Consider the following 54525-nt stretch of genomic DNA (forward strand, 5'->3'; position numbering starts at 1 on the left):
TCGGCCGGCGCGGTGACCCACCTCAACGACGATCATGCCGCCGCGCTCGCCCAGATGGCCCGCACGCTCGGCGGGTATCCCGACACCACCGCCGCAGTGTGCACCGGGCTGGACCGCTACGGACTGGATCTCCGGCTGACCACCGACCGCGGACTGGCCTACACCCGCATCGGATACGCCGAACCGATCGATTCCATTGACGAATTACGTGCGGCAACAGTTGAACTGACACGACGGGCACGCCAGGGCTGAGGGGCCCACCACCGTGCAATACGATCGCCGGTATGGCTGAACAGCAGCGCCCGGAGACCTGGCAGGCGGCATTCGACCTGATCCGCACCCGTGGCCACGAACGCCGCGACGAGCCGTTCCGGCTGGTCAGCGGCCAGCTCAGCCACGACTACATCGACGGCAAGTACGCCGTCGACACCGGTGAGCGGCTCACCATCGTGTCCAGGGCGGTCGCGGATCTGGCCGCGCTCAACGGTATCGAGTTCGACGCGGTCGGCGGTCTGACGATGGGCGCCGACCCGCTGGCTCACGGGGTCGCCATGGTGACCGGCAAGGCGTGGTTCTCGGTGCGCAAGGAACAGAAGAGCCGCGGACGTGAGCAGTGGATCGAGGGCACCCGGCTACAACCCGGCACCAGGGTGCTGCTTGTCGACGATGTCATCAGCACCGGCGGCTCCACCGAGATCGCGCTGGAGCGGGTGACGGCGCTGGGCGCGGTACCCACCGGGGTGATCCCGATGGTCGACCGGGGCGACGTCGCCGCCGGGCGCTTCGCTCGGCGCGGTGTGCCGTTCTTCGCGCTGGTCAGCTACCGCGACCTGGGGATCGAGCCCGTCGCCGACGTGTGAATTCACCGGGCGACCACCAGGACACCGCCCGGCTCGAGGCCGACGGTCACCGGCTCGCCCGCGGCGAACCTGCGCGCCGTGGGGCTGGCCATCTGGGCGTCGATCAGCGAACCGTCGGCCAGCAGCACGCTCACCCGGGAAATGGCGCCCAGGAAGGACACCGCACTGACCGTCGACGTGCCGGCACGATCGGCGGTGACGGTGACCGTCTCCGGGCGCACCATTGCCAGCCCGGCCCCAGAGGTGACCGAACCTGCCAGCGCGGGCACCGAGACGCCCAGCAGGTGCGCGCGACCGCCGGAAACCCGCGCCGGCACTTTGTTGTTCAGCCCCACGAAGTCCGCGACGAACGGTGTCGCGGGGTTGGCGTAAAGGTCGGCCGGTGGGGCGATCTGCTCGAGGCGGCCGTGGCGCATCACGCCGACCCGGTCGGCGACGGCCAGTGCCTCCTCCTGGTCGTGGGTGACGAACAGCGTTGTCGTGCCCACCTCGAGCTGGATCCGGCGGATCTCCTCGCGCAGCTGCGTCCGGACCTTGGCGTCCAAGGCCGACAGCGGCTCGTCGAGCAGCAGGACCCGCGGCTGGATCGCCAGCGCCCGGGCCAGCGCGACCCGCTGCTGCTGGCCGCCGGAGAGTTCGGCGGCGTACTTGCCGGCATGGGCGGTCAGGCCCACCAGATCCAGCATGTCGGAAGCCCGGGCGAGCCTGTCCCGCTTGGCTTTTCCGCGCATCTTCAGACCGAAGGCCACGTTGTCGAGCACAGTCAGGTGGGGGAACAGGCTGTAGGCCTGGAACACCATCCCCATGTCCCGCTTGTTGGCGGCCACCCTGCCCAGGTCGGTCCCGCCGACCGACACCGTGCCCGACGTCGCGTCGTCCAGGCCGGCGAGGATTCTCAGCGCGGTGGTCTTGCCGCAGCCCGAGGGCCCCAGCAGCACCACCAGTTCCCCTGGCTCGATGTGCAGCGTCAGGCCGTCGAGGGCTCTGGTGCTGCCGTACACCCGGGTGAGGTCGGTCAGCGCGACGGCCACCCCGCCACTGTGGCGGCTCATCCGGTTGCTCCCGGGATCGCCTCGCGGCGTCTGCGTCGGCCACGGGTGACCAGCGACAGGATGAGCAGCAGCACGAACCCGAACAGCAGGGTGGCCAGGGATGCCGCGACCGACGTCGGGCCGTCGCTCTTCCCGATCAGCACGATCTGGACCTGCAATGTCTCGTATCCGCTCAGCGACGCGATGGTGTACTCGCCGAGGACCACCGCGATGGAGATGAAGGCAGCGGACAGGATTCCCGGCCAGATGTTGGGTACCACCACCCGCAAGACTGTCGACATCCAGCTGGCGCCAAGGGATCTGGCGGCTTCGGCCAGAGTCTGCAGGTCGATCGCCGACAGTGCCGCGTCGAGGGCGCGATAGGCGAACGGCAGCACCACGATCACATAGACGAACGTCAACGTCAGCGCCGATTCGCCGAGGAGGTAGGTCACCCACAGGTAGACGTTGCGCAATCCGACGACGATCACCAGCGCCGGGATCGTCAGCGGCAGCAGGCAGCAGAACTCGAGCACTCCACTCATCCACCGGGCCCGCAACCGCACCCAGATCATCGTCGGCACCAACAACGCCAGCATCGCCGCCACGGTGAACACCGCGAGCAGCAACGACACCACGATGGCCTGGTACAGAGCATCGTCGGTGACCAGGTTCGCCCACGCCTGCCAGGTCCGCCCGTCCCCGAGAAGGTTGCGGGTGGAGAAGTCAGCCATCGCGTACAGCGGGAAACCGAAGAACAGTCCGAAGACCACCCACAGCCCGCCCCGCACCGCGGTCCTCATGACAGCCACCGCGCGCTGCGGCGGACCAGGAAGTTGTAGACGCCCATCACCAGCGCCACCACCACGATCATCTCCAGCGCCAGCGCGTACGCGAAGCCCTCCTGCCCCAGCACCACTTCGCTGACCAGCGAGGCGCGAATCAACAGCGGCACGATCGGGCTGCCCTGGCTCACCAGGGCGGCGGCGGTCGCGTAGGCGGCGAATGCGTTGGCGAACAACAACAACGCCGACCCGAGGAAGGCCGGCGTCAACAGCGGAATAGCCACCTCCCGCCAGTACGCCCACGACGAGGCTCCGAGGCTGACCGCGGCCTCGCGCCACTGGTCGCGCAGCCCTTCCAGCGCCGGGACGAACACGATGACCATCAGCGGGATCTGGAAGTACGTGTAGACCAGGATCAACCCGCCCAGGCCGTACAGCCAACCGGAGCCCGCCAGGTTCCACCCGAAGACCTGCTGCACCCACAGCGTCAGCACACCGTTGAGGCCCACCGTCGCCAGGAACGCGAAAGCCAGTGCCACACCGCCGAACTGGGCGAGCACGCTGCACAGCGAGAGCACCGCGCGGCGCACCATGGACGTGGCGGGGCTGTTGACGATCAGCCACGCCAGCACGGCCCCGAGCACCGCGCCCAGCAGGGCGGTCGCACCGGAGAGCAGCACGCTGTCGGCCAGCGCCGCCAACGCGGTACCACTGAACAGCGCCGCGATGCGCTCCAGCGAGAACACCCCGTCGTCGTACACCGAGCCCACGACGACGGTGACCGTCGGGATGACCAGGAAGAGGACGACGACGGTCAGGAACGGCAGCAGCGGCAGCAGCTCCCGGATCCGGCGTGCGACGCCTCGGCCGGTGGGCATCTCAGCCCACTGCAGCGGCCCAGTTGTCCGCCAGATACTTCGCGGCCGCCTCGGTCTGCGCGGGCGTCGGCACGGTCACCGGTCCGTCGACGACGGGCATCGAGGCTGCGAGCTTCTCGTCGAGGATGCCGTCGGCGATCATGTTGTCGGCCCGTACCGGCCGCACTCCGCCCTGGGCGAACAGGTTCTGGCCCTCGTCGCTGTAGAGGAATTCCTGCCACAGCCTGGCCGCGGCGGGATGCGGTGCGTCCTTGTTGATCGCCTGGTAGTAGTAGCCGGCGACCGGGTTGTCCGGAGGCACGATGATCTGCCAGGAGGGCAGGCTCTTGGTCTGGGCGGCATTGGTGTAGTTCCAGTCGATGACCACCGGGGTCTGCCCGGACTCGATGGTGGCCGGCGTCGGGTCGACCGGCAGGAAGTTGCCTGCCTGCTTCAGCTTGCGGAAGAACTCGACGCCGGGGGCGATGTCCTCGACGGAGCCGCCCTGCGACAGCGCGACCATCAGAACGCCGGAGAACGCGGCACCGGCCTGCGTCGGGTCGCCGTTGAGCGCCACCATGCCCCGGTACTCCGGCTCGAGTAGGTCGTCCACCCCGGTCACCGCAGGCACCTTGGCGGAGTCGAACCCGATCGAGATGTAGCCCCCGTAGTCGTTGACCCAGGCGCCCTCGGAATCCTTGAACGCGGCCGGGATGTCGTCGAATGTCGCGACCTTGTACGGCGCGAACATCGAGGTGTTCGCGAGCGCCACCGCCTGACCGAGATCGAACACGTCGGGGGCGGTGCTGCGGCCCTTCTGCTGGTTGGCGGCGTTGATCTCGTCCTGGCTGGACGCGTCCGGCTGCGCGGAATTGACCTTGATTCCGTACTTGTCCGAGAAAGCCGCGATGATCGCGCCGTAGTTGGCCCAGTCCGGGGGCAGTGCGATCACGTTGAGCTCGCCCTCGGCCTGCGCCGCTTCGACGAGGCCCTCCATGCCGCCGAAGTCCTGCGCGGAGGTGGCCTCGCCGGCCTTCACCCCGGACGCCGTCTCGGCGCCCGAGTTGTCGCTCTCGGGAGGTGCACAGCCGACCGCGCCGGAGACCAGCACCGCTGATGCCGCGACGGCGAGAGCTCTGGTGGTGACCCCGGACAGCAACTGTGCGGTGATCCGCGAGAAGTTCATTGCCGAACCTTCCGATGAGCAGGAGACTGCACAGTGGCTCGGTGGTTACCGCAGCGCGACTGCACAGTGAACGGATACACCGGGCCGTGGGAACCTTACCCTGGAGTGATGCCGGATTCTGATGCTGCCGCGGCATTCGCAGCCGCCCCCGTCGCCGTGCTGGGCACCACCGGCGCCGGTGCCGCGCCGCACCTGGTGCCGGTGGTCTTCGCGCTGCCCGAAGGTCGCCACGACCTGCTGTACACGGCCATCGACGCGAAACCCAAGACCACCCAGCGGCTGCGCCGCCTGGTCAACATCGAGGCCAACCCCACGGTGAGTCTGCTGGTCGATCACTATGACGACGACTGGTCCCGGCTGTGGTGGGTGCGCGCCGACGGCACCGCCACCATCCATCACCGCGGCGAACAGATGGCGACCGGCTACGCGTTGCTGCGGGCCAAGTACCACCAGTACCAGAGGATCGAGCTCGACGGCCCGGTCGTCGCCGTGCAGATCACCCGGTGGTCGTCCTGGCGGGCCTCGCCGGCCTCACCGTTGCCGGAGGTCTGAATCTCGGCGCCGCTCGGCGGGGACTCAGCGCCGCTCGGCGGGGACTCAGCGCCGCTCGGCGATCTCCGCCTCGAGTTGTTCCTCGTAGGCGCCCTCGTCCCTGCCCAGGGCGATGGTGCCGGCGGCCATCGCCACGGTGGCGATCGCGATCGCGACGGCGTCCCACCGTCCGACGTCGAGGTGTTCCCCGAGGACCACCGCGCCGAGGAGCACCGCGATCACGGGTTCGAGCACCAGCATCGTCGGCACCGAGGTCTGTAGCGACCCGGCGTGGAACGCCGACTGCTGCACCAGCACGCCCAGCACTCCCAGCAGCACCAGCAGGTAGGGGACCGGCGTCGTCAGCACCGCGGCCAGCCCTTGGTGGGTCAGCACGTGCATGACCAGCTTGGTGAGCACCGCCACGACCCCGAACAGCACGCCGACCGCGACCGCGAGCAGCACCGCCCGTCGCCAGCCGGCGGTTCGCACTGCCACGATCACGCACGCAGAAACCGCCGCGGTGCACACCACGGCGACCACCGCGGACGTGGTCAGCGAGGCTTCGTAGTCACCGGGGCGGGCTTTGGCCAGCACCACGAACACCGCGAGCGCGATCGTCAGCAGCGTCGCCCATCCCCACTCGGCGCGGGTGACCCGCCGGTGCGCCAGCCGGGCGCTGAGCGGCAGCGCGAACAACAACGCCGACGTGAGAATGGGCTGGACCAGCAGCAGCGACCCGTTGGCCAGCGCGAGCGCCTGGAACACGAACCCGGTGATCGCCGCCCCGGTACCCGCCCACCACAGCGGCCGGCGCAGCAGCGTCTGGAACATCACCGGGCTCACCCCGTGCTCGGCCGGCACATCCAGGGTGGCCCGCTGGCGCACCACGATGCCGATCGCCAGGAACACGGCGGCGAGCAGCGCGAGCAGCACGGTCAGACCATGGCCGATGACTGGGCCTCCCACGGGTGTCAGGCTCCCTTCAGCTCACGGTCCCTGGACAAGGACAGCACACTTCGGCGCGCGCCGCCCAGCCCGGCCGGGGCCGCGATTCGATCGATCTTGTTTCAGCGCCCGGGAACTGGGCATTACCCCGGGCATGAATTTGCGACGAGTGGTCATGATCGCCGGAGTGGCGTTGCTGTTGGTAGGCGTCATCGCGCTGTTGATGCCCGTCTCGGTCTCCGGGCCCGACGCCAGCATCGGCTGCGGCAACGGGATCGCGGCCGACATGTCGGAGGCCCGCGACGCTGACAGCGGCAATCTGGCCAACCTTCCTGTGCTCAATGAGATCGTGCCGCACACCGATTACGTCGCCGAGTGCGAGTCGGCGCTGTCCTCGCGTCGTTCCTGGGCGATCCCGGTCGCGGTCGTCGGCCTGGTGGTGCTGGCCGGATCCTTCTTCGTCGGTGGGCGAAGCGGTCGGGTCTCAACCTGAGGGTGTGAGCCTGAAGACCTAACTCGCCTCGTCGACAATCCGCAGGTGCGGGCGGGACGGGGATTCCGGCGGCCCGAGCTTGTCGTTGACGGTGGCCACCGCCGAGTCGACGCGGTCGACGGCGCGCTCGCACATCCCGCGCACCCGGTCCCCGGCGGCGTCGACGTCGTCGGCCGCGCTGCGCAGGTAGGCGCGCAGATTGATCCGGAGCCGCTCACCTGCGACGCGCAGCCTGCGCCGCACCCGGTCGTCGACCTCGACGGTGACGTAGGGCAACACTTGGACCTTCATCGGTGAGCTCCCCTGCCTTCCGTCGATCGTTCATCTGGAGCCCAGCCTAACGGTGTCCCCACCCCTGCTCCCACCTGCGTGAGCGGCCTGGCCGCCGACTCCCGCAGCGTCAGCACGGTCCCCAGCGACACGACCGCGGCGATGACCAGGTAGTAGGCGGGGGCGATGACGTTGCCGGTCGCCGCGGTGAGCCAGGTGACGATGTAGGGCGTGGTGCCGCCGAACACCGCCACGCAGACGTTGTAGCCGACCGAGAAGCCGCTGAACCGGACCCGGGTGGCGAACAACTCCACCCCGGCCGACACCGCGGCCGAGACGTAGACCGCCTCGATGGCGGCCAGCGCACAGTGGGCAGTGACCGCGGCGGTCAGTGAGCCCGAGTTCATCAGCAGGAACAGCGGGTACCCGAGCACGGCGAACGCCACGGCGCCGCCGATGAGCAGGGGTCGGCGCCCGATCCGGTCGGAGAGCATCGCCAGCGGCAGAATCAGGACCAGTGCCACCATGCTGGCAAGAGTGATCGAGAGGAACGCGTCGGTCTTGGAGAAGTTCAGCGTGCTGATGAAGTAGTTGGGCAGGAAAGTGAAGACCACGTAGTAGCCGATGTTGAACACGATCATCATGCCGATCACCTGCAGGATCTGCCGCCACCCGGTCGAGAGCGCCTCCCGCAGCGGGGAGTCGGCGGTCTGATCGGTGTTGCGCAGCTCGGCGAACTGCGGGGTGTCGGCAAGGCGTAGCCGGATGTAGAGGCCGACGAGGCCCAGGGGCCCGGCGATCAGGAACGGGATCCGCCAGCCGTAGCTCTCCATCGCCGCTGCGGGCAGCAGCGCCTGCAGCAGCGTCACCGTCACCGAACCCATCAGGAAGCCGAGCACTCCGGACCACACCATGAAGGTGACGGTCACCCCGCGGCGTGCATCGGTGGCGTACTCGGCCAGATAGACCGCGCCGCCGCCGTACTCTCCGCCGGCGGAGAAGCCCTGCAGGCAGCGCAGTACCAACAACAGCAATGGGGCGGCGACGCCGATGGCGTCGTAGGTCGGGAGCAGCCCGATGCACAGCGTGGCGCCCGACATCAGCAGGATCACCAGCGCCAGTACCCGCTGGCGGCCGATGCGGTCGCCGAGCGGCCCGAAGAACAACCCGCCGAGCGGACGCATGAAAAACGCGGCGGCGAAGATCGCGAACGTGTTCAGCAGTGCCGCGGTGTCGTTTCCGGCCGGGAAGAACCGGGCGGCGATGAAGGTCGCCAGGAAACCGTAGATCGCGAAGTCGAACCACTCGACCGCGTTTCCTATGGACGCTCCGGTGACCGCCCGGCGGATGTCGGACTGCATGTCGAATCTCCCGAAATTAAGCGGGGCGCTGAGTATTTCGCTTATCGCACGGTCGCGACGAGCTGCCCTGAGAAAGATAGCGCGGCGCCGGGAACGGGTGATGTCTAGTCGGGGATTTTCTTCAGCGTCAGCTTGGCCGCCTTCACCGCGGCGGCCGCGTCCCGGCCGGCCCGCTTGGCGGCCTCGTAGGCGTCCCGCGCGGCGGTCAGCGCCTGCTCGGCGTCGGCCAGTCTGCGCTGCGCATCCTGGTGACGCAGCCGCGCGGCAGCGAGGTCGGCCTGCAGCTCGGTGAGCGCTTCGTCGGCGTCCGCCTTCGCACGCTCGGCCGCGGCGAGCTCGGCGCGGGCCTGCTGCCTGCGCCGGTCACCGGCCGACGGCCGCTTCGCCGGTTCCGGTCGCGGCCGGGTGACCCGTTCGGTCGCCTTGCCCTTCGCGACCGTCGAAACAGCTGCGGTGGAGCCGAATTCACCGAAGCCGGACCATTGTTCGGCCTTGCTCAGACGGCCCAGCCGAGCGGCGACATCGGGGTCGGCGATGGCCGCCTGCAAGGTCGTGGTCACCGAATCACGCACGGCTGCAGCAGGGTTCGTCAGTCCCGCGGCGCGAAACCCGTCACGCGCCAGTTCGTCGACGAGTCTGCGCTGTTCGGCGGTCAGCGTCCGGATCGCGACGCCATCCATCGCCGCGTGCGCCTCACGCAGCCTGGTTCCCAGATCGGTCAACCTGGTCCGGGCCGTTCCCCTCAGCACCAGGACGTTGACGACCCACGCCGCGGTCGTGGGTTTGCGGCTGGCGGCGATCCGGCGAGCCGCGTCCGGGTCACCGTCGTCCTTGGCCCTGGCGGCCAGTTCGGCACGCAGCGCCGTGAATTCGTCGGGTCTCGCCGAGTAGAGCTGGTCCAGCGCATCCTCGACCATGGTTCACACCAGCGGGCGTGAGGGCACCGCGTGGCGGCGCATCGGTTCCCGACCGGGCGGCTGCTGCGGCGGCGCCAGCAGCGGCTCCACTGGTTGCAGCGCCACCGTCGTCGGGGACTCGGTGCGGATCTCCAGGGGCTTACCCGCATGGCGGATGGTCAAGGACCCGTGCGGACCGTCGCGCAGACTGTACGTGACCTCCGTGTGGTCGACCTCGACTGTCACCCGGAAGTCCCGCCACCGCAATCGGAATCGCAGCTTGTTGATGCCGGTGGGAAGGTGCGGGTCCAGGGCAAGCACGCCCTCGTCGTCACGCAGTCCACCGAATCCACCGACCAGCGCGGTCCAGCTCCCGGCCAGCGAAGCCAGGTGCAGGCCGTCGGCGGTGTTGCGGTGCAGGTCGCGCAGATCGATCAGCGCGGCCTCGTAGGTGTAGTCGTGGGCGAGCTCCAGATGACCGACCTCGGCGCACATGACGGCCTGTGTGCACGCCGACAGTGACGAATCGCGAGTCATCCGCCGTTCGTAGTAGTCGACGTTGCGGGCCTTCTGTTCCGGGCTGAACTCGTGGCTGCGCCACTGCATCGCCAACACCAGGTCGGCCTGCTTGATCACCTGTGCGGGGTACAGCCGCACGTAAGGTTCGTGCAGCAGCAGCGGGTACCGGGTGTTCTCGGTGAAGTCCCATTCGCGCAACGTGGTGAAGCCCTCGCACTGCGGATGCACGCCCAGTTCCTCGTCGAACGGGATGTGTACCGCGTCGGCGGCGTCCCGCCAGGCGGCGGTCTCCTCGGTGTCCACTCCCAACTCGGCGGCTGCGTCGGGGTTGCGGGTACACGCGTCGGCGGCGACCCGCAGGTTCGCCGCGGCCATCAGGTTGGTGAACACGTTGTCCCGCACCACCGCGGTGTACTCGTCGGGCCCTGTCACCCCGTCGATGCGCCAGACCCCGTGGCGGTCGTGGTGTCCGAGAGATCGCCACATCCTGGCGGTCTCGACGAGCACCGCCAGGCCGCATTCCTGTTCCAGCGAGTCGTCACCGGTCACCACCCGGTACCGCTCGAAGGCCATCGCGATGGCGGCGTTGACGTGGAAGGCGGCGGTGCCGGCGGGCCAGTACGCCGAGCACTCCTCGCCATGAATGGTGCGCCACGGGAAGCTGGCGCCCTTCAGATCCAGTTCGGCGGCGCGGTCGCGGGCCAGGTCCAGCGTCGACGCCCGCCACCGCAGCGCGTCGGCGGCCGCATGGGGTGCGGTGTAGGTCAGCACCGGCAGCACGTATCCCTCGGTGTCCCAGAAGGAATGACCGTCGTACCCGGTCCCGGTGAGCCCCTTGCCGGGGATGGCGCGCTGCTCCGCGCGGGCGCTGGCCTGCATGACGTGGAACAGCCCGAACCGCACCGCCTGCTGGCAGTCGGGGTCACCGTCGACCTCGACGTCGGCGCAGTCCCAGAATTCGTCGAGGTACCCGCGCTGGGCGTCCAGCAGCCCCTGCCACCCGGTGTAGCGTGCGCTGGCGATCGCGGCCGCCACCTGATCACCGAGCGCCGGGCGGGAGCGCAGGCTCGACCACCCGTATCCCACGAACTTGACGATGCGCAGTCGTTCGCCGGCCTTCAGGCCACAGACCACCGTGGTGCGGGCCCAGTCCTCGCCGGCGTCGCCGCTGACCTCCACCCGGCCGGGCGCCTCCACGACGTGATCCATCGCGGCGGCGACCATCAACTCGGTGCCGCGGGTTCGGTGGATCAGGGCTGCCCCGCGGTCGCTGACCTCGTGCCCAACCGGCTCGAGCGGATTCACCAGCACCGCCGCCACCCGCGGGTCGTCGGAGGGCGCCGGCTGGTCCTCGTTGGCGATCAGCTCGGACTGCACCGTGATGCGGACGTCGTCGACCGCCTCCACCTCGTACTCGATGGCGGCCAGTCCCCGTTGCGACAGCGACACCAGCCGCGTCGACTTCATCCGGATCTGCTTGCCCGCCGGCGAACGCCATTCGGCAGTGCGCAGCAGGGTGCCCGCGCGCATGTCGAGAGTTCTTTCGTGCGAGAGCAATTCGCCGTACCGGATGTCGAACGGCTCATCCTCTACGAGCAGCCGGATCAGCTTTCCGTTGGTGACGTCCACCACCGATTGGCCGTCTTCGGGATAGCCGTACCCCGCTTCGGCATACGGCAGCGGGCGGATCTCGTAGAACCCGTTGAGGTAGGTGCCGGGCAGACCGTGGGGTTCACCTTCGTCGAGGTTGCCGCGCATCCCGATGTGACCGTTGGACAGCGCGAACAGCGACTCGGTCTGCGGCAGCAGTTCCAGGCGAAGCTCGGTCTCCCGGACATGCCACGGTTCGACGGGGAACGCCTCGTCGGTGATCATCATGGCGAGAGCAGCTCCCCGAGGTCGGTGACGACGATGTCGGCGCCGTTGTCCCGTAACGCTTCTGACTGTCCTGTGCGGTCGACTCCGACCACCAGGCCGAAACTCCCGGCTCGTCCCGCAGCCACCCCGGACAGCGCATCCTCGAACACCGCTGCCTCCGCCGGGCTGACGTCGAGCAGTTGTGCGGCACGCAGGAATGCGTCCGGCGCAGGCTTTCCCGGCATGTTCTCGGTGCGCAGCGTGACCCCGTCGACGCGGTGCTCGACGAAGCGGTCCAGACCGGTCAGCTCGAGGACCTCGCGGGTGTTGGCGCTGGAGGACACCACGGCGCGCCGCAGACCTGCTTCGGCAGCGGCCTGCAGGTACCGCCGGGATCCCTCGAACACCTCGACCCCGTCGGTGCGCAGGTGCTCGAGGAACAGTTCGTTCTTCCGGCTGCCCAACTCGGTCACCGCGGCCTCGTCGGCCTCCGCCGCGGTGATGCCGCGGCTGCCCAGAAACGACCGGATACCGTCCTCGCGGGGCTTGCCGTCGACGTAGGTCTCGTAGTCCGCACCGGCGTCGAACTCCACGAACAGCTCCCCGGTCTGGGTGCTGCGGGCGCGCAGATACTCGTCGAACATCGTCTTCCAGGCCCGCCGGTGCACGCTGGCGGTGTCGGTGAGCACACCATCGAGGTCGAACAGGCACGCGCGTATCCGGTCGGGTAGGCCCAGCATCCTTCCTTTCATACCCTGTCGCGGAAGATTCTCCGCACCGGGATGGTTGGCTGCTGGTATGCGCATCGGTGTGGTGTTCCCGCAGACAGAACTCGGCGGCGACCCGGGGGCGGTGCGCGCCTACGGCCAGCGGGTCGAGGAACTCGGCTACACCCACGTGCTCGCCTACGACCACGTCGTGGGGGCCGACCCGGCTGTGCACCGGGGCTGGGCGGGTCCCTACGACATCGACACCACGTTCCACGAGCCGCTGGTGATGCTCGGTTATCTGGCGGCACTGACCAGCACCGTGGAGTTGGTCACCGGCGTGATCATCCTGCCGCAGCGGCAGACGGCGCTGGTGGCCAAGCAGGCCGCCGAGGTGGATCTGCTCAGCGGCGGGCGGCTGCGGTTCGGGGTGGGCGTGGGCTGGAACGCCGTGGAGTACGAGGCACTCGGCGAGCAGTTCACCAACCGCGGGAAACGCTGCGAGGAGCAGCTCGAGCTACTCCGGTTGCTGTGGACGCAGCGGTCGGTGACGTTCGAGGGCCGCTACCACCGCGTGACCGGCGCCGGCATCGCGCCGCTACCGGTGCAACGGCCGATTCCGCTGTGGATCGGCGCTGCGGCGCCAAAGGGGTTCGCCCGCGCCGGCCGGATGGCCGATGGATGGTTCCCGATGATGGCGCCCGGGCCCGCCCTCGACGAAGCCAAGGCGATCGTCGACGCAGCCGCCCGGGACGCCGGCCGAGATCCGTCGCAGGTCGGTATGGAGGGTCGCGTCACCTGGCAGGGGGACCTCGACGAGGTCGCCACGGCGATCGGTGCGTGGGCCGACCGCGGTGCCACCCATCTGTCGGTCAACACGATGGGAGCGGGTCTGCGGACCGTCGACGACCACCTGGCGGTACTCGAGGCCGTAACGGTCGCGCGGGCTTAGCCCCGCCGGTCAGCCCATCCCGAACATCGCGCGCAGGTCGGCGGTGCGCCACCAGATCAGCGCGACGAACAGCACCAGGATCGCTGCCGTCGCCCCGCCCTGCACCAGGTTGCGCTGGTTGCGTGGTGCGTAGGCGTAGATCGCGGCCACCGCCGCACCGGTGACGAGCCCGCCGATGTGCCCCTGCCAGCTGATGTTCTGCGAGGTGAACAGCGGATAGATGAACGTGAAGACCAGGTTCAGCCCGATGATGGCGACCACCCCGCGCACGTCCATGTTCAGCTTGCGCCCCACCACGAACGTCGCGCCGAACAGCCCGAAGATCGCACCGGAAGCCCCGGCGGTCAGTGCGTTGAGCGTGAGCACGTACACCAGCACCGACCCGCCCAGCGCGCTGAGCAGGTAGAGCGCGCTGAACCGCAGCCGGCCCAGTGCCTGCTCCAGCGCCGGGCCGACGAAGTACAGCGCCAGCATGTTGAAGGCGATGTGGGCCATTCCGAAGTGCAGGAACGCCGAGGTGAGCAGTCGGTACAGGTCGCCGTCGGCGACGGCGGGCGGCCACAGCGCCAGCGCGCGTTCCAAGCCGGTGGACGCCGTCTGCAGGACGAACATCGCCAGGTTGATCGCGATCAGCGTGTACGTGACCACCGGTGTGCCGGACCGTTGCTGCCGGGCGCCGAACGTGGTGGTGACCGGGCGCACGGTCTGCGCGGCGGCGCCGACGCAGTCCGCGCACTGGTGGCCGACCGACGCGCTGTGCATGCACTCCGGGCAGATGAACCGGTTGCAGCGGGTGCAGCGGACGTAGGTCGGCCGGTCGGGGTGGCGGTAGCAGGTCGGCGTCTGCGGCGGCGTGCCCGGTGGATTCGGGTGAAAGCTCACTTCACAGGACCCCGAACAGTTCGATCCAGTTTCCGTCCGGGTCGGCGACGAACATCCAGCCCATCCCCGGGACCGGCGCGAACTCGGTCAGCGGTTCAACCACCTCGTAATCGGAGGCCTCGAACGCCTCGGCGACAGCCCGCAGCTTGTTGACCCCGATGGTGAAGTACCTCAGGCCGGCCTGTGCGCGGCCACCCCCTGGCACCGCGGGTGCGGGCGCCTCGCCGGTGTAGGTGACGAGCTTGAGCACGCTGCCGCCCAGCGAGTAGCGCCGCTGGGAGCCGCCCTCGAACTCGATCTCACCCTGTGGTTCGAGTTCCAGGAATCCCTCGTAGAAGGCCACCATCGCCTCGAGGTTCGTGGTGACGAGGCCCACCTCGATGCCGGGGCTCAGCAGGTCCAACTTCACGGAGACCACGCTATCGCGCCACCAGTTCGGTCGCCGGAGCGTCCCATCGGTCCAGGTTGACGGCGGCGGCCAGCGGCCGGCGTCGCAGCGGGCCGTGGTGGCCTCGCGGCCATCCGACGACGATGTGCCCGGCGAGCATCCAGTCGTCGGGAACTCCGACGGCCTCGCGGAGCACTCGCTCGCCGTCATACGACGCCCAGCTGGTCAGGCACGCGCCGAGGCCCTGCGCCCGGGCCGCGAGGAGGAAGTTCTGCATGGCCGGGAAGATCGAGCCGCCCAGCAGCAACTCCGAGGCCGTCGGGAACCGCTTCTGGGTGAACAACACCGAGGTGAACTCCGCCGCACGGTCGTGCAGTTCGTAGGTGGCCCGGTTGTTGCGGGCCTGGGGGCTGTGGTCGTCGGCGGCGGGCCGGCTCATCCCGTAGACGGGCTCGATGACCTGCAACGCGTGCGCGGCGGCCCGGGCGACGACCGCACGTTGTTCGGCCGACCGCAGCACGACAAAGCGCCAGGACTGTGCATTGGCGCCCGACGGCGCCCAGGTGGCCGCCTCCAGGCAGCGGCGCAACGACGCGTCGTCCACGGGTTCGTCGGTGAAGCGCCTGATCGTGCGGGCGGTGGACATCGTCTCCCACACATCGCGGGTTTCGGCACGCATGCGGTCAATTTAGCGGCTCCGCAGATAACAATTCGATGACGACGCAGATCACGATCAACTAAGAGTCCCTGCCGAATCATGAGAACGTTCACGGTTTCGTGTCCGATTCGGCGATCGCAACACCGAATTCAACACAATCTGAGGTGAACATCACTGCTGACGCTGTAACGCTGGGCGCGTTGCCAATTCGGCGTTCAGTGACCGAGTTTGAGCACTTCTGATCGCGGTTATCTTGGATTCGGGCGGGGACATCAGGCAAGAACCACAATTCGAAGGACCATTTGATCATGAATTTCAACGACATCACCGTGCGTCGAAGTCTGGCCGGTCTCGGTGCAGCGTTCCTCGGGGGCGTGGCCGCAGCGACCATCGCTGCCCCCACCGCCGCCGCGCAGCCTGCCGGCCAGTGCAGCGCCAGCGCGGTCTCCGGCACCGTCAGCTCGGTGACGGGTCAGGCGCGGCAGTACCTCGACGCCCACCCGGGCGCCAACCAGGCTGTCACGGCCGCGTTCAACCAGCCGCGGCCGGAGGCCGAGGCCAACCTGCGTGGCTACTTCACCGCCAACTCGACGGAGTACTACGAGCTGCGCGACATCCTGGCACCGATCGGCGACGTCCAGCGCAACTGCAACGTCACCGTGCTCCCCGGTGAGCTGGCGTCGGCCTACAACACGTTCATGGCCGGCTGATCCACTGTCCCTATTGGTCGCGGCGGCGGGTTCTGTCCCGCCGCCGCGGCACTTAGACTGACTTCCTATGAGGCCGACGAAAACAGCCGCGGTGGCCGCGGCGGTGCTGACAGGGTGGTGGATCGCCGCTGCGCCGGTCCAGGCCCAGCCCGCTCCCCCGCCTTCGCCGCCCACACCCGCTCCCGTTCCCGCCGAAGCGGCGAAGACGACCATCGACGCCGACGGGTCCTATGCGGTGGGCACCGATATTCTCCCCGGGGTCTACCAGTCAGCGGGCCCGATCGACGACGGTGCCTGCTACTGGAAGCGCACCGCGGGCGACGAGCTGGTCGACAACGCGCTGACCAAGAAGCCGGCGTTCGTCGAGATCCTGCCGACGGACACCACGTTCTCCACCAGTGACTGCCAGGCCTGGCAGCTCACCAACGCCCCCATGCCGCCGCAGCCCGGACCCGGCGACCTGCTGGGCCAGCTGACCGGCTTGGTCGGCAGCGGCTTCTTCTCCGGGGGACCCCGCTGACCGGCAGCAGAACCACCGTCTCCGACAACGGAGGCAGGATCGCCGTCCCCGCCGACCTCGAGGCGGTCACCTCGGTCGGCGAGGAGGACCACTCCCGAGTGGAGTCGGCGGCAGTGGAGCGCATCTGGCAGGCGGCCAGGCACTGGTACGCGGCGGGCATGCAGCCGGCGATCCAGTTGTGCCTGCGCCGTGACGGCCGGGTGATCCTCGACCGCGCCATCGGCCACGGCTGGGGCAACGGTCCCACCGACCCGCCGGACGCCGAGAAGGTGGCGGTCTCGACGACGACGCCGTTCTGCGTCTACTCCGCCGCCAAGGCGATCACCACGACCGTCACCCACATGCTCGTCGAGCGGGGGCAGTTCTCGCTCGACGACCGGGTGTGTGACCACCTGCCGGGTTACACCAGCCACGGAAAGGACCGCACCACGATCCGCCACGTGCTGACCCACAGCGCGGGCGTACCGTTCGCCACCGGGCCCAGGCCCGACCTCAGGCGGATGGACGACAGCGACTACACCCGCGACATGCTGGGCAAGATGAAGCCGGTATACCGGCCCGGCTTGGTGCACATCTACCACGGCGTGACGTGGGGACCGCTGATGCGCGAAATCATCTCGGCCGCAACAGGGCGCAGCATCCGCGACATTCTGCACGAGGAGATCCTGGCCCCCCTGGGGTTCCGGTGGACGAACTACGGCGTTGCCCCCGTTGACGTTCCGTTGGTCGCACCCAGTCACGTCACCGGCAAACCGTTGCCCGCACCCATCGCGAAGGCATTCAAGGCTGCCGTCGGCGGCACCATGACCCAGATCATCCCGTTCTCGAACACGCCGGAGTTCCTCACCGGGGTGATCCCGTCGTCGAACACGGTCTCCAATGCCAACGAGCTCTCCAGGTTCGCCGAGATCCTCTGTCGTGGAGGTGAACTCGACGGTGTTCGGGTGATGTCCGCACAGACGCTACGGGCCGCGACCGCCGAGTCCCGGCGACTGCGCCCCGACCTCGCCACCGGTCTGGCGCCGATGCGCTGGGGCACCGGCTACATGCTGGGCTCCAGGCGTTTCGGGCCGTTCGGCCGCGATGCCTCCGCCGCGTTCGGCCACACCGGGCTGACCGACATCGCGGTGTGGGCCGACCCGTCACGTGCGCTCTCGGTGGCGGTGGTCAGCAGCGGCAAGCCTGGTGGGCACCGCGAGGCCAAGCGCTACCCGCAGCTGCTGGACCGGATCAACGCCGAGATCCCCCGCGTCGGCTAATCCCCGCGCACGCCGCGGTAGATGCCCCGGTTCACGATCCACGGCAGCAGCACCCGCTCGAACGACCAGGCCGGGAACCGGAAAGCCCTGCCGTTGGGGGCGAACACCTCGAGCCCGTCGGGCTGGATGCCGAGCACCGATCCCCAGCGCCGCTTCGGCGGCCGGTAACTCTTGAGGTCCGCGGCCGCCTTGCCCGCCAGCACGGCCCGCACGTTGCCGGCGAGCAGTCCGTCGGCGCGGTTGCGCGCCGAGCTGCGCAACGGGTCGGTGGCGGCGACGTCGCCCACCGCGAACACCTCGGGGTGCCCCGGCACCTGGAGTTCGGGGGTGACGGTGACGAACCCGTGCTCGTCGAGGATGTCGGCGGGCAGCCACCCGGTGTTGGGGGTGACCCGCCCGATCGCCCACAGCACCGCGTCGGCGGATGCGGGGGGCTGCCCGGTGCTCCACTGCACCGGATCCGTCGTCAGCTCGTCGCCGGTGAACCCGTCCGCGAGAACCGCGCGGTGGCCGGGATGCAGCCCGACCCCGGCCTCGGAGAGCCTGCGCTGCACCGTGGCCCAGGTGCGGGGGTGATGCCCGGCGAGCGCCCGGTCGCCGGGGTAGTAGAGATCAACACGCTTGGTCGGCCAGGTGGTCGCGATCTGGGCGGCGCTGCTCACCGCCGCGGCGCCCCCTCCGACGACGATCACCGAACGTGCGGCGGCCAGGCGCTCGTGCGGGCCGCGCAGGTCGGCGTTGATCTCGTCGGTCGTCTGCAGCGTCGGCCGCCGCCAGAAGCCATTGGTGACGCCGGTGGCGATGACGAGCACGTCGTAGCCGAACGCGGTGGTGGCGCCGTCGGTTTCGGTGACGGTGACGGCACGGGAATCGAGATCGACACCGGTCAGGGTGCCGTGCACCGCACGGACCCGGTCCAGGCCGCGGAACCGGCCGAACGGGACCCAGTTGTGCCGGGCCCACTCGTCGGGCCGCGCCAGCCGCCAGCCGAGCTCCTGGCCGCTGACCAGTCCGGGCTTGGCCGAGATCCCGACGACGTCGGCATGCTTGGCCAGCTTGATCGCGGTCAGCACCCCGATATCGCCCAGCCCGGCGATGAGGACCCGACGCGTCACACGCGGACCTTGCCGGGTGGGCGGGGCACGAACCGTGACACCCGGTCGACGACCGCCTGATAGCCGGGCCGCCGCTGCAGGCTGCGGGTCTCCATCATCGGGATGCTGGCACCCAGGAACATCGCCAGCATCGCCGCCGCGCCGACGAACAGCCACCAGGCGTCGCCGGGCGACGCCGCCACGCCGAACAGCGCCAGCGCGAACCAGAATCCGAACTCGCCGAAGTAGTTCGGGTGTCGCGACCAGCTCCACAGGCCGCGGTCCATCACCTCGCCGGGCTTCCGGTCCTTGACGAAGCGGTGCATCTGCCCGTCGGCGACGAATTCGAGCGCGACCGCAGCCGTGCCCACGAAGAACGCGACGACGGTCAGCCATGCCCACCCAGTGCCGGGGGTGGTGACGGCAACGTAGACCGGCAGCATCCCGAGGAACACCTGCACGGTGGGGATCACGTGGATCGCCACCAGGTCGGCGACGAACTCCCATCGGCCCGCCCGCTCCCGGAACATCGGGTAGCGCCAATCCTCGTGGTGCAGACCGGGAAAGCTGTACACCCAGTTGCCGGTGAGCCGCACCGCCCACACCACCACGAGCGTCGCTACCAGCCAGATCCGCCACGGTTCTGCGGCACCGCTGTCGGCCCACCAGAAGAACAGCAGCAGCGGCGGAATGACGCTCCAGTACGCGTCGTAGAAGCTGGAGTTGCGGTACCGCCGGCTGAAGCCGAACACCACCAGCGTCGCGAGGACGTCGGCGATCAGCGTATCCAGCCACAGCATGCCGGTGGTGGGACCCCACACCAGCCAGGCGGCCGCCACTGCGATGGCCAGAACGTACGCGGTCGTGACGAGGGTCAACGAGCGGGCTTTGCTCACGGTCTGATCATGCATGACGTCACCGGCCGAGCTGGACGCGGAACGTCTTCGGCCAATACTTGCCGGTGAGCAGGAACTCACTGCCCTGGACGTGTGCGATGCCGTTGAGAACCTGAGCCGACGGCGGAATCCCGCGCGTCCGCAATCCCGAGGCGTTCACGACCAGATCGACCACCCCGGTCCCCGGATCGATGCGCACGATGTCGTCACCCGGCCAGACGTTGGCCCAGACCTGCCCGCCGACACACTCCAACTCGTTGAGGCCGCCCAGGGCCTGACCGTCACGGGTGACTTCGACGCCGCCGGTTTCGGCGAAGTCGTCTGTGTTCTGGAACCGCAGCCTGCTGGTCCCGTCACTGCGGATCAGCCGTTCGCCGTCGTGGCACAAGCCCCAGCCCTCGCCGTCCAGCGGCACTTCCCGGGTGGGCGCCAGCGTCGCGGTGTCCCATTCGACCGCCACCCCGTCCTGGTAGGTGAGCTGCCAGATCCGGTCCCCCGCCACGGTGATCCCCTCACCGAAGTAGTCGTTCGGGACCGGAACCTGCCGGCGCACCTCACCGGTTGCCGGGTCGAGTTCACGCAGCTGGGAGGCGCCGGCGAGTCCGGTGCCCTCGTAGAGAACCGATCCGTCGATCTCCAGTCCCTGAGTGAACGCTTCGGGGTCGTGCGCCAACTCCTCCAGCACGACGGGTTCGATCACCGGGACGGTCGGGGCGCCCGGCCCGGCGTTGGCGGCGGTGACGGCCGTCCACCCGACCGCGACGACGACGGCGGCCCCCGCCCACATCCGAAGCTTCCTCATACGGTGGTTCTACCGTGCAACGATGGCGGAATGAAAGCGGTCAGTTGTGTGCGCAGCACCCTGGAAGTGGTCGACCTACCGGCCCCGAAGCCCGCCGAGGGCCAGATCGTGCTCGAGGTGTTGCGCTGCGGCATCTGCGGATCGGACCTGCACGCCAAGGACCACGCCGACGAGCTCACCGAGGTGATGGCCGAAGGTGGCTACACCGACTTCATGCGCAGCGACACCCCGGTGGTGATGGGTCACGAATTCTGCGGGACGGTCGCAGAGCGGGGACGCAAGGTCGGCAAGGAGTTCACCCCGGGCACGACGGTGGTGTCCTTCCCGCTGGTGAGGGCGCAGGGCGGGGTTCATCTGACCGGACTGTCGCCGGTGGCGCCCGGTGGTTACGCCGAGCAGGTGTTGGCCGAGGCGGCACTGTCCTTCGTCGTCCCCAACGGCCTGGATCCGGCGACCGCCGCGCTCACCGAGCCGATGGCGGTGGCCTACCACGCCATCAGGCGCAGCGAGATCAGCCGCAAGGATGTCGCGATCGTGCTCGGCTGTGGGCCCGTCGGGCTGGCGGTCATCTGCCACCTGAAAGCCCGCGGCGTGGGCACCATCGTCGCGAGCGACTTCTCGCCCGGACGTCGGGCGTTGGCCTCCAGGTGCGGTGCCGACATCGTCGTCGACCCCGCGGTGGACTCCCCGTACGAGGCCGTGCCCGCCAAGCAGCAGGGCCTGACCGCGCTGCCCGCCCTGTACGAGCTCGGCGTCGGGTCGATGGAGAAACTGCGGCGGCTGCCGGGTTGGTCTCATGTGTACCGGGCGGTGGACCGGCTCGGGGCCACCGCACCCAAGCGGCCGGTGATCTTCGAGTGTGTCGGCGTGCCGGGGATGATCGACGGTGTCATCGGTGCGGCACCGTTGGCCTCACGGATCGTCGTCGTCGGGGTGTGCATGGGCGACGACAAGCTGCGCCCGGCGATGGCGATCGGCAAGGAGATCGACATCCGCTTCGTCTTCGGTTACACGCCTTTGGAATTCCGTGACACGCTGCACCTGCTTGCCGAGGGCAAGGTGGATGCGTCGGCGCTGGTGACCGGCACAGTCGGGCTGGACGGCGTCGCGACGGCATTCCAGGCGCTCGGCGACCCGGAGAAGCACGCCAAGATCATGATCGACCCAGCCAGTCAGGCGACTACGCCCTAGCCTCGAGGTCACGGCGCGAGCGCCGGATTTGTCGGTGGCTTCTGTTTTGATGGTGGTATGTCTTCGGCGGCAACTTCTTTGGCTCCCAAGGAGCGTCTTGAGGTGTTGTTCGACGAGTTGGCCCAGTTGGCTGGGCAGCGTAATGCGATCGATGGTCGGATCGTGGAGATCGTCGCCGAGATCGACCGCGACGAACTCTGCGGGTTGACCGGGGCGCGTTCGGTGGCGGGGTTGGTGGCCTGGAAACTGGGCACCTCACCGTCCAACGCGCACACCATCACCACCATCGCGGGGCGGCTCGCAGAGTTTCCGCGCTGCACCCGAGGGTTGCGCGAGGGGCGGTTGTCGTTGGATCAGGTCGGGGTGATCGCCGGGCGGGCCGCCACCGGCTCCGATGAGCATTACGCGCAGCTGGCCGAGTCGGCGACGGTCACCCAACTGCACACCGCCCTCAACGCGGCGCCCCGACCCAAGCCAGAACCCAAGCCGCAACCCGAGCCCGACCCGGTGTGGGAGCGGTCGGTCATCAAAACCGGTGACGACACCCATGCCACCTACCGGATCCGGCTACCGCACGCTGAGGCGGCGGTCGTCGACGCCGCGCTGGCCTCTCATCTCGAAGCGCTGGTCACCGCGTGGCGACACGACCACGACACCGGTGGTCAGGTGTCGGATCAGGCGCCGCCGTTTCCGAGCACCGTGGATGCGTTCATGAGTGTGGTTGAAGCCGGCTGGGACAGCGAGGTGGCGCGCCGGCCGCACGGCCAACGCACCACCGTCATCGCCCACCTCGACGTCGACCAGCAGGTCGCGTCGCTGCACCTCGGTCCCTTGTTGTCCGACAGTGAGCGTCGCTTGATGCTCTGTGATGCGACGTGTGAGGTGTGGTTCGAACGCCATGGCCGGGTGATCGGCGCCGGTCGGGCGACCCGGACGGTCAACCGGCGGCTGCGCCGGGCGTTGGAGCATCGGGACCGCTGCTGCGTGGTCCCTGGGTGCGGGGCCACCCGGGGGCTGCATGCTCATCATCTGCGGCACTGGGAAGACGGCGGCCCCACCGAACTCGACAACCTGGTCCTGCTCTGCCCTTACCACCACCGCATGCACCACCTCGGCGGGATCACCCTCACCGGGCCCGCGCACCGCCTCACAGTCACCGACAACGAAGGCCAGGAACTCAGCGCGGGATCACTGGCCCGACCACCCACCACACCACCCCCGGCCGTCGCCCCCTACCCCGGACCGACCGGCGAACGCGCCCAATGGAAGTGGTACACCCCCTACCAACCACCACCACCAACAGACAACTAGGCCCCGTCGCCGTAGAGGCCCAACTTGTTGTCGGGATCGCCGGGCACCCAGGTGCAGTCGACCTGTAAGCGAGCGCCCATCGCCTTGGCCCGCTGCAGGAGCCGCTGCCCCAGTTCGAGCTGACCGGGCTCCCATGCGGCCAGCGCTTCGGTGATGTCTGCGTTCTCGGCCAGCGCGTCGTGAAGCGCCCAGGCGTTGGCCGCCGCCTTCGCCGTGCCCGCCGCCGGATGGGGTCGCGCGGCACTCGCCGCATCCCCGAGCAGCGCCACCCGGCCTGTAGCCATCCGGTGTGCCCCGACGTCGTAGACCGCCTGGAGGAAGGGTTGCTCGGTGCGCAGCACCACCTCGGCGACCGCAGGTGCCAGCAGTTCGACTGCCGCCGAACGCATTTCTTCGACGAACCGATCCTGCACCTGACCTGGATGCAGCGATACCTCTGCCGGAACACCACGCTTGTCGGTCATCAACTCACCGAGCTCGCGACCCGCGGCGACATTGCGGTACCAGACGTAGTTCATGGACCGCTCTCCCACCGCGAGACCGCCCTCGGGTGACGGGATCGGGTACATGGGGACGTGAGTTCCGGGCGCGACACAATAGGTGACCGAGTCGTGGAGTAGTTCGAACGTCCCGGCGGACAGCCGGCTTTCAGGCACCAGCCCCCGCCAGCCCACATAGCCCGCGTACTCGAGTCGGGCCTCGGGCGAGAGGTGGCGCCGGTTGGCCGAGCCGACGCCGTCGGCGAACACCACCAGGTCGGCGCGCTCAGACCGGCCGGAGGCGAATCGGACGTCGACGCCGTCGACGTCCTGGTCGAAGCCTGCGGCGTACTCCCCGAGGTGGTATCGGTCGCGCCCGAAATCCGCCAGCAATGCCCGGTGGAACGTGCCCCACGACGTGAACCGCCATGGCGCGGGCTCCCGGTACAGGATCGTGTTGCCGTCGCCCAGATATTGCATGAATCGGGTTGACGTGCTGACGGTTTCGGGGTGTTGATCGCTGCACTCGACGAACCAGCGCAACGTCTCGGGGTGCAGGACGATGCCGCCGCCCCGGCCGTCGAGGTCGGTGGGTGTGCGCTCGAAGACCTCGACGTCGAAACCCAGCCTGCGCAGCAGCAACGCGGTGGTCAGGCCACCGATCGAACCGCCGACGACCACGGCCCGGTAGCCGCTCCAGTCCTGCACGAAGCAAACACTAACGCCCGATCGTCGCTGCGACGTGAACCCGATCGCCTAGTCGTGGACCGCGTCCAGCGCGCGGAAGATCCGCTGTTCGCTGACCGGTCGTGCGGTGCCGAGTTGCTGGGCCCACAGGCTGACCCGCAGTTCCTCGATCAGCCACCCGATGTCGCGTACGTCCGCAGCCGCGGCACGCGCCGGGGACAGCGCCGCGAGCAGTTCATCGTAGGCGTCCTGCACCGCGGCCACCCGCGTCATCCGCTCGCGGTCGGCGTTGAGCGCGTGCGGTAGTCGCTCGAGACGCCGGCTCACTGCAGTGAGGTAGCGGGCGAGGTCACCCAGCCGGCTCATCCCCGTGGCGGCGACGAAGCCGACCGGCACCAGCCGCGCCAACTGGGCGCGGATGTCCGCAACCGCGTCGGCCTGGGCGGGGCTCGGCACGTCGGGCAGCGCGAGTTGCACGTCGTGCAGCGCGGCCAACACCTTCTCCACCCGGCGCACCACATCCAGGGTTCCGGCGACCAGCGTGCCGGTCAATCGAGTTCGGGCCGAGACGAATTCGGCTCTGGTCCAGACCGGCCCGGGAACGTGCAGCGCGACGGCGGCGTCGGCGCAGTCGTCGAGCAGTGCCGACAGAGTCCCATCCGGATTGTTGCCGAGCACCAGCTTGGTCCGCAGATCCAGTTCCCGCTCCACGGGTTTGGCGATCGACGGCCCCGCCAGCCGCAGCAGCCGGCGGCTCCCGGACGGCGCCGCGGCCTGCTGCTCGAGCTGGGTCGCGAACACCCGGATGGACACCGACGAACCTCCGTCGACCATCGCCGGGTACCCGCGGACGGTGTGCCCCGTCGTTCCGCTGCTCTCGACGACACGCGGCAGTTCGTCGATATCATCGGGCCAGTCGCGCAAGCCTGAACGCTCGAGCCCACCTGCCACCGCGGCCGCCACCGCCTGCCGGGCGGGTGCGGCGAGCTGGTGCTGCAGTTCGTCGAGGCTCTTGCCGCGGGCCACCACGGTGCCGTCACCGGATTCCACTGCGAAGGTGACCCGCAGGTGCGGCGGAAGCTTGTCCAGATCGAAGGCGTCGACGGGGACCAGGATTCCCGTCCGGCGCCGCAACTCCCGCTGCACCGCGTCGAGCAGCGGCCCACTGTCGGGGGTGATCGCCGCGAGCAACGCCCGCGCAGTATCGGGAGCTGGGACGAAGTTGCGCCGCAGATCCTTCGGAAGCGACCGGATCAACGCGGTGAGCAACTCCTCCCGCAATGCGGGCACCTGCCAGGCGAACTCGTCGCCGCCGAGGCGGGCCAGCACGTCAACCGGGACATGCACGGTGACGCCGTCGTCGGCGGCGCCGGGTTCGAACCGGTAGCTCAACGGCAGCGTCAGGTCGCCTGCGCGCCAGGCATCCGGATGCTCGTCGTCCTGTTCGGCGCGCATCAGATCTTCCCGGCGCATCGTGAGCAGGTCGGGGTTGCGGTGACGTTGTTTGCGCCACCACCCGTCGAAATGACGCGCCGACACGACGTCCGCGGGGATGCGCGCGTCGTAGAAGGCGTGCACCTCGTCGTCACCGACCAGCAGATCGCGCCGCCGGGCCCGTTCTTCCAGAGCGGCTAGCTCGGCCCGCAACCGGGTGTTGTCGCGGAAGAAGTGGTGCCGCGTCTCCCAATCGCCCTCGACCAGCGCGTGCCGGATGAACAGGTCCCGTGCCACCTCGGGGTTGATCTGCCCGTAGCCGACACGCCGGCGGGCGACGATCGGCAGCCCGTAGAGCGTCACCCGCTCATAGGCCATCACCGCACCGCGCTTCGAATCCCAGTGCGGCTCGCTGTAGGTCCGTTGCACCAGATGCTCGGCGACCCGTTCGACGGCCTCCGGCTCGATGCGCGCCGCGGTGCGGCCGTAGAGCCTGCTGGTCTCGACGAGGTCGGCGACCACAACCCAGCGCGGGGGCCGGCGGGTCAGCACCGAGCCGGGAGCCAGCACGAACTTGGTGTTGCGCGCCCCCGAGTACAGCCTGGAGTCGCGTCCCTCACTGTCGCGTAACCCGATGTGGGACAGCAGACCTGAGGTCAGAGCCGCGTGCACCGCTGCGGTGTCGGCCGGCTCGTCCTGCTCCCGGATCCCCAGATCCCGGCAGATGCTGCGCAGCTGTCCGACGAGATCCTGCCATTCGCGGATCCGCAGGTAGTGCAGGAACTCGTCGCGGCACATCCGGCGGAAAGAGCTTCCGGAACGCTCTTTTCGCTGCTCGGTCAGGTACCGCCACAGGTTGAGGTAGGACACGAAGTCCGAGGCCTCGTCGGCGAATCTTGCGTGCTTCTGGCGGGCGGCCTCCTCCCGGTCCACCGGCCGCTCTCGCGGATCGGGAATCGACAGCGCCGCAGCGATCACCAGGACTTCGCGCACGCACCCTTCAGCGTCGGCCTGCAGCAGCATCCTGCCCAGCCGTGGGTCCACCGGGATCTGCGCCAACCGGCGGCCCACGGTGGTCAGCTTCCCCGAGGCGTCGAACGCGCCGAGTTCCTGCAGCAGGCCTACGCCGTCGCGGATACTGCGCGCATCCGGTGGGTCGAGAAACGGAAAGTCCTCGACGGCACCGAGATCCAGTGCCGCCATCTGCAGGATCACCGCGGCGAGATTGGTGCGGAGCAGTTCGGGGTCGGTGTAGCGCGGACGGGCCTCGAAGTCGGCCTCCGAGTACAGCCGGATGCACACCCCCGGCGCCGTTCGCCCGCACCGCCCGGAGCGCTGCTGGGCCGACGCCTGCGAGATCGGCTCGATCGGCAGCCGCTGCACCTTGGTGCGGCGGCTGTAACGCGAGATGCGGGCAGTCCCGGGGTCGACGACGTAGCGGATGCCGGGGACGGTCAGCGACGTCTCGGCGACGTTGGTGGCCAACACGATGCGCCGCGCGGCACGGCTGGGCTGGAACACCTTCTGCTGATCGGCGGTGGGGAGCCTGGCGTAGAGCGGCAGCACCTCGGTGTTGTCGTCGAAGGCGCCGCGGAGCGCTTCGGCGGTGTCGCGGATCTCGCGCTCACCGGACAGGAACACCAGCACGTCGCCGGGGGGCTCGGCCGCGAGCTCGGCCACGGCGTCGACGATCGCCTCGGTCGGATCGCGCAGCTCCGTGCGCACCACCTCGTGGTCGGGGTCGTCAGGGTCCTCGACCCCGTCCCCGCCGGCGGCCGCGACTTCCAAGGGGCGGTACCGGATCTCGACCGGGTACGTGCGTCCCGACACCTCCACGATCGGCGCTCGACCGAAGTGGGCCGCAAAGCGCTCCGGCTCGATTGTCGCCGAGGTGACGATCACCTTCAGATCGGGACGCCGCGGTAGCAGTTCCCGCAGATAGCCGAGCAGGAAGTCGATGTTGAGGCTGCGTTCGTGAGCCTCGTCGAGGATCAGCGTGTCGTAGCGCAGCAGCCGACGGTCCCGTTGGATCTCGGCGAGCAGGATCCCGTCGGTCATCAGCTTCACCAGCGTGCGGTCGCTCACCTGGTCGGTGAAACGCACCGCGTACCCCACGGCCTCACCCAGCGGCGTGGCGAGTTCCTCGGCGATCCGCTGCGCGACCGTGCGCGCGGCCAGCCGCCGCGGTTGGGTGTGGCCGATGGTGCCGCGGATCCCGCGGCCCAGCTCCAGGCAGATCTTCGGCAGCTGCGTGGTCTTGCCCGACCCCGTCGCGCCGGCGACCACCACCACCTGGTTTTCGTTGATGGCTCTGGCGAGGTCGTCACGTCGCTCGCTGACGGGCAGGTCGGGGTAGCCGATCACCGGGACAGCGGCTTCGCGCGTCGCGACCAGCGCCTCAGCGGTGGTGAACTGCCCGGCGAGCTTGTCGAGCTGCTCGGCATTCGGGTTGCGCAGCTGCTTGAGCCTGCGCCCCAGCCGGGCGGCGTCGCGGATCGTCAGCCCGTCCAGGCGCGCCCGCAGCGCGCGAAGGTCGGCGGTGGACGGTTCGGACACTCCGGCAACGATAGGCGGCGGACCGTCAGTCCGCTCCGACCGTCGTCAGGCAGAACGGGTGCCCTACCGGGTCGAGCATGACCCGCCACATCGCCGGCTGCGCCTGGTTTTCGGCCTGGCGGGCGCCCAGCCGCTCGGCTCGGGCGACGGCGTCGTCGAGGTCGGTCACCGACACGTCGAGGTGCATCTGCTTGTGCTGGCCGGGGCCGGGCCACGTCGGCGGGACGTAGTCGGCGACGCGCATCATCGCCAGGATGTGGGCGCCGTCGGTGATGGCGACGACGCCGCCGTCGGGTGACTCGACCAGACGGCGCATCCCCAGCAGGCGGCCGTAGAAGTCAGCCAGTTCAGCCGGATCCGGGCAGTCGATCGAGGTCGCGCCCAGCCGGCCGACCGGTGCCTCAGCGTGCGTCATGCTCTCCACTCTGACATGGCGCCGTGACCACGGGCGAGAGCGCTCGGGTGCGGACGAACAGCACGGCACCTGCCAGCAGCACTTCGATAAGCGCCACCGCGGAGGCCAGTTGCATCGGCGAGGTCGCCGCGTCCGACAGCGAGCCGGGGACAGCGCCGTGATGGTGGGTACCGGCCATCGGCAGGTGCACACCGACCATCGCCAGGTTCATCACCGCCACCAGTACCCAGGCCCGCACCGTGTCCCGGGTCCACAGCTCGTACCCGCAGTACAGGCAGCCGACGAGCATCACCACCGTCAGCGCCGTCACCCACGGGGCCGCCGCCGGGGCGAGTGATGCGCCGTGCAGCACCGCCGAACCCACGGCCAGTACTGCCGCGGCCCGGCGGACGAGCCCGCTCGGTGTCCTCACAGAAGAAGTAGACCTCGCCGGGGCCGCGAACTCATCCCGAACGCCGCCGTCCCGCTGGTCGCGTTCTGGAGCTGACCGCTACGGCTGGTCGGGCGACCAGTACTCCAGCATCTCGGCGAGGGTCTCGAACGCGGGCGTGTTGACGCCGTAGGTCGCCTCGAAGTGCACGCTCAACGGGAAACCCAGCCCGCCGACGCCGTCGATGACGCGCTTGTAGAGGTCGAGCATCAGCTTTCGCCGCTGCACCGGTTCGGACCCGGCGAGCGTCCTGACGAATTCCTGCTCGGCGGCCACCGCCGCGTTCCCGGGATCCTGGATCAGCCAGTTGATCAGGCCGACCTTGCTCTCGATCTTGGGCACGAACCCGAACGAGAGCAGGATCTCGGGCCGGTGCTCAGTCGTCTGCGCGAACTCGGTGAGCATCGCGACGATGGCGTCCGAGTACAGCAGCTGCGTCATGCCGTAGGTGGCGCCCCGGTTGCATTTGAACTCGAAGCGGCCGTGTTCCCCGTCCCTGGTCGGGATCAGGATCACGCCACGGTTGGCGACGACGCTGTCGAACAGCGACAACGCGTCGGTCGGCGCGACGCCGGAGCCCTCGCCGTCGTTGAGGGTGCGCGGAACTCCCACGAACGCGATCCCGTCGAACCCGCTGTCGCCCAGCCGGGTCAGCCTGGCGCGCAGCGTCGGCTCGTCCATGAACGCGGTGACCTGTGTGCACAGGCCGTTGATGCCGGGCAGTTCCGGCTTGATCATCGACCAGAAGTCCAGGACGTCGAGCTTCGGCTTCATCTCGATTGGACGGTCGTCGTCCTCGTCGATCATCCCCGGGATCATCACGTGGCGGACACGTCCGGCCAGGCCGGCTTCCGCCGAACAGCGCAGCACCTTCTCGGCGTCCTCGAGGGCCCGCTCCCGGCCCCGATCGACGTTGGGCGGCACCAGCTCCAGAGCGATGGTGTTCAGGCTCACAGCGTTGCTCCACATCTGACGTCGGCTTGTCCCGGCGGCCCGGCCGATGTCACTGCCTCGGCCTCGTCCCCCGCCACCGGGAAAAATCACCATACCGACCCGCCGATTCCGGGGCTCGGTGCGGACGACCCGAGCGCACCCCACACCCGGGATCGTTCTTTACATTGAAGGGAGTCCCATGAAGATTCCCCAGAACCCCAAGACACTGCTCACGCTGGCGATACTGCTGATCGTCTGCCTGGTCACCGCCTGCACCGACCTGGAGCCTGCGCCGGGCACCACCTCGGTCACCACTCCGAGCCCGAGCTCGCCGTTCGACCCGACGACGCCACCACCGCCGCCCACCGGTCCGCTGCTGGCCTACCGGGCGGCCGATGAGCTGGGGCTCGTGGACGGCACCAGCGTGGTCGCCACTGCGCCGGGCGCCTTCGACGCCTCCAACGACCTGATCACCACCGAGGACGGCGGGTTCGTGTTCGCGCGGACCACCGACGGTCAGGTCGTCACGCTCGACGTGGCCACCGGTGACGCAGCCACCCGCGCGGTACCGGTGGGTCCGGTGCTGGGGACGGTCGGGCCTAGCTCCATCGTGTGGTGGGAGCAGCCGAACCGGCTCATGCAGCTCGATCTCGCGGACCCGGACTCGCAACCCGTGTTGCAGCAGACCGTCGATTTCCCGCCGGTCGCCGGCATCCCCCCGGCAGAGCCCCGGCTGATCGTCGCCCGCGGCGGTACCGCGGTGCTCGCGCGCGTGGAGGGTGCGCCGACGCCGTCCGGCGGTCCGGACACGCTCTACGCCGTGCACGGTCCGGGTGCGCCGTCACTGCTGGGGCAGGCTGACGCGAACACCCCGGTGTCGACCGCCCGGCTCAGTGCCGACGGGGCCTCGCTGGCCTATGCGCTGTACCGCAGCACCGACAGCACGTGCGGGACCGCTGCCGTGGTGGTGTCCGACGCGGCCGGGTCCCAGCAGATCTTCGACGTGGCGGGACCGGACGCGGCCACCGGGTCGAAGGTGCCGAAGCTGTGGTGGCCGACCACCGGCCTGCCGAAGCTGAGCCTGGGCATGTGGCGGTGCGACCGGCCGGAGACGTACCCGCCGCTGGTGTGGCAGGTGACCCCCGAGAGCATCGAACAGATCGTCCCGGCGACGTCCGCGCTGCAGACGGGCGACGTCGCACCGGGACAGCGTGCCCTGATCCTGCCGCGGACCGGCTCCTACACCGACCCGGTGGGAACCCTGGTGCTGGAGGAGAGTGACCGCCGCATCTCGATCAAGGACGGGGTCGACGCCATCGCCGTGATCCGGCCGGCTCCGTAGTCTGGATGGGGTGAGCATCGCACTGCAGGGCCGGTTCGCCCGGGAGCTGCCGGAGTTGGCGGTGAGCTGGAAGGCCGAGGCCGCACCCGAGCCGCAGCTGCTGGCGCTCAACGCGCCGCTGGCCGCCGAGCTGGGCCTCGACCCGGAATGGCTTCGCAGCCCCGAGGGACTGGGCCTGTTGGTGGGCACCACGGTCCCCGCCGGCGCCACCCCCGTGGCCCAGGGCTACGCCGGCCACCAGTTCGGCGGATTCGTTCCGCGCCTCGGGGACGGCCGGGCGCTGCTTCTCGGAGAGATGGTCGACGGCTCCGGCCGGGTGCGTGACCTCCACCTGAAGGGGTCCGGACGGACCCCGTTCGCCCGCGGTGGCGACGGGTTGGCGGCGGTCGGACCGATGGTGCGCGAGTACGTCATCAGCGAAGCCATGCACGCGCTGCGTATCCCGACGACACGTGCGCTGGCAGTGGTGGCCACCGGCCGCCCGGTGTACCGGGAGACGGTACTGCCCGGCGCTGTGCTGGCGAGGGTGGCCGACAGCCACCTGCGGGTGGGTTCGTTCCAGTACGCCGCGCTGGTGTCGCGGTCCACCGGGGATGTGGACGTGCTGCGCCGGCTGGCCGACCACGCCATCGCCCGTCACCACCCCGCGGCCGCCGAGTCCGACAACCGGTACCTCGCGTTGCTCGACGCCGTGATCGCGGTCCAGGCCGAACTGATCGCCCGGTGGATGCTGGCCGGTTTTGTGCACGGGGTGATGAACACCGACAACATGACGATCTCGGGCGAGACGATCGACTACGGACCGTGTGCGTTCATGGAGAGCTTCGACCCGGCGACGGTGTTCAGCTCGATCGACAGCGGGGGCCGCTACGCCTACGGCAACCAGCCCGGGATCGCGCTGTGGAACCTGGCCCGGTTCGCCGAGACACTGCTTCCGCTGCTGGCGCAGGACACCGACCAGGCGATCACGCTCGCCGAGACGTCGCTGGGCGCGTTCCCGGGCCGCTACGAGGAACGTTGGTCGGCGGGCATGCGGGCCAAACTCGGAATCGCCGACGCCCCCGCCGACGTGGTGGCCCCGCTGGTCGAGGATCTTCTCACGCAGATGCAGCAGAGCCAGGTCGACCACACCTCGTTCTATCGCCGGCTGAGCAGGGCGGCCCGCGGGGACGCCGAGCCGGCCCGGGGAGAGTTCCTCGACCTCGCCGCCTTCGACAGCTGGACCGCCCGCTGGCGCGCCCTGGGCCCGGATCCGGAGGCGATGGACCTGGTCAACCCCGTCTACATTCCGCGCAACCACCTGGTGGAGGAGGCGCTGACGGCGGCGACCTCCGGTGACCTGGCACCCCTGGGAGGGCTGCTCGAGGCGGTCGGGTCGCCGTTCGACGAACGGCCGGGGTTCGAGCGCTACGCTGAGCCGGGCGAGAAGGAGTTCAGCAGCTCCTTCCGAACTTTCTGTGGAACCTGACCGCACGGGCGTACCGTGGCGGGAACCGTAGCAGCTAACCCACAGGAGAGCCCTTGAGCGGCAACAGCGTCAGGCTTGGGCTCCAGGACCTGATTTTCATCTACGGCGAGACATCGAGTTCGAAGATGCACGTCGCCGGGCTGCTGCCGTTCACGCCACCCGCCGACGCACCGCGGGACTACCTGCGGGAGATGATCGACGAAGCACGGCGCCAGGAGGTGATGGCACCGTGGAATCGCAAACTGGCCCACCCGCGGTTGCAGTTCAGCCCGGTGCACACCTGGGTCACCGACGAGGACTTCGACTTCGACTATCACGTCCGGCGCTCGGCGCTGGCCAGCCCGGGTGATGAACGGGAGCTGGGCATCCTGGTCTCCCGGCTGCACAGCAACCACCTCGATCTGACCCGTCCGCCGTGGGAGATCCACGTCATCGAAGGGCTCGAGGGCGGCCGGTTCGCGTTGTACATGAAGATCCACCATGCGCTCGTCGACGGTTACAGCGCGATGCGGATGCTGGCGCGCAGCCTGTCGACGGACCCGCAGTCGCGGGACACCCGGATGTTCTTCAACGTGCCGACACCGAAACGGGAGCGTCGCACGCCCCCGTCACCGACGAATCTTCTGACCTCCACGCTGCGGACGCTCGGCGGTTTCGGCTCCCAGATCACCGGTGGTGTCAGCTCGGCGGTCGATCTGACCAATGCGCTCGTCAACACCCAGATCCGGCGCGACGGCGAGTTCTCCCGGATCGCCGGTTCGGCGTCGGCACCGCACAGCATTCTCAACGCGCGGATCAGCCGCAACCGCAGGTTCGCCACCCAGCAGTACGAATTCGACCGGTTGCGGGCGCTGAGTTCCCAGCACGGCGCGACGATCAACGACGTGGCGCTGGCGATCATCGGGGGTGGTCTGCGCAAGTTCCTCACCGATTTCGACAAGCTGCCGGACCGCTCCCTGATCGCCTTCCTTCCGGTCAACGTGCGGCCCAAGGGAGACGAGGGCGGTGGAAACGCGGTGGGGGCCATCCTGGCTCCGATGGGCACCGACATCGAGGACCCGGTCGAGCGGCTGGAGACGATCACCGCGGCGACGCGCGCCTCCAAGGCGCAGCTGCAGACGATGTCACCGACGGCCATCATCGCCTACACCGCGGCACTGCTGGCACCGGCGGGCGGACAGGTCGCCAGCGCGCTGACTGGTGTGCAGCCGCCGTGGCCGTACACCTTCAACCTGTGCGTGTCCAACGTTCCCGGACCGCGGGAGCCGTTGTTCTTCAACGGATCCCGGCTGGAGGCGACGTTCCCGGTGTCGATCCCGATTCACGGGATGGCGCTGAACATCACGCTGCAGAGCTACGCAGAGACGATGAACTTCGGTTTTGTCGGCTGCCGCGACGCGCTGCCGCATCTGCAACGACTCGCGGTGTACACCGGTGATGCGCTGGGCGATCTGGAAAAGGCCTCGCTGCGCTGACCCGGCGCTAACCGGGCGTAGCCTCGGCCCGGCTACGCGCATCGAGAACCAGCAGCGCGACGTGCAGCGACGTCCTGGACTCGCCGTCGTCGAGATCGACCCCGAGACGGTCGCCGATGCGAGCCAGGCGCTTGTACAGCGCGGGCCGGCTGATGTGCAGCCGCTCGGCGGCAGCCACCTTGTTTCCCGCGGCGGCCAGGTACTCGCGCAGCACCGCGATGTCGGAAGGGGCGACCCGGTCATCTTCTGCCAGCAGTGGTCTGAGCTCGGTCTCGGCGAACCGCTGTACCCGTCTGTCGTCGCGGAGCAGCGTGACGAGACCACGCAGCCTGGTGTCCGCGGCACGGAAGTAGGGCCGCGGATCCCCCATCGACAGCGCCACTTCGGCGATGTGAGCGGCTTCGGCGAGCCCGGCGATGGCGTCCGTCACCGCGTTCACCTCAACGGCCAACGCCAGTACCGAATTCTGCGGGGCGTCGACGCGCGTGACCTCGCGGCGCAACGCTTCGCCGAGCGCCGTCAGGGATTTCGGCACCGCGGAGGTTTTGGAGTCCTTCAGCGCGAGGACGGCGCCGACCTCGCCGTCACCGCGCAGTGCGAACAGCCCCGTGTGGCCGGCCGCGTTGACGGTGTGCGCGACGGCGTCGAGCAGGGCGACATTGCGGCGATGGCGGGCAACAGGATCGCCGGCCCGCTTGTGTCGTTCGACCCTGACCACGGCCGGGAGGTAGTGCGTCGAGGCCCGGAGCCCGAGTGCGTGCGCCCGGGCGGCGGCCTCGCGTTCCTCGGTGATCCGGCCTTGGCGCACGTCGTCGATCAGACCGCTCTGGGCCTGCTGCTGCAGCCCGGACCGGTCGCGTTCGATCATCCGGTGCAAAGCCAGTGCCGCGGCCGCGCGCTCGAGGACCATCGTCGCCCGACCGGAGTCCGCCGGAGAGCGTGGCACGACCAGACGTCCCCACTCCTCGGTGCGGGGTCCGACCGCCGTCGTCGCCCATGACTCGCCGCCGGCACCCGGACTCCGTCGCGAGCGGCGCTCCCAGTCCTGGAGCGTAGAGGCGTGGGCACCTGCGGACACCGCGAGCGCACGGTGCGAAAGATCCTCCAGCACAACGGGTTCGTCGAGCATCCGGGCTGCGGCGTCCACGATCCCCGCGACCGAGGCTCTGCGCATGCTCAGCTCGGTGAACGTCTCGTGAACGCGGCGATCGAAGGCGACCTCCTCGTACTGTTCGGCGACGATCCTGCGGTGCACCGCCTCGGTCACCTCGACGAACCGGATCGGACGGTGCAGCACGACCAGCGCCAGGCCGAGTTCCTCCGCGATCGGCGCGGCATTGCCCGGAAGGACCGGCAGCCGGTCCCCCAGCTCCACCACCACGCCGATCGCGCCGGCGGACGCCAGGCGCTGCAGATACTTTCGCGGTGACCGCGCCAGCGCCGCGCCGGTAGTCAGCACCAGCTCGCCGCCCTGCAGCAGGGCGGACAGATCGGCCAGGTCGCTGCCGTGCACCCACCGCAGCGGCTCGTCCCAGCGTCGTGCTGAGAGCACCTCCGGGGCACCGGACTGCACCACGGGCAACCCGATGACGTCCCCTACGGTCAGTGTCATGAACACAATGTAAAGGGATCGGAGTATTCAGAGACACTCTGTCGCCCGTTTCGGCGGCCACACCGCACCAGACTGGGGTCATGCAGCGTATTTCTCATTGGGTGGGTAACAAGGAGTTCGCGGGTGCGAGCAGCGCCTCGGCGCCGGTGACGAATCCGGCGACGGGTGCGGTCACCGGGCAGGTGGCGTTGGCCACCGTCGAGGATGCGCGTGTGGTGATCGATGCTGCCGCGGCGGCGTTCCCGGCCTGGCGGGACACCTCGCTGGCCAAGAGGACTCAGGTACTGTTCCGGTTTCGGGAGCTGCTCAACGAACGCAAGGGTGAACTCGCCGAGATCATCACCGCCGAACACGGCAAAGTCGTCTCCGACGCCCTCGGTGAAGTCTCGCGCGGCCAGGAAGTCGTCGAGTTCGCCTGCGGCATCCCGCACCTGCTCAAAGGCGGATTCACCGAGAACGCCTCGACCAAGGTCGACGTCTACTCCATCCGCCAACCCCTGGGCCCGGTCGCGGTCATCTCCCCGTTCAACTTCCCCGCCATGGTCCCGATGTGGTTCTTCCCCATCGCCATCGCCTGCGGCAACACCGTGGTCCTCAAACCCAGCGAGAAAGACCCGTCGGCCTCACTGTGGATCGCGGCGCTGTGGGCCGAAGCCGGCCTACCACCCGGGGTGTTCAACGTCCTACAAGGCGACAAGACCGCCGTCGACGAACTACTCACCAACCCCACGATCAAATCCGTCAGCTTCGTGGGCTCCACCCCCATCGCCCAGTACGTCTACACCACCGCCACCACCGCCGGGAAACGCGTCCAAGCCCTCGGCGGCGCCAAGAACCACGCCGTCATCCTGCCCGACGCCGACCTCGACCTGGCCGCCGACGCCATGGTCAACGCCGGCTTCGGCTCCGCCGGGGAACGCTGCATGGCCATCTCCGCATGTGTGGCCGTCGGACCCATCGCCGACGACCTGGTCGCCAAAATCACCGAACGCACCACACCGCTCAAGATCGGCGACGGCACCCAAGACTGCGACATGGGCCCCCTGGTCACCCAAGCCCACCGCGACAAAGTCGCCGGCTACATCGACGCCGGCGAAGCCGACGGCGCCAAAATCGTCGTCGACGGCCGCACCGTCACCCCCAACGGTGGTGCAGACGGCTTCTGGCTCGGACCCACCCTCATCGACCACGTCACCCCCGACATGAGCGTCTACACCGACGAAATCTTCGGCCCCGTCCTGTCCGTCGTCCGCGTCGACACCTACGACCAAGCCCTGGAACTGATCAACACCAACCCCTACGGCAACGGCACCGCCATCTTCACCAACGACGGCGGCGCCGCCCGCCGCTTCCAAAACGAAGTCCAGGTCGGCATGGTCGGCATCAACGTCCCCATCCCCGTCCCCATGGCCTACTACAGCTTCGGCGGCTGGAAAAACTCGCTATTCGGCGACGCCCACGCCCACGGCACCGACGGCGTCAACTTCTACACCCGCCAAAAAGCCATCACCCAACGCTGGCTCGACCCCAGCCACGGCGGCATCGAACTCGGCTTCCCTCAAAACGCCTGATCAACCCACGCAAGAGTACGGTTTGGGACACATCAACCAGATAGGTCTTCACGGTCATGACTGTGCTGAACGAAACCACCCAGCTGCCCAATGGTCTGAGCGTCGAGGCGGCCCGCGCCGAGGCCGCCCGCACCTACGAGCTCGATCGCGCCCATGTGTTCCATTCGTGGTCCGCCCAGGCCGACATCTCACCGATGACGATCGTGGCGTCCGAGGGCTGTCACGTCTGGGACGGTGACGGCAACCGGCTGCTCGACTTCTCCTCGATGCTGGTGAACACCAACATCGGCCACCAGCATCCCAAAGTTGTTGCCGCCATTGCCGATCAGGCGGCGAAGCTTTGTACGGTGGCGCCCCAGCATGCCAACGATGCCCGCTCCGAAGCCGCCCGGCTGATCGCCGAGCGGACACCCGGTGACCTCGACAAGATCTTCTTCACCAACGGCGGCGCCGACGCCGTCGAGCACGCGGTGCGGATGGCCCGCCTGCACACCGGCCGGTACAAGGTGCTGGCCCGCTACCGCTCGTATCACGGCGGCACCGAGACCGCGATCAACCTGACCGGTGATCCGCGGCGCTGGCCCAACGATCACGGCAATGCCGGCGTCGTGCACTTCTTCGGTCCGTTCCTCTACCGGTCGCGCTTCCACGCCACCACCGAGGCCGAAGAGACCGAGCGCGCGCTCGATCATCTGCACGAAACCATCCGCATGGAGGGGCCGTCGACCATCGCGGCGATCATCCTCGAGCCCATACCCGGCACCGCCGGCATCATGGTGCCGCCGCCCGGCTACATCGCCGGAGTGCGGGCGCTGTGCGACGAGTACGGCATCATCTTCATCGCCGACGAGGTGATGGCAGGTTTCGGCCGCAGCGGAAAGTGGTTCTCCATCAACCATTTCGACGTCGTCCCGGACCTGCTGACCTTCGCCAAGGGCGTCAACTCGGGTTACGTGCCCCTCGGCGGCGTGGCGATCAGCCCCGCCATCGCCGACACCTTTGCTCATCGGGCCTACCCGGGCGGGCTGACGTACTCCGGGCATCCGCTTGCCACAGCCGCCGCCGTCGCGACGATCAACGCGATGGCCGACGAGGGCATCGTCGAGAACGCCGCAAGGATCGGCAGTGAGGTCCTCGGACCCGCGCTGCGTGAGATGGCCGGGCGGCACCGCTGCGTCGGCGAGGTGCGCGGTGCCGGCGTGTTCTGGGCGGTCGAACTCGTTGCCGACCAGCAGACCCGGGAGCCGCTGGCGCCGTACGGCAGTTCCAGTGCCGCGATGAATTCCGTCATCGCAGAATGTAAGAAGTCCGGGTTGCTGCCGTTCGCCAACTACAACCGCATCCACGTGGTGCCGCCGTGCATCGTCACCGAGGAGCTGGCCCGGGAGGGCGTCGCGATCCTGGATCGCGCCCTGGATGTCGCGGACGCGGCGCTGAATTCCTAAGCGCCCAGCTCGCCGGAGATTCCGCGCTCGAGGGCGACTCGGGCGCGTTCGGGCAGCACGACCAGGCCGTCGAGCTCCCGCCGCGCCAGCCGGTAGGCCCGCTCGCGTTCCTGGGTCGTCGCCGCCGTGTCGGCCGAAACCCGCAGCAGGCGTTGCGCACGGCCGAGCCGCTCCTGGTCCTCGCTGGAGAAGCCGGTGCGGCGCCGCCGGATCGCCTCGGCTTCGGCGACATCGAAGGCGGTGACGTACTCCTGCACCGCGTCCAGATATTCGCGGGTGGCGTCGCGGTCGTCCACGAGGTCGGCCACATCCGCGGGGCGCAGGAAGTCCGACCGCAGTTTGGCCCGGTGGAAACGCTCGGTGAGCGGGTCACGCATGTCGGTCATCAACGGATAGTCGAGCAGCTTGGCGACGTCGAGCTCGTATTCGAGCCAGCGCGTGTCGGTCCGGTCGTGTTCCTCGATGGTCCGGGTGATCGCCCGCCGCTGCGCGGCAGCGGCATCGGGGCGCGGTTCGGCCTCCGGCGGAAGCTCGGCCGCACGGCGACCGCGTGCAGAGGTGATGGCCCTGAAGGTGGCATAGCCCACACCGGCCAGTGGCACGAGGATGAGCAACAACTCGGCCAGGCGGAAGAGCAGTCCCATTCGGCCAGGATGCCACCACCCGCGCCGGGCACATGCCTAGGCAACCTAGAAAAATCGTCAGTTTGTTGGTTTCGTTTTGGTATCGGTGGGCAATTTCTTCGGCATGCGAAACAAGACCACTTCTCCCCGGACCTCTCCCCGAACCCTCGGTTCCCTGCTCTTCGCAGGCGCTGCGGCGACTGCGATCGCGACGGCTCCTCTGACGTTTGCGCAGAGCCCGTTCAACACCAATCCGCCGCCGCCTCCGCCGCCGCCGCCGGCGTGCGTCAATGCTGACGGAACGCCGTGTTACGTCGGTCCCGACGGTGCCGCGGGCGCCATCCCCGGTGGTCCCGGCGGCGTCGCCGGACCCGGTGGCGCTGCGGGCGCCATTCCCGGCGGCCCGGGCGGCGTGGCCGGACCCGGCGGCGCTGCCGGAGGCGTCCCCGGCGGACCCGTCGGTGAAGCCGGACCTGGTGGCGCCGAAGGCGCGATTCCCGGCGGCCCTGCCGGTGAGGCGGGACCCGGTGGCGTCAGCGGTAGCACCAATCCCGGTGGCGTCAGCGGCGCCGCAGGACCCGAAGGCGCCACCGGCGCCATCCCAGGTGGGCCGAGCGGCACCGCCGGACCGGGCGGGGCCAGCGGCTGCATCCCCGGTGTGGGCTGCGCAACCATCCCCGCGCCCTGATCTGAACGCATAACTCCACAACCGTGGCCGAAGGGCCGGGTCTGATTCCCCCCGAGATCAGGCCCGGCCTTTTGGTGCGTCGCACACCCGACGAACAGCGGTGGCTACGGTAGCGAGCATGGATGGCAAGACCGTGATCGTGACCGGGGCGGCCCGTGGTGTCGGCAAGGGCATCGCGTCCGCTCTTGTCGAGCGTGGCGCCTCGGTGCTGCTGGTGGACCGTGACCCGGAGCTGCTCAGCGCGACCGTCGAGCAACTCGGGGGTCCCGGCCGCGGCGCGGTCGGGTTGGGCGCCGATCTGCGTGAGGACGGCTGCGCAGCCCGCATCGTCGACTCAGCGGTCGAGACCTTCGGCGGGTTGCACGGTTTGGTGAACAACGCGATCGCCACCAACGAGCCCAAGCCGTTCCAGGCCATCACCCGCGAGGACTACGACCTGGTCTTCGACGTGGGTCCGCGGGCGACCTTCGAGTTGATGCAGGCGGTGTACCCGGTGTTCGTCGCCGGCGGCGGCGGCAGCATCGTCAACCTCGGATCGGGCTCGGGCACCTTCGGCAAGCCGAAGTTCGGTGCCTACGCGGGCGCCAAGGAGGCCATCCGCGGGATGTCGAAAGTCGCTGCGCTGGAATGGGGCCGAGACAACATCCGGGTCAACGTGGTGTGCCCGTTCGCCGAGACGGAGAGCATCAGGATGTGGCGGGAGATGGCTCCGGAGACCTATGAGCGCACGGTGCGCGGTGTTCCGCTGGGCCGGCTGGGCGACGTCGGTTCCGACATCGGGCCGGTGGTGAGGTTTCTGCTCAGCGACGAAGCGTCGTTCGTCACGGCGCAGACGATCATGGTCGACGGCGGGGCGGCCGGCTTCCGCTGATCTGACCGCAGCTCGCATATCGCCGAAAGGAGAAGTGTGCAAAGGGTTCCCGTGATCGCGCTGACCGGTCATCTCGGCGCGGGCAAGACCACCCTGCTCAACCACGTGTTGCGTAGCCCGGGCGCGCGGATCGGCGTGGTGATCAACGATTTCGGCGAACTCAACGTCGACGCCGGATTGGTCACGGGGCAGGTGGACGAGCCCGCCTCGATCGCCGGCGGCTGCATCTGCTGCCTGCCCGACGAGGGCGGACTCGACCTCGCCCTGGCCCGCCTCGCCGATCCCAAGCTGCGCCTGGACGCCATCATCGTCGAGGCCAGCGGCCTGGCCGACCCGGTGGCGATCTCGCGGATCATCCGCTTCAGCGGGGTGGACAACGTGCGCCCCGGCGGGATCGTCGACGTCATCGACGCAGCCACCCACTTCGACACCGTCGACCGGGACGCCAGCCCGCCGGCACGTTACGGCGTCGCCACGCTGGTGGTCGTCAACAAGCTCGACCAGATCGCTGCCGGTGAACAAACCACCGTGCTGCAGCGCATCGAGAGCCGGGTCCGCGACCGCAACCCGCACGCACAGGTCGTGGGCGCAACCGCGGGACGCATCGACCCGGCGCTGCTCTACGACGTCTCTGCCGCCGAGGAGGCGGGGCAGTTGACGTTCCGAGAACTGCTCTTCGACAGCGAACCGGACCCGGACCACGACCACGACCACGACCGCGACACCGCCCATGACCACGTCCACGCGGATTCGGTCACGGTGGTCGGTGACGGGTGTGTGGATCCCGGCGCGGTCATCGACCTACTCGAGCAACCACCGACCGGGGTGTACCGCATGAAGGGCACCATCGCGGTGCGCTACCGGACCTCCACCCGCGTCTACGTCGTCAACGTCGTGGGGCCGTCGATCCACATCGCTCCCGCGCCCGCCCACGCGACCACGAGCTGCCTGGTGGCGATCGGGATGGGGCTGGACGTGGACGACGTCCGGCGGCAGCTCAGCGCGGCGCTGCACACCGCCACCGCGGCGCCGCCTGCCCAGAGCGTCCGGCGCCTGCAGCGCTACCGCAAGCTCAGCATCTGAGCGCGGGCGGCGTCGTCCCACCTCCGGGCGCTCGACCGGTGATACTGACGTGATGGCTGAGGACACGATCGCTGAACGCAACGTGCTGGGCGGGCCGCTGGAGCCGTGCGGTACCGAGCCGATGACCGGCTTCTACCGCGACGGTTGCTGCAGCACCGGCGACGAGGACCTGGGGCGCCACACCATCTGTGCGGTCGTGACCGCAGACTTCCTCGAGCACCAGCGCTCGATCGGCAACGACCTGGCGACGGCCATGCCCGCCTACCGATTCCCCGGCCTGGTGCCGGGCGACCGCTGGTGCGTCACCGCCCTGAACTGGCTGCGGGCGCACGAGGACGGTCACGCGTGCCCGGTGGTCCTGGCCTCGACGCACGAACGCGCGCTGGAATCGGTGCCCGCAGAGGTGCTCAGCCGATACGCGGTCGACGTTCCGGACGATCTGGCCGACCTCTGAGGCGTTGCCTCGGTTGATCTAACCTTACGTATGGCCTCGGTCCTGACTGTGAACACGGCACCCGCGGCCGTTGATCTCGGCGCGCTGCGCACCGGCATCGACAAGCGTCCCAGCGCCGAGCCGCTCGCCGTGCGTGCTCCCGGGCCGAGGAAGGGCGGGCTGGGCAGCGGTGTCGTGGGTGACTCGATCGGTAACTCGCGCCACCACGGCGGTGACGACCAGGCCGTGTACGCCTATGCCCGCGAGGATCTCGACGACTGGCAGTCCCGCCTCGACCGTGACATCAGCAACGGCATGTTCGGCGAGAACATCACCACATCGGGCGTGAACCTCACCGACTGCCTTGTCGGCGAACGTTGGGCAGTCGGAGACGACGGACTGGTCCTGGAAGTCACCAGCCCGCGCACGCCCTGCAAGACCTTCTCCACATGGCTGGGGATCCCGGGCTGGATCAAGACTTTCACCGCCGCAGCGATTCCCGGTGCGTATTTTCGGGTCATCGAGCCCGGCACCATGCGCGCCGGCGACCGTATACAGATCATCGCGCGTCCGGACCACCCGGTGACCGTCGGCGTGGTGTTCCGCGCGCTGATGCTCGAGCCGGCCTTGATGCCCACCCTCGTGGCGGCAGATGCCCTGCCGGACAAGATCAAACAGCAGGTTGCCCGCCGCCACGGCGCCTGAGTGGGACTGATCCGGCGCAACGCACAGGGTTCGCCCAGCCGCCGGATATAACGTATCGGCGATTGGGTATGCAGCCGGGGAGCATTCATCCGTCAGGGTCAGTCGCCCTGGACCGGGTGGCCTGCGCGGCACGGGGGGTCGCGCACACCGAAAGCCGCAGTCGAGGCACGGCGGCAAGTGGCGAACGTAGACAGGAGCATCAGTGATCAACGACTGGAATCCGGCATGGTCCGATCCCGTGTTCGAAGATGCGGTCGCCCGAGCGAGGAACCTGCACATGGCTGAAGGTGTCCTGGTGGGCTTGCGCAGGTGCGCACCGGAAAGCGCCATCGCCGAACTGGTTTCGGTGGCCCGCGCGGCGGGTCTGTCCACATCCGCGGTGGCAAGGGAACTCGTGAGCCTGGTCAGCGGAGCCACCAACCAAGGCGTGGAGTCCGTCGCCCGCACCGTCGTCTACCAGCACTGGGGCGGCCTGATCGGGCAGGATGCCGGCCGCTCAGACGGATAACACCCGTTCAGACGGACAACACGTAGGACAGGAAGAACCCGCCGGCCGTCGCGAACGCGTTCAGCGGCCGACCGTGTTCGAATGCTTCAGGCATCAACGTGTCGGCGACCGAGGCCAGCACCGCACCACCGGCGAACGCCAGCGCGACCGCCACCACCTCGGGCCGCAGTCCGCCTGCCGCCATCCGGCCCGCCACCACCGCCGCCGCGAGCAACACCGCGCAGATCGTCCAGGTCGCCATCACAGCGCCCGGGCTCATTCCGCCTTCGCGCATGGACACGCTGCCCGCCAACGCCTCTGGCAGATTCGAGAAGAAGATGGCGACCAGCAATGACAAGGATGCGCCGCCAACCAGAGTCACTCCGAGCGCGAGGTTCTCCGGCACGCCGTCGAGGGTGACCGCTGCGAGAAGGGCGAGCCCGACACCTCCTCTGGCCGCCGAACTGCCCGGGTTGCGCCGCTCCAACAGCCAGTCGATGAGGATGAATGCTGCCGCCCCGGCGAGCAGGCCGAGGCCGGAGCGCAACGGGCCGCCCAGTCGGAACGAGTCCTCGAACAGTTCGAATGCCAGAGCCGAGATCAGCGCTCCGCTGGCGAAGGCCAGCAGCACGCGTGTGAGCTGCGCCGGAGGGGTCCACCGGGCCCCGATACCAGCGCCGATGACCAATGAGCTGGATGCCGCCACCCCGTACAGCACTGCGGTCCACACTGAACTCACCTCAGAACGCATCGATCGGCACGTCGGTTACCCGGTAACAGCTCGGTCAAACGCCGAGACCGGCGCGGGTGAGACACCCGCGCCGGTCCGGTCACAAACTGAATTTCAGCAGGTCAGCTGATACCCACCACTTCCTGCGCGATGGCGGCAAGGCGGGTCTGCGCCGCGGACACCACACGTTGGCGGTCCTTGTGCGCTTCCTCGTAGGCCACGATCACCCGGATGTCTGCCGGGTCGGTCAACTCCTTCACCGCGCTGGCGGCCTCGTTGACGTTCAGGTCGTCGTAATCGGCGATCGGCAACTCGGTCTCGTCGAGGATGCCGGTAGCGCCGCGGGCGGCATGGATTGCGTCTGCGGCCTGGTCGGCTCCCTGCTCACGGGCGACCCGCTCGGCGGCTTCCAGCGCCGAGTTGCGCGCACCCGCGAAGGTCTTGGAGGCGATGTCACCGGTCCGTGAACCGCGGTTCACCAACTCGGAGACCGCCGGCCGCACCGATCGCACGGCTTCCGCCGCTCGCTCGGCGCTGCGTGTCGACCATGTCAGCGGCAGGTTGACGAACCTGACCGCCACTCCGGCGGCTGCCTGCAGCGGGGTCCGCCGCAGCGCTGCGGGCCCACCGAGGGCGTCCTCTGCGAGCACCGTCGTCAGCCACTCCACCGTCGCGGAGTGCGCGGTGATCAGGCGTGTCGCCAGGTCTTCGACATCCTTGTGCTTGGCGGCCACCGCCAGCGCCTTGACGTAGCGTGCACGGTCCAGGAGCTGGCCCTCCAGCGCGAGGTCACCGAGAAGCGCCTCGTCGAACGGCTCCGCCTGCTCGGTCAGCGCCTTCACGGCGGCGGCGGCGCGGCCCAGGAACGGACCGATGACGTCGGGGAAGCCACCGAGGTCGCGGATCGCCTTCTCGATCGCCTCTGCGCGAATGCGCGCGTTGTCGGCGTTCTGCTGCAGCTCGGTCCGCACCGCCTCGGTTCGGGCCTGAACCACGCGGGTCTCGGCGACCTGGATCTCGGTGTGAGTCAGGTCCAGCAGGCTGCGCAGCTGCGCAACAAGGGTCGAAGTGGTCAGTGTGGTCGACGTAGTCGGTGATGCCATCAGTTGGTACACCCCTTGATATCTAGAGAGTTTCGGTCAGCGCATGAGTGCGCCTGATTTGTGGGTTACCCGTCGACGCCGAGTTGTACAGACCGATCTCGCAGATGTGAGAAACCTCGGGTGAGGTGTATCGCAGGTCGGCTTCGGGTAGTGACTTCCGCGGTGCTGGTGGGCCCGGTTTGGTCGTGATCCAGCCGGGTACTAGACCGTTCGTGATGCCGACCCTTCTGCAACCGGTGCTGCCCGAACCTCGTGGGCCGATCTCGATGTCGGTCATCGACCTGCTGACCGAACGCGCTCCGCACCACCACCTGATGCGGGTGGTCACCTCGCTCGCCGATGCCGATCCATACGGCATCGACGTCCAGCTCACCCTCTACATATGCTACGAACTGCACTACCGCGGGTTCGCCGACGTGGACGCCGGCTGGGAATGGAACCCGAGCCTGCTGCACCTGCGCGGCCGCCTCGAAGAACTGTTCCTGGCCGCGGTCGGTGACGAGGTGGGCCATATCGACGCCGACACCTCGGCCGCGGCGGAGCTGGACGCACTGTGCGTGGAGCCTGTCGAGGGCAGCGGCCCGTCGTACTACCTGCGCGACGAAGGCACCTGGGAGCAGATGCGGGAGTACTTCGCCCACCGGTCGCTCTACCACCTCAAAGAGGGTGATCCCCACGCGTGGACCATCCCGCGCCTCACCGGCCAGGCCAAGGCTTCGTTCGTGGCAGTGGAATTCGACGAGTTCGGGGGCGGCAAGGGCTCCCGGCTGCATCAGCAGCTGTTCGCCGACCTGATGGCCGCGGCGGATCTGGACACGTCGTATCTGGGCTACCTGGCCGACGTACCCGCCCCGACCCTGGCGGTGGTGAACCTGATGTCGATGTTCGGTCTGCACCGCCGGCTGCGGGGATCGTCGGTGGGACACTTCGCCGCCACCGAGGTCACCTCACCGCCCGGGTCGCGCCGGATGGTCCAGGCGCTGGAGCGCTTCGAGGCGCCGATGCCGTGCCGGGCCTTCTACCTCGAGCATGTCGAGGCCGACGCCGTTCACGAGCAGGTGGTCAGGACGGACGTGGTCGGTGACCTGATCGCCCGCGAACCCCAACTCGAACGTGACGTGGTGTTCGGTATCCGGGCCTTCGACGTGGTCGAGGGACGATTGGCCGACCACCTCATGCACTGCTGGCGGGACGGGCGGCCGTCACTGCGGAGTCCGCTGGCCTGACCGGCGGCGGTGGCTGGTGTCGCACAGCGGATAGGTCTTTGATCGCCGGCACGCGCAGATGGCGACCATGAACCGGTCGGACTCCACGACGCTGCCGTCGGGCATCTCGATGCGGACCGGGCCCTCGACCATCACCGGACCTGCGGGAACGACGCGTACCAGGCGCGGGTCTCCGCTCACGGCGCGTCCGCCCGGATCACCACGAGCCTCTCCTCCCGACGTCCGGGGGGCAGCAGCCCCACCCGGGTCAGCCACTGCGCACGCGCCGACATCACCGGACCGAACGGGATGAACTGTTGTGCCACCACCTCGACATGCATGCCGTGAGCGCGCAGCGCCGTCAGCGTCTTCTTGATGTCCGAGCACTCCGACTGCACCACCATCATGGTGCCGCCGTCGTCGACCAGGAGCGGGGCTGCAGCACAGAGCGGATCCAGGATCATCCGGCCGTCGGCTCCGGCGTTCCACGCCTGGGCCGGACCAGCCGTCACCGGGATGGAGTCGGTGTCGTCCGCAGGGCCGTGCGGCACGTAGGGAGGGTTCGCGACGACGAGGTCGAAGGGCGCGAATTCCACGGCGCGCGACCAGGAACCGCGATGGACCCGGACGTCGACCTCTTCGGTCAGTGCGCTCTGGCGGGCATGGCGCACCGCTTGCGGACAGATGTCGAACGCGGTGACCTCTGCCGCTCCGGCGGCCGCGGCCGCGATCGCGACCACGCCGCTGCCGGTACACAGGTCGGCGACGCGGGCTCCGGACACCAGCCCGGTCCCGGTCATGGCTTCGATGAGCAGGTGCGAATCCTGTTGGGGGGGATAGATCCCCGCGGGCACGGCGAGCTCATCAAAATCCGTGTAAGCGGTGGTCACGTGGTCTCCTCGGTGAGAATCCCCGATCGGGGTTCAGCGTTGCGTTCTCTAAATGCCCCCTACGCCGCGACCCAAACCACCGGGCCGGCTGTTGCGTGCCGGTCAGGCAGCGGCCGCGTGGGGCAGAGCGCGCATCGCCGTGCGGATGGCCAGATAGATCACCGACGAGGTCACCACGAACACCGGCCAGCCCATCGCGATCCGGGCGGCGGCGAGCAGAGCCTCCTGGTCGGTGTCGTACAGGTAGTACTGGACCAGGAACCGCGACCAGGACACGACCGCCATCGTGACCGTGACGATGTCGAAGGCCAGCCGCACCCTGGGCACCCGCCGCCAGGTGTCGTCTCGCCCGGTCACCCTGGCCCAGACCACTCCGACCAGCGGCCGCCGGATCAGGACCGACACCGTGAACACGATGGCCAGCACCAGATACATCCCGATGCCGGGCAGGTAGAAGTCCTTGGCCTGACCGGTGACGTACGCGAATGCCGCACAGACACCGACGCCGGCGAATCCCAGCACCGCCGGACGGGTGGAGCCCCGACGGAACAGCTGCCAGCCCAGGACCACGGCCGCGGCGGACAACGAGGCGATGATCGCCGGCACGAGTCCGGCGACAGGGGACACCACCGCGAAAGTGGTCACGGGAAGCGCGGTGTAGATCAGCCCGCTGACACCACCCGCACGCGCCAGCAGCCCGCCGTCGGGGGTCCCGGCAGTGGTCATGCGGCCAAGAGTACCGATGCCCGCGACGGGCTGCCCATTGTGAGTTCACTCTCAAAACCCTGATCGGGGGGTCTCGCGTTTGGCCCGCGCGCGGCACCGGGAAGACCTCTACGTCTACGCCCAAATGGGTGCCCAACGGGTTTTCACACCGATTCAGGAGCAGACATCCCATGCCCGAAATCTTCCAGCCCGCGAGCGACTTCGCTGTCATAGCCGGATGGATCGTCGGTGCCGTCGCGATCGCCTACGGCATCGGGCTCGGGCTTTCCTGGGCCGTCCAGCGCCTCGGCCGGCGCAGCAGCGTGGTGAACGACATCGCGCAGCTGACCCGACGCCCGGTGCGCGCCAAGTTGATGGTGATCGCCGCGTCGGCGGCGGTGCACCGGGTCTCCGATCCCGAATCGAGCTGGCGCGGCTGGCTCGACCATGCACTCGTGCTGGTGCTGATCGCCACCATCACATGGTTGATCGCCAGCCTGGCCGCGCCTGCCCTGCACCTACTTCACCACGACGCCGTTCCGGAACTGGACCCGCAACGCCACCGAACTGCTCGGCACCGCCGAACTCGACGTCGACTTCACGGTGCCGTTCGACGAGATGCGCGCCGAGCTGGACCGGTTGCTGCACGCGAACCCGCTGTGGGACGGGCGTGTCGGTGTGCTGCAGGCAACGGATGCGGTCGAGGGTTACGTCCGGGTACGGATGCTGGTCAGCGCACCCAACGCGGGCGCACTGTTCGACCTGCGGTGCGACGTCCGGGAGGGCATGGTGGCGTGGCTGCAAGACGCCAACCCGGGCGCGCTGCCGCGCCGCCGGCTGGAGCACCAGAGCGGACGAGACGTGGGCCTGCGCGGCCGTGCGTTCGATCAGAACGAGGACGTGGTGCCGATCCGGACCGCGAACTGGCCCGGGTGCGCTACGACGGCGGTTGAGCACCCAGGAACTCGGGTTTCAGTGAAAAGGGTTGCTGTTGGACTGCCACTGCGCTGATTCCGGACGGGGGCCGAAGCGCCGCGCGTAGGCCTCGTCGATATGGGCCTTCTTCTTCCGGTTGATCACGTCCACCAGGTTCGGATCGAGGCCGTGCTGCGCCAGCCGGTGCCTGCGCCACACCTTGTTCAGCGCAAGCGCCATCAACAGGCTCCAGATGTAGATCGGCACCGTCATCTCCAGATGCACGTACAGCGACGCGGGAAGCAGCCACAGCGGCGCCAGGACGAACAGCGGCGGAATCGCCATCCGGATCATGTGCCTGCGCACGGCTCCCTGAGCGGCGAGGTCCTCGGCAACCCAGCGACTCATCGACGACGGCAGGCGGCGCCCGTACGAGTAGCCGATGTACTGCGCAAGCGATGGTCGGTCAGTGGCCACGTCGGCCTCCCTGTTGTTGTTCGTCATCGGTATCGGAGTGTGCCCGCCGCAAGCGCGGCGGAGTTGATGGTGGTCAGCACCCGGTGCAGCTCCTCGAGTTCGGCCAGGTCGACGCCGAGGCGGGAGACCACGGCGGCAGGAATCCCGAGGGCTCGGCTGCGCAGCGCGAGGCCGGCGGCGGTCAACTCGACATCGGTCGCGCGCTCGTCGGCCGCGCTCCGGGAGCGGGTGAGCAGCCCCACTGTTTCGAGCCGCTTCAGCATCGGGGACAGCGTGGCCGAGTCGAGTTGCAGCGCGGTGGCGATCTTCTTGACCGACAGCGGCGCCCGATCATCGGGAGTCGACCTGTGGTGGTCCCACATCGTCAGCATCACCAGGTACTGCGGATGGGTCAGCCCCAGGGGCTCGAGCAGCGGCCGGTAGACCGCCAGCACCGCCCTGTTGGTGACCGCCAGCGCGAAGCACACCTGCCGCTCCAAGGCCAGCGGATCGAGGTCGGGGTCGACTGCGGAGGTCACGGATCCATTCTACCCGGTCGCACACGAATAGATCGTGCACTAATCAATTGCTCAGCTCGGATGGCCAGGTTTGCCGCCGGCAGCGGCGGGAACATGACCTCGAAGTCATAAATCCATCAGGTCCATCAGGAGGTTCCATGTCCATCTGCGACACCTGCGGAAACGACTACGACAAGGCGTTCACCGTGAGCTGGCCGGACGGCCGGTCGGCCACGTTCGACAGCGTCGAATGTGCGGCCGTACAGCTGGCACCGGAGTGCGGGCATTGCGGGTGCCGCATCTTGGGCCACGGAGTCGAGACCGAAGAAGGCATCTTCTGTTGCGCGCACTGCGCGCGAAAAGACACCGACGCCGACGTCAACGACCGATACCCGGTGCCGGCGGGCGGTTGAGCGTCGCGCTACAACCGGCCCACGGCAAATGCCGCGCCCTCGTTGATGCTTCCGTTGAACGGATACAGCGCGTGCGCCAGCGTCGGCCCGCCGTCGGCGGCACCCGAGCAGATGGTGTCCCCGGGGGTGCACAGTCGCAGCGTCTTGTCGGCGTAGAGCGGGCCGATGGTGATGGCCGGCGCGTCGTACCTCTGCAGGAACTCACCCGACGGCGTGCCGAAGAGCACGACCGCGGCGACATGGTCGGCCACCTCCGCCGGCATCGGCTCGGGTGCCACCTCGGCGGGCACACTGCTGGGCACGACGTCGGAGGTCACGAACCCCGCCACCACCGCACCCTGGGAGTATCCGCCCAGGATCAGCCGGGTGTCCGGGCAGTTGGCCGCGATGGCCTGGACATGATTCGCCGCGTCCCGCACGCCGTCGATCACCGTCGAGGCGAAGATCTCGCGTTGCTCGAAGTTGCTGCCTGCCGGATAGTTCACCGCGTACACCCCGACGGTCCGGCCGCCGGCCTGGGCGCGCACCGCGTCGACGAAGGCCTGTCCGATTCCGCCGACCCCGGGCGCTTCACCGGTGCCGCGGGCGAACACCACCTCGACATCGGGGCACGGTTGCGCCACGGCGGACGGGGCGAGCACCCCGATCAGCGTTGCCCAGGCACCGAGCACCGCCACCATCGCGCCACGGACCAGTCGTCGAGCTGTCATGAAGGACTCCTTTATTCGCAGGCGCCCACACGATCGACGGCGCAGTCGAGCAATACCCGCACGTTCGCTGGCCAAACGGCCGGCGTCAATCGGGGAGGTTCGCCTCGACCTCCACGAGCAGCGGGCGATGGTCGGACAGTGATGCAGCCGGTGCCAGGCACCCGCTCCCGCGGAGGCCCGGATGGTCGGTGAGGATGTGATCGAGCTGGCGGTCCGGAGCTTCGGCGGGAAAGGTTGCCACGTCGGCCAGCGCACGCATCCGCGTCCACCTCGCCGCCGCGGCCGGCGACAGGTTGAGGTCACCCATCAGCAGGCGTGGCCCGGGCATGCCCCGCAGATCCCTGATCAGTCGTCGCAGTTGGTGGCGGTTCCATCCGGGCACAAAAGACAGATGGGTGTTCGCGACCGACATCGGACCCAGCGGAGTGTCCAGTTGGGCGACAACCGCAGCTCTGGGCTCCTCGTCGACGACGATGACACGGTTGGGGCCCGGCAGATACATCGGGAACCGCGTCGGGATCCTGGGCAGCCGCACCACCTGCCAGCTCGTCGCGGGGAACCGGGACAGCAGCGCGATTCCGTAGGCGGCAGTGCCGGGTTGTTCCTCGCCGGTCGCCGCCATCCAGGTGGCGCCCGGCGTGCCGGCGATGGCAGCGACGAAGCGGTGTGCGACGGCGCCCATTGCCTCGGCCGCCACCGAGGTCAGGTCAGCGCGGCCCGACCTGTCCTGCTCGAGATCCACCTCCTGCAGAGCCAGCACGTCGGGGTCCAGTTCGCGGATACACGCCCGCAGTCGGTCGGGGTCCACGACGCCGTCGTGCACCGTCCGGCCGTGGAGGATGTTGAAAGTCGCGATACGCACGGGTACCAGTTACCCACCGACGGCGCTGCCGAACAATGCCGCTGGATACAAGCCGCTGAATACAAGGGAGCGCCGATGATGCGTCCGCGTGACGAACAGCTGCGCCGCGCGCTGAGATCCGCGGCCTCGGCACTGAAGGAACACGGGCCGAGGTTCGCTCTGGCGGGAAGCTATGCGCTCTGGGTTTTCGGGGCGCCGGAGCCGGTGCACGACGTCGACTTCGTCGTCGCCGAGGCCGACACCGAAGCCGCCGCGACGACGCTGGCGAAGGCGGGTTTCGTGATCGAGCGCACCCCGGAGGACTGGTTGTTCAAGGCGCACGCCGAAGACGTGGTCGTCGACGTACTGCACCGGGTCAACGGTGTCGCCGTGGGCGCCGAGCATCTCGACCGGGCAGAGGAGCACGACGTCATGGCGATCAGGATCCCGGTGCTGACCCCGACAACCGTGCTGATCCAGAAGTTGCTCGCGCTGGGAGAGCACTTCTGTGACTTCACCTCCCTGCTGCCGGCGGTGCGTGGGGTGCGCGAGCGGTTCGACTGGCAGCAGGTGCGGGCGGCTACCGCCGAGAACGACTACGCGGTGGCCTTCCTGGTACTCGCCGACCGGCTGCGGATCACCGCATGACGCTCGGTTCGGCACGCCGACGATGACTACGAGCTCGGTGAGGGCCTGATCCGGGGCGGTGCAGCCGCTCCGCACTCTTAGAAGCCAGCCGGCTGTCAGTGGTTGCGCAGCGTGTCGATCAGCTTGCTCTTGGTCAGGTCCGAGTAGCCGGAGATCCCCAGTTCCTTGGCGCGGTTCTTCAGCTCCGGAACCGTCCAGTCCTCGTAGCTTGCCGACTCTCCGCCCTTCTTCCCCACCGCTGACTTGCCCCGGGCTGCCGCAGCGTTGGAGATGCGGGCGGCTTTCTCCTTGGAGTTGCCTTGCTCGCGCAGATCCTCATACATCTTCTCGTTCTTGATAGACGAATTGGGCATTGTCACACCTCCGGTTCCTCATATCCTGATCCGCGCAGGGTGCCCGACCGGGAGCGGCCCGAAACGCGGCGATGCATACAAAACGGCTCGATGGGTACACGCTCGGCTGCGGGGAGAGGAGATCCGGTGCGTACCGAATTCCACCAGCAGCTGGATGCGATCAACTCTGACCTGGCCCGGATGTGTGAGCTGGCGGGTGAGGCCATGCAGCTCGCGACGGTCGGGCTGCTCACCGTGGACCTCGAGGCAGCCGAGCGGGTGCTGACCGAACTCGAGGTGCTGTCCAGGATGCGCCGCGAGGTGGACCAGGCGGCGCTGGCGGTCCTCGCGCGCCAGGCACCTGTGGCCAGCGACCTGCGGGTCGTGGTCGCGGCGGTGCACATCACCTCCGACGCCGACCGGATGGGCGGCCTGGCCGCTCATGTCGCCCGTATCGTCCGGCTGCGGCACCCCGACCCGGTCCTTCCCAATGACGTGGTGGGTCAGTTCACCGAGATGGGTAATCTCGCGGTCGACCTGGCCGAGGATGCCGCCTCCGTCATCATCGACGGAGATCCGGTGCGGGCGAGCCGAATCCGCGATGACGACGAAGCCATGAACGACATGCACCGCCGGCTGTTCACCACCGTGATGTCGCCGGCGTGGAGCCACGGAGTGCCCGCGGCCATCGACCTCGTGCTGTTGGGCCGGTTCTACGAGCGGTTCGCCGATCACGCCGTGGCGATCGCTGCCCGGGTGTTGTTCCGCAGCACCGGCGACACCACGCGTGATTTCGGGCAGTGATCCCCGGCGGGCCGGTCTACGGCTTGAGCACCATCTTCACCGCACCGTCCTGCTTCTTCTGGAAGATGTCGTAGGCGTGCGGCGCATCGTGCAGCGGCAGCGTGTGGCTTGCGAAAGTGTCCACACCCAGCGGATCCTCATCGGTCAGCAGCGGCATGATGTCGTCGACCCATTTCTTGACGTTGGCCTGTCCCATCCGCAGTTGGACCTGCTTGTCGAACAGCGTCAGCATCGGCATCGGGTCCGCCATTCCGCCGTAGACCCCGATCAGCGAGATGGTCCCGCCGCGACGAACGATGTCGATGGCCGAGTGCAACGCGTCGAGACGATCCACCCCCGCGGTCTGCAAAATCTTCTTGGCCACCGCATCCGGTAGCAGCCCGGTGAGCCGCTGCGCGGCCTGCGCGACGGGTGATCCGTGCGCCTCCATACCCACCGCGTCGATCACCGAGTCGGTGCCTCGCCCTGCGGTGAGCTCCCGGATCGCGTCGCCGACGCCGGTGTCGAGCGCGCGCAGGTCCACGGTGCGGATGCCGCGGGCCTCGGCGCGGGCC

General features: G+C 68.8%; 59 protein-coding genes and 1 pseudogene (2 of these 60 only partly in view). 26 read left to right on the plus strand and 34 right to left on the minus strand.

Annotation, left to right across the window (positions count from 1 at the left end):
- Together G6N53_RS03140 and G6N53_RS03145 are read left to right on the plus strand one after the other, a co-directional pair.
- A protein-coding gene (locus G6N53_RS03140) for a HugZ family pyridoxamine 5'-phosphate oxidase (RefSeq protein WP_163887052.1) crosses the window boundary here: on the plus strand, positions 1–252 show its end. Its footprint begins 561 nt before the window's first position; 252 of the gene's 813 nt are visible here — the last part of the coding sequence; its start codon lies beyond the left edge, outside the window; its stop codon occupies positions 250–252.
- Between the two features lie 32 nt (positions 253–284).
- Positions 285–860, plus strand: a complete 576-nt coding sequence (locus G6N53_RS03145; RefSeq protein ID WP_163887054.1) for an orotate phosphoribosyltransferase — start codon at positions 285–287, stop codon at positions 858–860.
- A 2-nt stretch (positions 861–862) separates the two neighbouring features.
- Here the strand turns inward: G6N53_RS03145 and G6N53_RS03150 are convergent, their stop codons facing one another.
- The 4 genes from G6N53_RS03150 to G6N53_RS03165 are packed head-to-tail and all read right to left on the minus strand — an operon-like array spanning position 863 to position 4719.
- Positions 863–1912, minus strand: a complete 1050-nt coding sequence (locus G6N53_RS03150) for an ABC transporter ATP-binding protein (RefSeq protein WP_163887056.1) — start codon at positions 1910–1912, stop codon at positions 863–865.
- A complete protein-coding gene (locus tag G6N53_RS03155; RefSeq protein WP_163887058.1) occupies positions 1909–2694 on the minus strand; it encodes an ABC transporter permease in 786 nt (261 codons plus the stop codon). Before G6N53_RS03155 ends, G6N53_RS03150 begins: the two co-directional genes overlap by 4 nt.
- Positions 2691–3554, minus strand: a complete 864-nt coding sequence (locus tag G6N53_RS03160) for an ABC transporter permease (protein WP_163887060.1) — start codon at positions 3552–3554, stop codon at positions 2691–2693. Before G6N53_RS03160 ends, G6N53_RS03155 begins: the two co-directional genes overlap by 4 nt.
- Before the next feature lies 1 nt (position 3555).
- Positions 3556–4719 (minus strand): ABC transporter substrate-binding protein, encoded by a 1164-nt coding sequence (locus tag G6N53_RS03165; RefSeq protein ID WP_163887062.1) that lies wholly within the window; start codon positions 4717–4719, stop codon positions 3556–3558.
- Between the two features lie 108 nt (positions 4720–4827).
- Between G6N53_RS03165 and G6N53_RS03170 the strand changes: the two genes are divergently transcribed.
- Positions 4828–5271 (plus strand): TIGR03668 family PPOX class F420-dependent oxidoreductase, encoded by a 444-nt coding sequence (locus G6N53_RS03170; RefSeq protein WP_163887064.1) that lies wholly within the window; start codon positions 4828–4830, stop codon positions 5269–5271.
- 45 nt (positions 5272–5316) lie between these two features.
- Here G6N53_RS03170 and G6N53_RS03175 read toward each other — a convergent pair whose 3' ends face one another.
- Entirely contained in the window at positions 5317–6219 is a 903-nt protein-coding gene (locus G6N53_RS03175) for a DMT family transporter (protein WP_237166357.1), read from the minus strand.
- Positions 6220–6352: 133 nt separating this feature from the next.
- Between G6N53_RS03175 and G6N53_RS03180 the strand changes: the two genes are divergently transcribed.
- The gene (locus tag G6N53_RS03180; protein ID WP_163887066.1) at positions 6353–6691 is read left to right on the plus strand and encodes an aminopeptidase; all 339 of its coding nucleotides are present in this window, start codon (positions 6353–6355) and stop codon (positions 6689–6691) included.
- An 18-nt stretch (positions 6692–6709) separates the two neighbouring features.
- Here G6N53_RS03180 and G6N53_RS03185 read toward each other — a convergent pair whose 3' ends face one another.
- From G6N53_RS03185 to G6N53_RS03205, 5 genes are all read right to left on the minus strand, one after another.
- Positions 6710–6982 carry a hypothetical protein gene (locus G6N53_RS03185; protein WP_163887068.1) on the minus strand — a complete coding sequence of 91 codons (273 nt, stop codon included), beginning with the start codon at positions 6980–6982 and terminating at the stop codon, positions 6710–6712.
- Positions 6979–8322, minus strand: coding sequence for an MFS transporter (locus G6N53_RS03190; protein ID WP_163887070.1), 1344 nt, complete (start codon positions 8320–8322; stop codon positions 6979–6981). Before G6N53_RS03190 ends, G6N53_RS03185 begins: the two co-directional genes overlap by 4 nt.
- A 104-nt stretch (positions 8323–8426) precedes the next feature.
- Positions 8427–9239 (minus strand): hypothetical protein, encoded by an 813-nt coding sequence (locus tag G6N53_RS03195; RefSeq protein ID WP_163887072.1) that lies wholly within the window; start codon positions 9237–9239, stop codon positions 8427–8429.
- Between the two features lie 3 nt (positions 9240–9242).
- A complete protein-coding gene (locus tag G6N53_RS03200) occupies positions 9243–11612 on the minus strand; it encodes a glycoside hydrolase family 65 protein (RefSeq protein WP_163895399.1) in 2370 nt (789 codons plus the stop codon).
- A complete protein-coding gene (locus G6N53_RS03205; protein WP_163887074.1) occupies positions 11612–12334 on the minus strand; it encodes a beta-phosphoglucomutase family hydrolase in 723 nt (240 codons plus the stop codon). Before G6N53_RS03205 ends, G6N53_RS03200 begins: the two co-directional genes overlap by 1 nt.
- A 58-nt stretch (positions 12335–12392) precedes the next feature.
- Here G6N53_RS03205 and G6N53_RS03210 point away from each other — a divergent pair, with 58 nt between their 5' ends.
- Entirely contained in the window at positions 12393–13253 is an 861-nt protein-coding gene (locus G6N53_RS03210) for an LLM class F420-dependent oxidoreductase (protein ID WP_163887076.1), read from the plus strand.
- Between the two features lie 9 nt (positions 13254–13262).
- Here the strand turns inward: G6N53_RS03210 and G6N53_RS03215 are convergent, their stop codons facing one another.
- The 3 genes from G6N53_RS03215 to G6N53_RS03225 are packed head-to-tail and all read right to left on the minus strand — an operon-like array spanning position 13263 to position 15202.
- Positions 13263–14135 carry a rhomboid family intramembrane serine protease gene (locus G6N53_RS03215; RefSeq protein ID WP_163887078.1) on the minus strand — a complete coding sequence of 291 codons (873 nt, stop codon included), beginning with the start codon at positions 14133–14135 and terminating at the stop codon, positions 13263–13265.
- Between the two features lies 1 nt (position 14136).
- Positions 14137–14544: a VOC family protein gene (locus tag G6N53_RS03220; protein ID WP_205390267.1), complete on the minus strand. Its 408-nt coding sequence runs from the start codon at positions 14542–14544 to the stop codon at positions 14137–14139.
- A 10-nt stretch (positions 14545–14554) separates the two neighbouring features.
- Positions 14555–15202, minus strand: coding sequence for a nitroreductase family protein (locus tag G6N53_RS03225; RefSeq protein WP_237166359.1), 648 nt, complete (start codon positions 15200–15202; stop codon positions 14555–14557).
- 287 nt (positions 15203–15489) lie between these two features.
- Between G6N53_RS03225 and G6N53_RS03230 the strand changes: the two genes are divergently transcribed.
- The 3 genes from G6N53_RS03230 (at position 15490) to lipE (ending at position 17670) form a co-directional block, all read left to right on the plus strand.
- Positions 15490–15891: a heme-binding protein gene (locus G6N53_RS03230; RefSeq protein WP_163887082.1), complete on the plus strand. Its 402-nt coding sequence runs from the start codon at positions 15490–15492 to the stop codon at positions 15889–15891.
- A gap of 67 nt (positions 15892–15958) precedes the next feature.
- Positions 15959–16411, plus strand: coding sequence for an Rv1352/Rv1906c domain-containing protein (locus tag G6N53_RS03235; protein WP_163887084.1), 453 nt, complete (start codon positions 15959–15961; stop codon positions 16409–16411).
- A complete protein-coding gene (lipE, locus tag G6N53_RS03240) occupies positions 16408–17670 on the plus strand; it encodes a lipase LipE (RefSeq protein ID WP_163895403.1) in 1263 nt (420 codons plus the stop codon). Before G6N53_RS03235 ends, lipE begins: the two co-directional genes overlap by 4 nt.
- Here lipE and G6N53_RS03245 read toward each other — a convergent pair.
- The 3 genes from G6N53_RS03245 to G6N53_RS03255 are packed head-to-tail and all read right to left on the minus strand — an operon-like array spanning position 17667 to position 20462.
- Complete coding sequence (locus tag G6N53_RS03245) at positions 17667–18785, minus strand: FAD-dependent oxidoreductase (RefSeq protein ID WP_163887086.1); 1119 nt, start codon at positions 18783–18785, stop codon at positions 17667–17669. The two genes, lipE and G6N53_RS03245, sit on opposite strands and share 4 nt — an antisense overlap.
- A complete protein-coding gene (locus tag G6N53_RS03250; RefSeq protein WP_205390268.1) occupies positions 18782–19675 on the minus strand; it encodes a DUF1295 domain-containing protein in 894 nt (297 codons plus the stop codon). The genes G6N53_RS03245 and G6N53_RS03250 overlap by 4 nt, the downstream gene beginning before the upstream one ends.
- 4 nt (positions 19676–19679) lie before the next feature.
- Positions 19680–20462, minus strand: a complete 783-nt coding sequence (locus tag G6N53_RS03255) for a glutaminyl-peptide cyclotransferase (protein WP_163887088.1) — start codon at positions 20460–20462, stop codon at positions 19680–19682.
- 30 nt (positions 20463–20492) lie between these two features.
- Between G6N53_RS03255 and G6N53_RS03260 the strand changes: the two genes are divergently transcribed.
- Positions 20493–21653: a zinc-binding dehydrogenase gene (locus G6N53_RS03260; RefSeq protein ID WP_163887090.1), complete on the plus strand. Its 1161-nt coding sequence runs from the start codon at positions 20493–20495 to the stop codon at positions 21651–21653.
- A gap of 57 nt (positions 21654–21710) precedes the next feature.
- Complete coding sequence (locus G6N53_RS03265) at positions 21711–22964, plus strand: HNH endonuclease signature motif containing protein (RefSeq protein ID WP_163887092.1); 1254 nt, start codon at positions 21711–21713, stop codon at positions 22962–22964.
- On the opposite strand, the gene G6N53_RS03270 is transcribed toward G6N53_RS03265, so the two are convergent.
- The 5 genes from G6N53_RS03270 to G6N53_RS03290 all read right to left on the minus strand — a co-directional run bounded on the left by G6N53_RS03270 (position 22961) and on the right by G6N53_RS03290 (position 29919).
- Positions 22961–24151 (minus strand): FAD binding domain-containing protein, encoded by a 1191-nt coding sequence (locus G6N53_RS03270; protein ID WP_163887094.1) that lies wholly within the window; start codon positions 24149–24151, stop codon positions 22961–22963. The genes G6N53_RS03265 and G6N53_RS03270 overlap by 4 nt on opposite strands.
- Positions 24152–24199: 48 nt before the next feature.
- Positions 24200–28120 (minus strand): ATP-dependent RNA helicase HrpA, encoded by a 3921-nt coding sequence (gene hrpA, locus G6N53_RS03275; RefSeq protein WP_163887096.1) that lies wholly within the window; start codon positions 28118–28120, stop codon positions 24200–24202.
- A 25-nt stretch (positions 28121–28145) separates the two neighbouring features.
- On the minus strand, positions 28146–28535 hold the full coding sequence (locus tag G6N53_RS03280; RefSeq protein ID WP_163887097.1) for a VOC family protein: 390 nt from the start codon (positions 28533–28535) through the stop codon (positions 28146–28148).
- A complete protein-coding gene (locus tag G6N53_RS03285) occupies positions 28522–28947 on the minus strand; it encodes a hypothetical protein (RefSeq protein ID WP_163887099.1) in 426 nt (141 codons plus the stop codon). Before G6N53_RS03285 ends, G6N53_RS03280 begins: the two co-directional genes overlap by 14 nt.
- Positions 28948–29025: 78 nt before the next feature.
- A complete protein-coding gene (locus G6N53_RS03290) occupies positions 29026–29919 on the minus strand; it encodes a mycobacterial-type methylenetetrahydrofolate reductase (protein ID WP_163887101.1) in 894 nt (297 codons plus the stop codon).
- 178 nt (positions 29920–30097) lie between these two features.
- Here G6N53_RS03290 and G6N53_RS03295 point away from each other — a divergent pair, with 178 nt between their 5' ends.
- Genes G6N53_RS03295 through G6N53_RS03305 form a run of 3 tightly spaced genes read left to right on the plus strand, consistent with a single transcriptional unit; the run spans position 30098 to position 34183 of the window.
- Positions 30098–31240 (plus strand): PQQ-binding-like beta-propeller repeat protein, encoded by a 1143-nt coding sequence (locus tag G6N53_RS03295; protein WP_163887103.1) that lies wholly within the window; start codon positions 30098–30100, stop codon positions 31238–31240.
- A gap of 10 nt (positions 31241–31250) precedes the next feature.
- Positions 31251–32708, plus strand: a complete 1458-nt coding sequence (locus G6N53_RS03300; RefSeq protein WP_163887105.1) for a protein adenylyltransferase SelO — start codon at positions 31251–31253, stop codon at positions 32706–32708.
- Between the two features lie 53 nt (positions 32709–32761).
- Positions 32762–34183: a WS/DGAT/MGAT family O-acyltransferase gene (locus tag G6N53_RS03305; RefSeq protein WP_163887107.1), complete on the plus strand. Its 1422-nt coding sequence runs from the start codon at positions 32762–32764 to the stop codon at positions 34181–34183.
- A gap of 7 nt (positions 34184–34190) precedes the next feature.
- Here the strand turns inward: G6N53_RS03305 and G6N53_RS03310 are convergent, their stop codons facing one another.
- The gene (locus G6N53_RS03310) at positions 34191–35795 is read right to left on the minus strand and encodes a PucR family transcriptional regulator (protein ID WP_163887109.1); all 1605 of its coding nucleotides are present in this window, start codon (positions 35793–35795) and stop codon (positions 34191–34193) included.
- A gap of 80 nt (positions 35796–35875) precedes the next feature.
- On the opposite strand from G6N53_RS03310, the gene G6N53_RS03315 reads away from it, so the two are divergent.
- Together G6N53_RS03315 and G6N53_RS03320 are read left to right on the plus strand one after the other, a co-directional pair.
- Positions 35876–37366 carry a CoA-acylating methylmalonate-semialdehyde dehydrogenase gene (locus G6N53_RS03315; RefSeq protein WP_163887111.1) on the plus strand — a complete coding sequence of 497 codons (1491 nt, stop codon included), beginning with the start codon at positions 35876–35878 and terminating at the stop codon, positions 37364–37366.
- Between the two features lie 56 nt (positions 37367–37422).
- The gene (locus G6N53_RS03320; protein ID WP_163887113.1) at positions 37423–38811 is read left to right on the plus strand and encodes an aspartate aminotransferase family protein; all 1389 of its coding nucleotides are present in this window, start codon (positions 37423–37425) and stop codon (positions 38809–38811) included.
- Here the strand turns inward: G6N53_RS03320 and G6N53_RS03325 are convergent.
- Positions 38808–39455: a hypothetical protein gene (locus G6N53_RS03325; protein ID WP_163887115.1), complete on the minus strand. Its 648-nt coding sequence runs from the start codon at positions 39453–39455 to the stop codon at positions 38808–38810. The genes G6N53_RS03320 and G6N53_RS03325 overlap by 4 nt on opposite strands.
- A gap of 103 nt (positions 39456–39558) precedes the next feature.
- Here G6N53_RS03325 and G6N53_RS03330 point away from each other — a divergent pair, with 103 nt between their 5' ends.
- The 6 genes from G6N53_RS03330 to G6N53_RS03355 all read left to right on the plus strand — a co-directional run bounded on the left by G6N53_RS03330 (position 39559) and on the right by G6N53_RS03355 (position 43722).
- The gene (locus tag G6N53_RS03330; protein WP_163887117.1) at positions 39559–40122 is read left to right on the plus strand and encodes a hypothetical protein; all 564 of its coding nucleotides are present in this window, start codon (positions 39559–39561) and stop codon (positions 40120–40122) included.
- A 118-nt stretch (positions 40123–40240) separates the two neighbouring features.
- A complete protein-coding gene (locus G6N53_RS03335) occupies positions 40241–40993 on the plus strand; it encodes an SDR family NAD(P)-dependent oxidoreductase (RefSeq protein WP_163887119.1) in 753 nt (250 codons plus the stop codon).
- 36 nt (positions 40994–41029) lie between these two features.
- Positions 41030–42076, plus strand: coding sequence for a CobW family GTP-binding protein (locus G6N53_RS03340; protein WP_163887121.1), 1047 nt, complete (start codon positions 41030–41032; stop codon positions 42074–42076).
- A gap of 67 nt (positions 42077–42143) precedes the next feature.
- The gene (locus tag G6N53_RS03345; protein ID WP_163895407.1) at positions 42144–42530 is read left to right on the plus strand and encodes a DUF2237 family protein; all 387 of its coding nucleotides are present in this window, start codon (positions 42144–42146) and stop codon (positions 42528–42530) included.
- Positions 42531–42560: 30 nt separating this feature from the next.
- Positions 42561–43214, plus strand: a complete 654-nt coding sequence (locus tag G6N53_RS03350; protein ID WP_163887123.1) for an MOSC domain-containing protein — start codon at positions 42561–42563, stop codon at positions 43212–43214.
- A gap of 277 nt (positions 43215–43491) precedes the next feature.
- Positions 43492–43722, plus strand: a complete 231-nt coding sequence (locus tag G6N53_RS03355) for a hypothetical protein (protein ID WP_163887125.1) — start codon at positions 43492–43494, stop codon at positions 43720–43722.
- Positions 43723–43729: 7 nt separating this feature from the next.
- Here the strand turns inward: G6N53_RS03355 and G6N53_RS03360 are convergent, their stop codons facing one another.
- Positions 43730–44431 (minus strand): ZIP family metal transporter, encoded by a 702-nt coding sequence (locus tag G6N53_RS03360; protein WP_163887127.1) that lies wholly within the window; start codon positions 44429–44431, stop codon positions 43730–43732.
- Positions 44432–44553: 122 nt separating this feature from the next.
- The gene (locus G6N53_RS03365) at positions 44554–45534 is read right to left on the minus strand and encodes a coiled-coil domain-containing protein (RefSeq protein WP_163887130.1); all 981 of its coding nucleotides are present in this window, start codon (positions 45532–45534) and stop codon (positions 44554–44556) included.
- A gap of 215 nt (positions 45535–45749) precedes the next feature.
- Here G6N53_RS03365 and G6N53_RS03370 point away from each other — a divergent pair, with 215 nt between their 5' ends.
- Entirely contained in the window at positions 45750–46760 is a 1011-nt protein-coding gene (locus tag G6N53_RS03370; protein ID WP_163887132.1) for an iron-containing redox enzyme family protein, read from the plus strand.
- Here G6N53_RS03370 and G6N53_RS03375 read toward each other — a convergent pair.
- The 3 genes from G6N53_RS03375 to G6N53_RS03385 form a co-directional block, all read right to left on the minus strand.
- Positions 46737–46892 carry a CDGSH iron-sulfur domain-containing protein gene (locus tag G6N53_RS03375; RefSeq protein ID WP_163895409.1) on the minus strand — a complete coding sequence of 52 codons (156 nt, stop codon included), beginning with the start codon at positions 46890–46892 and terminating at the stop codon, positions 46737–46739. The genes G6N53_RS03370 and G6N53_RS03375 overlap by 24 nt on opposite strands.
- Positions 46893–46936: 44 nt before the next feature.
- On the minus strand, positions 46937–47629 hold the full coding sequence (locus G6N53_RS03380; protein ID WP_163887134.1) for a HemK2/MTQ2 family protein methyltransferase: 693 nt from the start codon (positions 47627–47629) through the stop codon (positions 46937–46939).
- Positions 47630–47731: 102 nt separating this feature from the next.
- Positions 47732–48355 (minus strand): DUF3159 domain-containing protein, encoded by a 624-nt coding sequence (locus G6N53_RS03385; RefSeq protein ID WP_163887136.1) that lies wholly within the window; start codon positions 48353–48355, stop codon positions 47732–47734.
- 170 nt (positions 48356–48525) lie between these two features.
- Between G6N53_RS03385 and G6N53_RS03390 the strand changes: the two are divergent.
- Positions 48526–49345 (plus strand): annotated as a pseudogene (locus G6N53_RS03390) (hypothetical protein).
- Here the strand turns inward: G6N53_RS03390 and G6N53_RS03395 are convergent.
- Together G6N53_RS03395 and G6N53_RS03400 are read right to left on the minus strand one after the other, a co-directional pair.
- The gene (locus G6N53_RS03395) at positions 49307–49753 is read right to left on the minus strand and encodes a DUF5313 domain-containing protein (RefSeq protein WP_163887138.1); all 447 of its coding nucleotides are present in this window, start codon (positions 49751–49753) and stop codon (positions 49307–49309) included. The pseudogene G6N53_RS03390 and the gene G6N53_RS03395 sit on opposite strands and share 39 nt — an antisense overlap.
- The gene (locus G6N53_RS03400; RefSeq protein WP_163887140.1) at positions 49750–50244 is read right to left on the minus strand and encodes a MarR family winged helix-turn-helix transcriptional regulator; all 495 of its coding nucleotides are present in this window, start codon (positions 50242–50244) and stop codon (positions 49750–49752) included. The genes G6N53_RS03395 and G6N53_RS03400 overlap by 4 nt, the downstream gene beginning before the upstream one ends.
- Positions 50245–50381: 137 nt before the next feature.
- On the opposite strand from G6N53_RS03400, the gene G6N53_RS03405 reads away from it, so the two are divergent.
- A complete protein-coding gene (locus G6N53_RS03405; protein WP_163887142.1) occupies positions 50382–50636 on the plus strand; it encodes a metallothionein in 255 nt (84 codons plus the stop codon).
- A gap of 8 nt (positions 50637–50644) precedes the next feature.
- Here the strand turns inward: G6N53_RS03405 and G6N53_RS03410 are convergent, their stop codons facing one another.
- Together G6N53_RS03410 and G6N53_RS03415 are read right to left on the minus strand one after the other, a co-directional pair.
- Positions 50645–51346: a cutinase family protein gene (locus tag G6N53_RS03410; RefSeq protein ID WP_163887144.1), complete on the minus strand. Its 702-nt coding sequence runs from the start codon at positions 51344–51346 to the stop codon at positions 50645–50647.
- 85 nt (positions 51347–51431) lie between these two features.
- The gene (locus G6N53_RS03415) at positions 51432–52208 is read right to left on the minus strand and encodes an endonuclease/exonuclease/phosphatase family protein (protein ID WP_163887146.1); all 777 of its coding nucleotides are present in this window, start codon (positions 52206–52208) and stop codon (positions 51432–51434) included.
- A 78-nt stretch (positions 52209–52286) separates the two neighbouring features.
- Between G6N53_RS03415 and G6N53_RS03420 the strand changes: the two genes are divergently transcribed.
- Positions 52287–52835 (plus strand): nucleotidyltransferase, encoded by a 549-nt coding sequence (locus G6N53_RS03420; RefSeq protein WP_163895411.1) that lies wholly within the window; start codon positions 52287–52289, stop codon positions 52833–52835.
- A 95-nt stretch (positions 52836–52930) separates the two neighbouring features.
- On the opposite strand, the gene G6N53_RS03425 is transcribed toward G6N53_RS03420, so the two are convergent.
- Positions 52931–53188 (minus strand): DUF7218 family protein, encoded by a 258-nt coding sequence (locus tag G6N53_RS03425; RefSeq protein WP_163887148.1) that lies wholly within the window; start codon positions 53186–53188, stop codon positions 52931–52933.
- A 126-nt stretch (positions 53189–53314) separates the two neighbouring features.
- Here G6N53_RS03425 and phoU point away from each other — a divergent pair, with 126 nt between their 5' ends.
- Positions 53315–53971: a phosphate signaling complex protein PhoU gene (phoU, locus tag G6N53_RS03430; RefSeq protein ID WP_163887150.1), complete on the plus strand. Its 657-nt coding sequence runs from the start codon at positions 53315–53317 to the stop codon at positions 53969–53971.
- Positions 53972–53987: 16 nt separating this feature from the next.
- On the opposite strand, the gene G6N53_RS03435 is transcribed toward phoU, so the two are convergent.
- A protein-coding gene (locus tag G6N53_RS03435) for a zinc-dependent alcohol dehydrogenase (RefSeq protein ID WP_163887152.1) crosses the window boundary here: on the minus strand, positions 53988–54525 show its 3' portion. It continues 644 nt past the right edge of the window; only the last 538 of its 1182 coding nucleotides appear in the window; its start codon lies beyond the right edge, outside the window; the stop codon is at positions 53988–53990.

This window comes from Mycolicibacterium hippocampi, from assembly GCF_010723735.1.
GTDB lineage: Bacteria > Actinomycetota > Actinomycetes > Mycobacteriales > Mycobacteriaceae > Mycobacterium > Mycobacterium hippocampi.

Bases quoted from the DNA above. Each gene is read 5' to 3' on its own strand.
- G6N53_RS03335 (WP_163887119.1), top strand. From the start codon at position 40,241: ATGGATGGCAAGACCGTGATCGTGACCGGGGCGGCCCGTGGTGTCGGC.
- G6N53_RS03260 (WP_163887090.1), top strand. From the start codon at position 20,493: ATGAAAGCGGTCAGTTGTGTGCGCAGCACCCTGGAAGTGGTCGACCTA.
- G6N53_RS03265 (WP_163887092.1), top strand. From the start codon at position 21,711: ATGTCTTCGGCGGCAACTTCTTTGGCTCCCAAGGAGCGTCTTGAGGTG.
- G6N53_RS03325 (WP_163887115.1), bottom strand. From the start codon at position 39,455: ATGGGACTGCTCTTCCGCCTGGCCGAGTTGTTGCTCATCCTCGTGCCA.
- G6N53_RS03155 (WP_163887058.1), bottom strand. From the start codon at position 2,694: ATGAGGACCGCGGTGCGGGGCGGGCTGTGGGTGGTCTTCGGACTGTTC.
- G6N53_RS03385 (WP_163887136.1), bottom strand. From the start codon at position 48,355: ATGACCACTGCCGGGACCCCCGACGGCGGGCTGCTGGCGCGTGCGGGT.
- G6N53_RS03200 (WP_163895399.1), bottom strand. From the start codon at position 11,612: ATGATCACCGACGAGGCGTTCCCCGTCGAACCGTGGCATGTCCGGGAG.
- G6N53_RS03185 (WP_163887068.1), bottom strand. From the start codon at position 6,982: ATGAAGGTCCAAGTGTTGCCCTACGTCACCGTCGAGGTCGACGACCGG.
- G6N53_RS03420 (WP_163895411.1), top strand. From the start codon at position 52,287: ATGCGTCCGCGTGACGAACAGCTGCGCCGCGCGCTGAGATCCGCGGCC.
- G6N53_RS03395 (WP_163887138.1), bottom strand. From the start codon at position 49,753: ATGACGAACAACAACAGGGAGGCCGACGTGGCCACTGACCGACCATCG.
- G6N53_RS03365 (WP_163887130.1), bottom strand. From the start codon at position 45,534: ATGGCATCACCGACTACGTCGACCACACTGACCACTTCGACCCTTGTT.
- G6N53_RS03180 (WP_163887066.1), top strand. From the start codon at position 6,353: ATGAATTTGCGACGAGTGGTCATGATCGCCGGAGTGGCGTTGCTGTTG.
- G6N53_RS03315 (WP_163887111.1), top strand. From the start codon at position 35,876: ATGCAGCGTATTTCTCATTGGGTGGGTAACAAGGAGTTCGCGGGTGCG.
- G6N53_RS03280 (WP_163887097.1), bottom strand. From the start codon at position 28,535: ATGACGCACGCTGAGGCACCGGTCGGCCGGCTGGGCGCGACCTCGATC.
- G6N53_RS03350 (WP_163887123.1), top strand. From the start codon at position 42,561: ATGGCCTCGGTCCTGACTGTGAACACGGCACCCGCGGCCGTTGATCTC.
- G6N53_RS03370 (WP_163887132.1), top strand. From the start codon at position 45,750: ATGCCGACCCTTCTGCAACCGGTGCTGCCCGAACCTCGTGGGCCGATC.
- G6N53_RS03320 (WP_163887113.1), top strand. From the start codon at position 37,423: ATGACTGTGCTGAACGAAACCACCCAGCTGCCCAATGGTCTGAGCGTC.
- G6N53_RS03160 (WP_163887060.1), bottom strand. From the start codon at position 3,554: ATGCCCACCGGCCGAGGCGTCGCACGCCGGATCCGGGAGCTGCTGCCG.
- G6N53_RS03425 (WP_163887148.1), bottom strand. From the start codon at position 53,188: ATGCCCAATTCGTCTATCAAGAACGAGAAGATGTATGAGGATCTGCGC.
- G6N53_RS03190 (WP_163887070.1), bottom strand. From the start codon at position 8,322: ATGCAGTCCGACATCCGCCGGGCGGTCACCGGAGCGTCCATAGGAAAC.
- G6N53_RS03230 (WP_163887082.1), top strand. From the start codon at position 15,490: ATGAATTTCAACGACATCACCGTGCGTCGAAGTCTGGCCGGTCTCGGT.
- G6N53_RS03150 (WP_163887056.1), bottom strand. From the start codon at position 1,912: ATGAGCCGCCACAGTGGCGGGGTGGCCGTCGCGCTGACCGACCTCACC.
- G6N53_RS03195 (WP_163887072.1), bottom strand. From the start codon at position 9,239: ATGGTCGAGGATGCGCTGGACCAGCTCTACTCGGCGAGACCCGACGAA.
- G6N53_RS03225 (WP_237166359.1), bottom strand. From the start codon at position 15,202: ATGCGTGCCGAAACCCGCGATGTGTGGGAGACGATGTCCACCGCCCGC.
- G6N53_RS03145 (WP_163887054.1), top strand. From the start codon at position 285: ATGGCTGAACAGCAGCGCCCGGAGACCTGGCAGGCGGCATTCGACCTG.
- G6N53_RS03310 (WP_163887109.1), bottom strand. From the start codon at position 35,795: ATGACACTGACCGTAGGGGACGTCATCGGGTTGCCCGTGGTGCAGTCC.
- G6N53_RS03205 (WP_163887074.1), bottom strand. From the start codon at position 12,334: ATGCTGGGCCTACCCGACCGGATACGCGCGTGCCTGTTCGACCTCGAT.
- G6N53_RS03170 (WP_163887064.1), top strand. From the start codon at position 4,828: ATGCCGGATTCTGATGCTGCCGCGGCATTCGCAGCCGCCCCCGTCGCC.
- G6N53_RS03410 (WP_163887144.1), bottom strand. From the start codon at position 51,346: ATGACAGCTCGACGACTGGTCCGTGGCGCGATGGTGGCGGTGCTCGGT.
- G6N53_RS03330 (WP_163887117.1), top strand. From the start codon at position 39,559: ATGCGAAACAAGACCACTTCTCCCCGGACCTCTCCCCGAACCCTCGGT.
- G6N53_RS03210 (WP_163887076.1), top strand. From the start codon at position 12,393: ATGCGCATCGGTGTGGTGTTCCCGCAGACAGAACTCGGCGGCGACCCG.
- G6N53_RS03255 (WP_163887088.1), bottom strand. From the start codon at position 20,462: ATGAGGAAGCTTCGGATGTGGGCGGGGGCCGCCGTCGTCGTCGCGGTC.
- G6N53_RS03375 (WP_163895409.1), bottom strand. From the start codon at position 46,892: ATGGTCGAGGGCCCGGTCCGCATCGAGATGCCCGACGGCAGCGTCGTG.
- G6N53_RS03250 (WP_205390268.1), bottom strand. From the start codon at position 19,675: ATGCATGATCAGACCGTGAGCAAAGCCCGCTCGTTGACCCTCGTCACG.
- G6N53_RS03355 (WP_163887125.1), top strand. From the start codon at position 43,492: ATGGCTGAAGGTGTCCTGGTGGGCTTGCGCAGGTGCGCACCGGAAAGC.
- G6N53_RS03235 (WP_163887084.1), top strand. From the start codon at position 15,959: ATGAGGCCGACGAAAACAGCCGCGGTGGCCGCGGCGGTGCTGACAGGG.
- G6N53_RS03295 (WP_163887103.1), top strand. From the start codon at position 30,098: ATGAAGATTCCCCAGAACCCCAAGACACTGCTCACGCTGGCGATACTG.
- G6N53_RS03405 (WP_163887142.1), top strand. From the start codon at position 50,382: ATGTCCATCTGCGACACCTGCGGAAACGACTACGACAAGGCGTTCACC.
- G6N53_RS03165 (WP_163887062.1), bottom strand. From the start codon at position 4,719: ATGAACTTCTCGCGGATCACCGCACAGTTGCTGTCCGGGGTCACCACC.